Source organism: Deltaproteobacteria bacterium (assembly GCA_016178705.1).
Taxonomy (GTDB): Bacteria; Desulfobacterota; Binatia; order HRBIN30; family JACQVA1; genus JACOST01.
The window spans coordinates 288357-345004 of record JACOST010000031.1 but is presented as its reverse complement, the minus strand read 5'-3'; the positions used below and the strand labels follow the sequence as shown (position 1 = coordinate 345004).

Here is a 56648-nt window from a genome sequence, read left to right as displayed (position 1 = left end):
GGGCTGGTAGCGCGCGCTGCCAGCCCGGTTCGTGTTTTAGGGGATCGCACTCTTTCCGCCGAACCCGCGTTCGACTACACTGCGACGCTATGAACTGGCGACAGCGAAATCGGCCGGCGCGGCCGGAAGCCAGACGCGAGGTGGTCAACACCGGCCTCGCGCAACGCAACGGCATCGACGCATTCGAGTTGTTCTGCGCCTACCATCTCGGCATCACTGCCGAAAACGGCTATGCGTTTCAAAACATCCATCAGGTCGCCAAGCGCTTCAAGACCAACGCCGCTGTGATCCGTCAGATTCTGAGCGAACTCGGTATGGATCCCGACGCGATCGTCCACAGCTCGTTCGACCTCGCCAGCGCCCAGGTCGACATCATGCTCGCACCCGAAGGCGTCAGTCGCGTCGAGTTGGCGCGCGAACTCTACCAAGAGTTTCGCCAGGCCCCTCGGCGTGATCGCAATTGGGCGAAGGAACTCGCCGAGGACGCGCGCGAGAACGAGCGCATCTTCGGCGGCGAGCCGAGTCCCAAGCGCAACCGCTGAAGAGCCTGCAGCGCCGTGGGTCCGGTCGTACGCGCGTGTCTGCGCCTCGGCATTGCGGCCACGGCGTCGTTGCTATTGGCGCTGCTGGTGCTGATGTTCCTTTTCGATACGCCTGCGGTCGGGCGGTGGTTTCTCGCGTCGGCAGCGCTGGCGGGACTGAGCTTCGCCGCCGCGCTGATCGCCTGGCGGTTGGACGCCCGAGCGCCGTCGGCTGGTGAGTAGCGATGCTGCTTCTCCAGCGCCTTGGCTGGGCCGTCGTCATTCTCTTCGGCGTCAGTGCGCTCACCTTCGCGCTTTCGTTCCTGGTGCCGAGCGACCCCGCGCGCACCGTAGCCGGACCGAAGGCCGACCGCGAGACGCTGGAGTTGATTCGGCACGAAATGGGGTTGGACGCGCCCGTGCCCGTGCAATTCGGGCGCTACCTTGCGCGACTAGTCCGCGGCGACCTGGGTCGCTCCTACGTCACGCGTGAGAACGTGCGCGATGCGATCATCGAGCGGCTGCCGGCGACGCTCTTTCTCGCCCTCAGCAGCCTCGCCCTCGCCATAGTCGTTGGGATCGCCAGCGGAACCCTCACGTCACTGCGCGTTGGCAGCGGCGTGGATATCGGCGTGTTGGTGCTCTCGCTTGTTATTCTCTCAGTCCCGGTTTTCTGGCTCGGTATTCTGCTGCTTGATGTCATCGGCTATCGCCTCCGCTGGTTGCCACTGGGTGGATTCGGCGGTTTGCGCTTTGTCCTGCTGCCCGCGAGTGCCCTCGCATTGCGGTATGCGGCGTACTACGGGCGAATCGTTCACACCAACATGCGGCAAGTAGTGAACGAAGACTACGTGCGCAGCGCGCGGGCGAAAGGACTCGGACCGGTGGCGGTGTATGGTCGACACGCGTTGCGCAACGCGCTCATTCCGGTCACGACCCTGGTCGGTTTGGATTTCGCCGGCCTGATGGGTGGCGTCGTGCTGACAGAAACCGTCTTCAACTGGCCGGGGCTCGGGCGTTTGGCCGTCGACGCCGTCTTCAATCTCGACATCCCAATGATCATGGGCACGGTTCAGTTCAGCGCGTTGCTGGTAGTGGTCGCCAACATGCTGATCGATCTTCTCTACTTGGTGATCGACCCACGCATACGGTTGTCCTCATGAGCGAGCCCCAGAGCGAGGCGCAACAACGGCTGGCGTGGATCGGCGGCGCGATGGTGCTGCTCATCGCGCTGGTCGCGCTCGGTGCTCCGTGGCTCTCGCCGTACGATCCCGTGCGGGCGGTGGCGGACAGCTTCGGCGAGCCGTTCGCGCCCCAGCCCGGCCATTGGCTCGGCACCGATGAGTTGGGTCGTGACGTGCTGAGTCGATTGATCTACGGCGCGCGCGTTTCCCTGATCATTGCCGGTTCGGCCACCCTCATTGCGATGAGCGTGGGCACGGCGGTTGGCTTGCTCGCCGGCTACTTCGGCCGACATGTCGATACGGTGCTGATGCGGTTGACCGACGTGGTCCTCGCGTTGCCGGATCTGCTGCTCGCGTTGGCTCTGGTGGCTATCATCGGGCCGGGCCTGATCTCGATCCTGATCGTCATCGGTTTGGTGAGTTGGTCCGGTATCGCACGGACGGTGCGTGCGGAGGTGCTCACGCTGCGCGAGCGCGACTTCATGCTGGCCGCCAGTGCGCTCGGCGCGCATCCAACTCGCATCATTGTGCGGCACCTGTTGCCCAATGCGCTCCCGACGATCATCGTCATGGCGGCGCTGGCCACCTCGGGGGCGATCGTGCTCGATGCGGGACTGAGCTATCTCGGACTCGGCGTGCCGGTGCCAACACCGAGCTGGGGTCGCATGCTGAGCGACAGTCAGATCTTCTACCGCACGGCCCCCTGGCTCATGCTCTTTCCCGGTCTCGCGATCGTGTTTGCGGTGGTCGGGTTCAACTTTCTCGGCTACGGCCTACTCGCACGCTTCGAGCGGAGGAGCGCGTGAGCGTGCGCGCGCTGCTCTGCCTGTTGACTCTGCTGCTCGGCTGCAGTCGGGGCGCGTCCACCGAAGTGCCTGCGAGCTTTCTGCGACTCGCCGGCGTGGATGAGGTTCCGACTCTGGACCCGGCGCTGGGCTACGACACGACGTCGTGGTTCTTCGAACAAATGCTGTTCAACACACTGCTGGACTACGACGACCACGGCGCGCTGATCCCGGAGTTGGCGCGTTCGTGGGTCCGCAGCTCCGATGGCCTCGTCTACACTTTCGATCTGCGTGACGACGTGCGCTTCAGCAACGGCCGCGATTTGCTCGCCGCCGATGTGAAGTTCTCCGTTGAACGCGTGCTGACGCCGGGAACGCGATCCCAAGGCATCGAGTTCTTCACCACGATTGCCGGTGCCGCAGACTTTGTGGCTGGGCGCGCCGGCGAAGTGAAGGGCCTCCGTGTGATCGGCGAACACCAGCTACGGATCGAGCTCGAACGCTTCGATCCGTTGCTCTTGCACAAGCTGGCCCTGCAGTTTGCCGCTGTCGTACCGCATGAGGCGGTGACCAAATGGGGCGAAGACTTCACGCGCCATCCGATCGGCAGCGGGCCGTTCGTCTTGCAACAGTGGTCCACCGGGCAGCGTCTGCTGCTGGCGCGCAACCCGACGTACTTCATGTCGGGATGGCCGCGACTCGAGGGCGTCGCGCGTGCCGTCGGCCTCAACGATCAGCTCGCGTGGTTCAAGTACGAAGCGGGGGAGTTGGATGTCACTTCAATTCCACCGCCGGAGTTCCCGCGCGTCAGCCGCGATCCACGTTACACGCCGTTGTTGCGCAAGGAGACGTCGCTGCGGACGCAATACCTTGGGCTCAACTGTGAGGTCGCGCCGTTCACGGACGTACGCGTGCGCCGCGCGATGAATCACGCGATCAATAAACGCAAGCTGCTCCGCCTTATCAACGATCGCGGCGTCGCGGCGACGCGCATCTTGCCGCCGAACATGCCGGGCTACGATCCCGATGTGCCGGGATATGATTTCGATCCGGTCCGAGCACGCGCGCTGCTCACCGAGGCGGGCTACGCGAGCGGGGTGGAGACGACGCTGTGGGTACGTTCCGACGAAGACAGTCGGCGCCTCGCGCAATCAATCCAACAAGATCTCGCCGATGTCGGGGTTCACGCAGAGATTCAACCCATCGCTTGGGGTCCGTTCCTCCAGGCGGTGAAGACGCCGTCCTTGGTGCCGATGTTTCTCCTCGGCTGGGAGGCGGATTTTCCTGACCCGAGCAATTTTCTCGAAGTGCTGTTCCACTCGAAGAACCGTGGGTCGAACAACGATGCGTTCTTCAGCGACGCCGAGGTCGACGTCTTGCTCGATCGCGCGGCGCTTACCGTGGAACCGGCGGAACGGCTGGAGCTGCTGCAGCGGGCGGAGCGGCTGATCCTGGCGCAGGCGCCATGGGTGCCGTTGTATCACCCAGTGGCATATCAAGTGGTGCTGCCGCGGGTGGAAAACTTTCGATTGAACCCGCTGCGGCCGGCGCGACTCGACGATGTTTGGGTTTCGGACGGCCCTTCCGAGGTGTCGGCACCGCCTCAACTTGGCCGGCCCGCATCTTGAAAATCAGGTCAGCGACCCGTTGCGCAGTTTTGAGCTTGGCACCAAGCTCTTCGTTCCGTCGCTGGACTTCAGTCACCTGCGCGCGCAGCGCCTGGTTCTCCGCTTGCGACTCCTGCAGCGAGGCGACCGGAACTGCGACCTGACTCGCACGCGTCTTCGCCAGGGTTAGCTCTTCTTGCGCGCCTTTGAGTTCCGTCTGCAACGCCGCTTCGCGTTCGCGGCTGGCGGCGAGGTCACGGTTGGCGCTGGCGATGATCTCGTCCTGATGCGCCTGCAGCTCCACGAGTCGCTTTTGCATCTCCGCATCGAGCGCGGGAGCATCGGCGGCAGGGGCGGGGACGGGGACGGGTTGCTGCTGCAGCGTTGCGAGTTGCGAAGCGAGTCGCTCCCGTTCGGCACGCTCGTCAGCCAGGCGAGCGCGAAGCTGATCGATCTCGTTGTGCGCTTGCTGCAACCCCGCGTTGTCGGCGGGTGGAGCAGCCGCGGCCGGCGCAACGGCGAGGGGTGCGTTCGAGGTCTCCGCTTTGAGCTTCGTCAGCTCCTCCTCGACGCTCTCTCGCCGCCGACGCTCACTCGCAAGATTCTCCTCGACGGCTGCCAACTGTTCGCGGGCAACCTTGGCGTCGGCTTCGACTTTGGCGAGCATCGCGCGGGTCTCTGTGGTGTCCGCCGCGGCCGGAGCTGGGGCAGGGGCGCCACCGCTGGCTACGCTGAGACGTGAGATGGTGCTTTCCATCTCTCCCGTGCGGGTTTGCAAACGGCCGACCTCGCGCTGCAGCACATCGACCTGCTCGTCGCGTTCGGCCAAGCGCTCCCGCAGCAGCGCGCTCTCTTCTTCTTGGCGTCGCGCGACCGCAGTGAGATCTTCGGCGCCAGCAGCCGCCGCCACCGGTGGTGCGGGTACCGAGACCGCGCCGGTGGGGCTCGGCGGCTGCGTGATCGCGCTGGTGGTACAACCGCTCGCGCTCGCCAGCGTGGCCACTAGCAGCACGCGGATTGGACGGCTCATAGGTCGTTCGCGCATTGCGCGCAGACTATAAACAACGGGGCGGGGTTGTCTAGCTCAATTTGGTAACGCGACTTCAGCGAACGCGGTGGAGCAGGGCGCCCCAGCCGCGTGCCAGTAGCGATAGCACGCTCTCGATCGGTCGAAGACGAGCACGCTGGAAGAACAGGTTCCAAAGCGCGGCGTGTGCACGCACAGGTTGTTGGGTAGGCCGTCGCCGCGTGGGTCGAGCGGCGTCGAATGGTCGGCCAAGATCGGCTGTAGTGCAGCTCGCAGGTGCTCCGCAGTTTGATCGACCGACACGGCCTCGAAGAGACGCGCCGACTTGGCGATGCGAGGGCAGGTGGGATCGTTCAATTCGAGGTTGGTGAGCAGATGTACGCCGGCGGCCAGTGGCGTGATGGTGATGCCCTCGTGACCGTTGTGCGCGACGTACGCTTCGCGCGGCGTTGCCAGCAGCAAGTTGAAACCGTTGTAGCGCTCCGCCGGTTCGGTGCGAAGCCGTGCGAGTGCGCTCTGTGGCGAGCGACACTGCAGCACCTCCAGGGCGAGCAATCCACGCGACCGCTTGGACGGATCGACTCCAGCCGCACCGGCCGGAGTGCGGCGATTGAGTAGTCCGACCACCATCCCGGCCTGGTTGAGACCGAGCCACGTACCGCCGGCAACCAGGTCCTGGCCGGCAACGACCCACGGGTTATGCGCAATGACCTGCGGCGCCGTCGCGGGGCGCTCATAGAGTTCGTCCCGATTGGCGGCCACCACGAGTGGGTAATTGTCGAACCGCTGCTGATACAACGCGAGTGTGCACACGCGTCGGATTATATGGGCCGCGTCGTCCGGAGACCAGCGGCGACGCCGGTTGCACCGCGGCGTTCGTGTGTGTTAGCGCGGTCCACTCTCACCTGCTGATCATGCTGGTCATTGCGGCTTCGCTCCTGCTTTTCGCGCTGTTCGTGTCGCCCGGGGTGTGCGCCGTTGGCTTCAGGTCGATCGGGCGATCTCGCATGGAAGTACTAGCGGTCGCCTTTGCTACGTGGTGCCCCCTCGTCTTTGCCGATGCGTGGCACGTAGATTGGCGATTGGCCGCGGTCCTCCTCCTAGCGTGCGGCAGTTGGGCTGGGCGCCGTTGGTTGCCGGAGAACACGGCACCACGACCCACCGTTGAGTTATTGGTAGCGATCCTCAGTGTCACCCTCATCACCTTTGCGGCGCAAGTGGCGCTGACGTACCCAGACTTCATTCCGCGCCAGCCCACCCCGTGGTACTACGGCGGCCTAGCCGAGCAAACCGCAACGGCCGGTGGGTATCCCGCGCGTTCGCCCGAGTGGGGAACTGACGTTCGCTTCCTGCTCGACTATCCCTACTTCACCTCTCTGGGCGCGGCGGCGACGCGTCTGCTTCGTGTCTCGCTGCCGTTGCCCCAGCGGATGGAAGCGTTTCGGCTTTTTGCCGTCTTGCTCGTCGCGTGGTCTGCGGCTGAAGCGACCTATGCGCTGACGCGCAGGATCGCATGTGTATTCGGCGCGGGCGCGTTGCTGTTCTCGGTGCACATCGCCGGCAAGCTTGCGGGGTACCGTCCGGAAGCCTTCGCCTATGCGCCGCTGTTTGCGTTGTTGTGGGTGTGCTGCGAGCGGCTGCTTCCGCTCCGGTCGGATGCGGGAGACCGTAAGGGTAGGGAAATCGCCGCGAGCGGCATGGCCATCATCTTTCTGCTGATCTGTCTCCTAAGCCACGGAATCGTGGCCGCGGCCGCGGTCGCGGCGCTCGCGCCGCTCGCGCTCGTATCCGGTGTCGTGACCGGGCATCTTCGCTCAACGGTGCTCCGTGCGGGGACGATCATGGTCACGAGTCTCTCACTGTATGCGGCGGTCGATCTCGCAATCAATCGGGAGCTGACCCAAATGGGGAATGCCAGTGCACCGCTGAGCGTTAACCTGCCCTCGGGCGATCTCACCTTCGAGTTCTACCGGCTCTGCGACGACTCTGGGGAGACAACCGCAGCATCGGCGCTGCGACGGTTGACGACCAAGGTTTTGCCTACGCGGTTTGCTATCAACGACCGCGTCAAACCCGCCTGGGTGCTGATCGCGAGCGTTGCCTCGCTCGCGGCTGGCCTCCTTAGGTCGCGGTCGCGTGGGCCGAGTCTGTGGCTCGTGCTCTGGGCTGTCGCGCTCGGGTGCGGCGGTGCCGCGTTCCTGGCATTCTGGGATACCTACGTCCCGCAGCGAATCGCCTCGGGGCGGCTCTGGCCGCTTCTCGCGATGCCGGTGTTCTTGGTCATAGCGATCGCTCTTGGCGAATCATGCGATCTGATGGCCCGCCTGTGGCCGCGACTACGTGCATCGCCGCGCGGCGTCGCCCTAGGTGGCGGACTGCTTCTGATGGGGTCGCTTGCGAGTGGTGTTCTCATCCCGTCGGCGCGTTTCGGTCTGCGTCCGGAAGACTACGCGCTTCTCAGCCGCGCACGTTTCACCGCGTCAGACGTCGTGCTGACAAACGCATTCGCCGAAGGCAGCGTCCCCACGATTACGGGAGGCAATCCCTTCGCCGGCGGGGTCGCAGCGTACAATAAGGCTGCGGCACTGCTCCAGCACGCGGTCGATCACTTGAGGGAGGCCCGTAAGTTTTTGCTCCAACCGAGTCGAGATCAAGCGTGCGCGCTGGGGTTCGATTATATTCTGATCGCGCGAAAACCGGAGGATCTCGCAGCAGCTGCCGTCTTCCCAACCGATACCGATGCGTTACAGCGTGCGTTCACTCGCATCGATCAGACCCCAGACGGAGCGCTGCAACTCTATGCGACGGATTGCCACAGTGGCCGACCCGAGGCGGAGAGCGACTCGCTCGCTGCGCATGGGCGCGCACGACTGTAGGAACAGGAAGGCGTGTCCACTCGCGCCCAATTCGTTGTGTTGAGGAAGACCGTATGTTACCGTCCGCCTCCGATTGTTCAACAGACGGGAGACGGCATGTTCGCCAGCATTGAGGATGTCATCGAGCGCTTCGGGCAGCAGAAGTACATTTGCAGTCGGCGCATCGCAACCGTCGTGTACCTGGCGAGTCGTCTCGGCAAACCGATCTTGGTGGAAGGTCCCGCCGGCGTGGGAAAGACCGAACTGGCGAAGGTGATCTCGGCTGCGCTGGATCACGAACTGATCCGATTGCAGTGTTACGAAGGACTGGACGAGGCGAAGGCGCTGTACGAGTGGGAGTATGCCAAGCAGCTACTGTACACCCAGATACTGAAGGACAAGATCAGTGAGGTGGTCGGCGCCGCCAAATCGCTCAAGGACGCCGTCGATAACATCGCCAAGGAAGACGACGTATTTTTCTCCGATCGCTTCATCCTGCCGCGCCCACTGCTCAAGGCGATCTCCGCGCCGCATCCGACGGTGTTGTTGATCGACGAGATCGACAAGGCCGACACCGAGTTCGAAGCGTTTCTGCTCGAGATACTGAGCGACTTCCAGGTCAGCGTTCCGGAGCTGGGTACGCTGCGCGCCAAGCACATCCCGTTCGTGATCCTGACCAGCAACAACGCGCGCGAGATGTCCGACGCACTCAAGCGGCGCTGCCTGCATCTGTACATCGACTTCCCGCCGATCGAGCAAGAACTCGAAATCGTGCGTCTGAAGGTCCCCGGCATTAGCGAGTCTCTCGCGCAACAGGTGGTCGGTGCGGTCCAGCGCATCCGCCAAATCGATCTGAAGAAGATCCCGAGCATCAGTGAGACCCTCGACTGGGCGAAGGCGCTGACGCTGCTCAACGTCACGCATCTCGACGCCGCCCTGGTCGATGATACGTTGAGCGCGATTCTCAAATACGAAGGTGATATTCGCAAGGCGCAGGACGAACTGAAGGAATATCTGCAACGCCAGAAAGCGAAGACGCCGGCGGCTGAGCCGGCTGGTACCGCCAAAGACTTCTTACACTGAGTTCGGCGCGGCCTGAGCGCGCCCACGCCATGGACGACAAGATCCTCGAGTTCACCGCGCTGCTCCGTCAAAACGGATTGCGGGTGTCGATGGCCGAGCACATGGATACCTTCCACGCGCTCCAGCTCATTGGCATCGAGAATCGCGTCCTATTCAAGGATGCGCTGCGCGCGACCATGATCAAGCGCAACGTCGACATCGCCCCGTACGACGAGCTGTTCGATCTCTACTTCACCGGACTCGGCGAGATTATCAAGGCCAGTACCGAGGCGACGCAAGGGGCGATGAGCCTGAGCGACGCGCAGTTGCAGGCGTTAATGGATCAGCTCTCGCAACTGCTGCAGGATATGGGCGTCGAGCTGTCGGAACTGGCGCAAGCGCTGCTCTCGAACAACACCGGCCAGTTGGAGAAGATGCTGCGCGAGGCGTCGGACCAGGCGCGCATCGGCCAGATCGAGCGATCGTTTCAAGAAGGGCGCTACGCCCACAGTTTGGCCCAGCAGCTAGGTCTCGGCGATCTCACGCAAGAGCTCGAAGCCTTGCGCCAGCGCTTGGCACAAGCCGGACTCGACCCTGACCTCGCCGAGCAGTTGCAACGCTTCCTCGAGCGCCGGCAGCAAGATCTCGGCGACATCATCAAGCGCACCGTGCGCGCCGAGCTGGCGAAGCGAGACCAGTCGCTGCGCGAAAACGAGCGCATGCGCAGTCTCGCGGAGAAGAGTTTCTATTATCTTTCCGAAGACGAGATCCGGCGCATGAAGGAAGCCGTTGCCAAGCTTGCTCAGCGGCTCAAGAACGTCGTTGCGATCCGCCGCCGGCGCGCCAAGCGCGGCAAGTTCGACGTCAAGGACACCCTGCGCAAGAATCTCCAGTACGGTGGCGTGCCCTTCAAAATTCAACTCGACCGCAAAGTCCGCGACAAGCCGCAGGTCATCGTCTTGTGCGACGTGTCGGACTCCGTGCGCAATGTGTCCCGCTTCATGCTCCAATTCGTGTACTCGTTGCAGGACCTGTACTCACGGGTACGCAGCTTCATCTTCGTCAGCGAGATCGGTGAGATCACCCACCTATTCGAGGAGCAGGAGATTAGCGAGGCCATCGATCAGGCGCTCACCGGCAACATCATCAATGTCTTCGCGCATTCGGACTTCGGTCGCGCCTTCCGGAGTTTTCATCGCGATCATCTCGCCGTGGTCAACAACAAGACCACCGTTCTGATCCTCGGCGACGCGCGCAACAACTACAACCTCCCGCACGAGTGGGTGCTGAAGGAAATGCAGGCGCGCGCCAAACAAGTCATCTGGCTCAATCCGGAGAACAAGATGACGTGGGGATTCGGCGACAGCGAGATGGATCGCTACCTGCCGTTCTGCGATTTGGTCGAAGAGTGCCGCAACCTCAATCAACTCTACAAAGTCATCGATCATCTGGTCACGTAGTCGCGGAAAAAGGGATTGACCTCACCGAATCTTTCTGGGCAGAATGCCCACATCGGTGAGGGCAGGTGCATGGCGCGCGACGAAGCAGTGCTGATGAGTGTCGGCGGACTGACCCTCGACCCGGTTACGAAAACACCGATCGTCATCCTCAAGGACCCCGACAACAAATTGAATCTTCCAATCTGGATCGGCCTGCTCGAAGCCACGGCCATGGCCACTGAGCTGGAAGGGATCAAGATGGCGCGGCCGATGACGCACGATCTGCTGCGCACGGTCATCGGCGAGTTGGGCGGCAGCGTCGAACGAGTCGAAATCACTGATCTCAAGGACAACACCTACTTCGCGGTGATTCATCTGTTGGTCGATGGTGGCAGCCGCCAAATCGACTCGCGTCCGAGCGATGCGATTTCGCTCGCGCTGCGCACCAAAAGTCCGATCTACGTCGCCAAGCACGTGCTCGAAACCTCAAGCGTGGTGCAGCAGATGGACGAATCCGCCGACACCAATCTGTCCAACGTCGCGCGTGACAAGTGGGGCGAGATTCTCGAAAAGATGACGCCCGACGACTTCAAGTACAAGATGTAACGCGCCGGGCGCCCGCCGGCCTCGACTCGTCCCTCCGCTTCCGGTATTCCCCTCGACACCATGGCACACACGGCTCGTCTTCGACGCAAGGACCTCAAGCGTCCCGATGAATTTCTCACTCTGACCGGGTACGCCCTCACCTGGGCGCGCGCCAACCAACGCACCGTCATCATCATAGGCGGTGCGGCGCTGGTGCTGCTCATCGGCATTTCGGCTGCGATCAGTCAGCACCGGACCACAAACCGCGAAGCCAACGCCGACCTGGGGCGGGCGATGATCGCATACCGTGACGCCAAAGGGGCAGGGGGCGCCAATCAATTGAGCGACGTAGCGCGACGGTGGAGTTCTGCGCCGGCCGGCGCTTTCGCCAAGTTGCTCGCGGCCAGTGTAGAGTTGCGGCGTGACAATGCCGATAGCGCACTCACTAGCCTCCACGAACTCGGCGACGACCGTAGCTTGCCGCCGTATTTGGTCCAGCAAGCCGTGCTCGGCGACGGCTATGCGCTGGAGGAAAAGAACCAGTGCGACCAAGCGATCGCGAAGTATGCCGCTGCGGCTGCGATCGACGGCCCTTACGCAGCGCAGGCGCTGCTGAGTCAAGCACGCTGTCTACAAACGACGGGACAGGGCGACAAGGCGCACGAGCTGTACGAGCGCATTCGCAAGGACTTCCCGGAGGTGGCGAGCCGCGAGCTGATCGAGGGCAAGCTGCCCGCCAATCCGTAAGGGGACACACTAAAGTTCCACGATGCCGAGAACCAGATAGCAGCCAAAGCCGATCACCCTAAGGCAGCCCCCGGCGACGACGCGCTACGCGAAGGTTTTTGCAAGGTCGACCAAAAGACGTTCGATAGGACGTTGCGAGAGGCATCAAGGCACCGGTAACTCGCAGTGATTCGACTTCATGGTCGATGCACTCCGATAGCGAGGACTTGTCCCTGTGCGCGCTTCTTCCATCTTCAAACCCGCGTACTTCAACCTGAGCAGTTCGCGGAGCGTGTGCGCGCGATGGTAGTGAATGTGCACGCGGCTTGTTGAGTAGAGAACTCCAGACAACAGCGAGCGCTCAGCGTATCCACTCCCGCGCTTAAACACCTGTTCCCGAATCGCTCGGTAGCACTCGTACGCGAGAATGTCTGCAGCCTGAGTGGGAACGCATTCATCGTTCGTGTCGAACAAAAGATTTCCAAAGTGGACGCCCCAACTACGAGTGTGGACAAGCCGATCATAGTTACGGATTGCCCGTGCCTGGATTTCCGCGTTGCGATCACAGATGCAAACGATTTTCTCGCCCGGCGCGAGGGTTAGGGTGTTGCGATTGAGGAAAATCGATTCCAAACAGCCCTCCAAACAGAGAACATAGGGCTTCCGAAAGTCCCATTTCGCGGAGCGTCATCAGGGACCATGAGGTTGCAGTAGTCCTCCACGAACACCGACAGGCTGATACCAAGTGCCACCCGGAAATTGATGATCTGCGCCAGCCGCGCGATCAGCCGATCTGCCTTCGTGTCATCCCATCCCGCGAACTGCTTTACGCGGTTTTCAAAATCGGCCATGTGAAACTCGGTGATGCCTTCAGCGCGAAGCGCAGCGTTCCAGTCCGCAGTGAATTTCTCCCAGCGTGCCGCACTCGATACGTAGCACGCGAGCGTGAACACACCTGATTTCGCATCATGCGTCCCACTCTCGTCGAAGTAGGCAACGAACACGGAGTTGCCTCCTTACGTCCGCGCCAGCCATGCAAGCCGCCGGGTATCTCGCCCAGCTCGGTCGCGTTCATCGCGCTCCCTCGGCGGAGAAGGGTACCAATGCTGGTTCGGCGTCAGCTTCAGTCGTGTTCGGAGGGCAATATTCGCGAAGGAAGTCTTCGCTAGAGAAAGGGCCATGCGTTGGAATCATTGGACTGTTCTGGGCTGGTGTCCAGTTGGATATAGGTGCCCACGAGGGGCGATTTTGTTGGTATTGACACCCATGCACCTTTTTGCTAGACTTCAGACATGGAAAAGCTCGATGCGTTCGACAGGCAGTTCCCGACCGACGAAGCGTGTAAGCAATACCTGGCCTTGAAGCGGTGGCCGGACGGCGTGCGCTGCCCGCGCTGCAACGCCAAGGAAAAGGTCTACGCCCTGAAGGCCAGACCGTTCCATTGGGCGTGCAAGAACACCGATTGTGGTGGCCGCAGCGGCTACCGTTTCTCGGTCATCACCCGCACCATCTTTCAGGACACCAAGGTGCCGCTCAATCTGTGGTTCAAGGTCGGCTACCTGATGTTGACCGCCAAGAAGGGTCTGAGTTCGTTGCAGGTCCGCCGCGTGATCTTTGGTGAAGATTCCGGCACCGACTGGCGGACCTGCTGGTACATGTGCCACCGCTGGCGTGCGGCCATGCAGGGCGACGTGTTCCGGCTCAACGGCGTGGTCGAAGTCGACGAGACCTACATCGGTGGCAAGGACCGGAACCGCCACAAGAACAAGAAGAGCGGCGCGGTTCGGCAAGCGGCCGGACCACGGCCATACGGCAGAGCGATTGGCTACAAGAAGGTCGGCGTGATCGGGGCGATTGCCCGCAAGGGAAACGTAGTCTGCCGAGTCATTGGCGACACCGACGCGCCTACTCTCGCCAGCTTCGTTGACGACGTGGTGAGCGAGAAGGTGGAGTTGGTCGTCACCGACGAAAACCACGCTTACAACTACGTGCGCCAAGACATGCCGCACCAGACCGTGAACCACGGCCAGCAAGAATACGTGCGCGGCATCGTCCACACCAACAACATCGAATCGTTCTGGTCCTTGCTCAAGCGCGGCATCATGGGGAGCTTCCACCACGTCAGCAAGGACTACCTGCCGTTGTACCTCAACGAGTTCTCCTATCGCTTCAACAACCGAAACAACCCGGACGTGTTCGCCGACCTGATTGCGACGTGCAGCCAATAGCCCGAAGTCGGTGGACATGCTAAAGTTCCACCATGCCGAGAATCCGAAAGCGCCCAGACGCAAAGCCGATCACGGCAAAGCAGCGCGCCAGCGACGACGCGCTGCGCGAGTCGCTTCGAAACGCGGACCTAAAGAAGTTTGATAAGGCGCTGGCAAAGGCCATTCGACCATCCTAGCCGTTGTCTGGCTTGGTCTGTGTTTCTTTGAGGCGCGCCCGCTTCTCGAATTCCAATCGAGTAATATCGGCTGCGATACGGTCCGCGAGTTGTTCGGCCAGACCCATGAGATTCTCTGCCTCCGGTTGGCTCAATACCTTCTCCGGGTGCATCAGTCTGTTTCGATGTCCGTCTTTCGCTGTCCGAAGATCCGCAACGAGGTCCTTATCCGCGCCATGCTCAGATATAATGTTGAGATAGTTTCCGAGACTGCGCTTCTTTTCTTCGGGAATCGACACATCAATGACGGGAAAATACTCCAGAACGAAGGTCTCCAACATTCTGAAAATGTGAAACCCCGCTGCCGTCGGCAATCCAAATAGAAGGCAACGACCCGCTTCTCGAACGTCACGAAGTGACGTAGCGGTCAGCGTCGCGCGCGCCCTGTCCGAGAGGATATTCTCGGCTTCATCCAGGAAAATATCTGTATCCCAAGCACGACGGCTGGATACGAAAAACACGTTCAGTCGAGGGAACTCCACGGAAAGCACAGACCGGAAATTGTTCACTGCCACACCGAAGCTCATGACATGGGCTTCCGAAAAAAGCAGGTCCGGTTCCTTGGCCTGTTCCAAGATGACATTGACCGCAGCGAGCAGTTCGCGGCCAGAATCCTTGCTGAGCTTCATCCTCACGAACTGTTCGCTTAGGAAGAACTCCAGTGCATACTTTGCCGCATTCGCAGCCGCCACCACCTCAGAGATTTTCCGGTCCGGCCAGAGCTGCAAAAAAAGTCCCGCAATACTTTCGCCGAGGTAAAAGACCGGGAATCCGTCAACTCGCTCCATCAGACCCCCCAAACGTGGCAAGCCACGCATGGAACCGAACGGCAGCCGCCCGCGAATCATCGCGCACCCGCCATGAAGGGGCAGAAATCCAAATCGTCAGCATTTATGGAGGGTACACCGACCGGGTGTCGATTGCAACAAAATCGCCCCACGAGGTTCCATAACGTACCTTATCGGACATTCGAGATCTGGCCCGACTACACGCGCTCCTGCGGATCGAACAGCTTGCGGTGCTCGTCGAGGGCGAAGCGATCTGTCATCCCGGCTATGTAGTCCGCGACCACCCGTGCGATCGCTTCGCCCTGCGTGCTGCGACGCAGGATGTGCGGCGGCAGTTGCTCGGGTGCCTTCATGTAGGCGTTGAAGAGATCGGCAAGGACGCGCTGCACTTTGATCATCATCCGCACCACGCGATGGTGACGATACAGCTTCTGCATGAGGAACGCCTTCAGCTCCAGCCGGCGCGCTTCCATCGCCTCCGACAACCCGACCAGCGGCCGGCCATGCTGGCGCACGTGCTCGACACTGTTAATGCCATGCACATCAATGCGCTGCCGCGACGCCTCAATGAGGTCAGTTACGCAGCGATCAATCATCCGGCGGATCGCTTGGTAGCGCACCACATGCTCATCGGCCTGCGGGTAACGCGCGCGCACTTCGCTGATGGCTTCGCGCCACAGCGCCACCGCTTCTATCTCTTCGGAATCGAGCAGCCCCGACTGCAATCCATCGTCGATGTCGTGGCTGTTGTAGGCGATCTCATCGGCGTAGTCGACGATCTGGATCTCCAAACATGGCGCGGTGCCCAGAGTGAAGTCGCGCGCCAGCGGCCGATCGTATGGAGGCGAGTGCTTCACGATGCCTTCGCGCAACTCCCACGAGAGATTCAGTCCGCGGAACGTCGGATAGCGCTCCTCGAGCCAGTCGACGATGCGCAGGCTTTGTGCGTTGTGCTCGAAGCCGCCGTACGGTTGCATCAGTTCATCGAGCACTCGCTCGCCGGCGTGCCCAAAGGGCGTGTGACCGAGATCGTGCGCCAGCGCGGCGGCCTCAGCCAGTTCCTCATTCAGACTCAGCACGCGCGCGATGGTGCGCGCGATCTGCGCCGTCTCCATCGTGTGCGTCAGACGTGTGCGATAGTAGTCACCCTCGTGGTTGACGAACACTTGGGTCTTGTACTCGAGGCGCCGGAACGCGACGGAATGAATGATGCGATCGCGGTCGCGCTGAAAGACCTGCCGAAACGGATGCTCAGGTTCGGGATATTGGCGGCCGCGGCTATCGCGGCTGCGCATCGCGTACGGGGCGAGGTGCGCCTCGGGGTCGGCTACAACGTCCGATGCCGTCATGGTCGCCGGCTTATACACCCCATGCCCGCACACGCCAACGCGCGCTTGCGTCCGGCAATCGGCGATGTCAAAGAAGGTCCATGCTCGCCGCACCCGTCTACGGCCTGTGCGACAGCGACAGCGTTGCCGAGACGCTGGCGGTTTTGCTCGAACGCGATTGCGACTATCGGCGCATCGCGCACGCAACCCTGGCGGATGAGCGAGCCGCCCTGCCCCGTCCGGCTCTCCTCGTTGACGCGCGCGGGCGCCGCAGCGGCCGCACGCACGCCTTGCCGCAACGCTGGCCCGGGCTGCGCGTGCTCCGGCTCGATCTGCTCGCCCACTTCGACCCGGTCGCGGCGCGGCGCAGCATCGTGCGCGCTCTGCGGGAGACGACCGATGCGGAACGGCTTCGGGAAGCCATCGGCAGCGTCGCCGGCCCGTTGAGCGCCGCGGTCAAGGCGCGTCTGGTCGCAACGCGCTGCTTACTCGCGATCGGAAGAGATTCCAGCCAGACGGCGGTGCCGTGGCTACCGCTGGTGCGCGAACAGTGCCTTGCCATCAGCGACACCGTTGCTGAGTCCGTGTTGGCGCGCCGACTATGACAACGTGGGCCCTGGTGATCCTCTCGCTGCTGGCGGGTGCAGCGGCCGCGCTCGCCGTACGCGAGCGGGTACGCCTCTACCGCGCCGCACACATCAGCGCCAACTTGCGCGCGGCCGCCTCGAGTCTGCTCCCGCTTGCCGGCGGACCGGTGCTGCGCGCCTTGTTGGATCGCCCCGACTATGCCGCCGGCTGGATCGTGACCGCCGCCAACGGGCAGTGCGCTGCAATGAGCGATGGGGCACGCAGCGTGCTCGGAATCCACCCCGACCGGCAGTCGCAGATGTTGCACGCGCTGTTCGACAATGGAGAAGCGGAGGCCGCCGCGCTCTTGCAAGATCTCGCGGCCAACTCGCTAGTCGCCAGCCGCCGCGTCCACGCCGCCGCGCGGCCGACCCCCGTGCTCGAGTTGGCCGGCGTCGGCTTGCGCGACCAGGGCGGCGCATTGTGGGGTGCGGCGCTGTTTATTCGAGCGGTCGAGCTGGCGGATCTCGCCGACTAGAGTCTCCCGCTGCTGCTTCCCACGTTCCGTCCACCTGGCGTCGCCACACTAAGTGCGTTCGTTTGCGTGGTCCGACGGGTTCGCTCGCCCACTCGAACTCCGTCGCTGCGACATCGCCAACCGCCGTTACCACAATCTGCGCCCGGCCGCCGGCCGCAGTCTTCGGACGTTGACGATCGATCCAGCTCTCGACTTGTTCGCGCAGAGTCGTCCCCATCGCCACGTTGAGTGACGGGATCGCATTGTCGAGCAGGACGAGCACGACGTCGCGGCCCGGTACCAAGCCGCCGGTGGCGGCGTGGAAGTCGGTGGTTGCGAGATGCACCGCATCGGAATCCTTGGTTGCCTTGCTGGCGGATTCAATCGTCCACTCCGTGCTGCGCTGCGTTTGCATGTCCGCAAGTCGGACGCTCCATTCGCTGCGACGGGTGATCGCAAGCATTGGAGCCACGCCGACTCGCCCCCGCACCGTGATTGGCCAGCTGCCGACCAGGACGAGGCTGTTGGTATCGCGCCGATACAATGTGGCGAGACGCATGGTGGGGTCGACCACCAGTGCGTACGCGCCGATGGGTTCGATCACTATCGGTACGGAGATGCCCACTACCGGCGTCGCCGTTGTGGGGTTCAGCGGCGCGTGAGTCACCGTAGCCGGTGAGGTTGGTGTCTCCGTCGGCGTCGTGGTCGCGCTCGGTCGGATCGTCGTCGGTGAGATCATCGGTGTGAGCGTGGGCACTGCCGTCGGGTCCGCGGGAGTCGCCGTGGCAGTGGGCACGAATGCAGCCAGCCCGTCAGCGCGTGCAACCAGATCGCTGGCGCCAGCGATCGCGCCTGCCGCCAACAGATCCCGCGCGTTGGCGGCGAGGGCTTGCCGCCGAGTTCCCTCGGTGTGTTCCGCCGCGGCCAGCAACTGCTTCGCCGCCAGTCGCACATATACCGCCGCCAAGTTGCGGCGCGCGCGCTCGTAGTCGGGACGCAATCGCACTGCCGCCTGGAGTTCCTCAGCCGCCTCGTCGTCGCGCCCGAGTCCGGCGCAGGCGACGGCGAGGTTGTTGTGCGCTTCGTGGGCACTGGGATCGGTCGTGACCACAGCGCGAAAGTATTGCTCAGCGGCTCCGAAGTCACGCTGCGACAGAGCCGCCAGGCCGGCCGCAAAGTCGGTGCGCGGTTCCGCGCCCGCCACCACCGCACAAATCAGGAACAGCGACACCGCAGCCGTGCTGACTCTCATGTCACCGGCGCCGTTACCGGGCGATGCAACATGGTTAGCGCGCCCGCCATTTCCTCGAGCCAGCCAAAGTCCGCTGCAGGTCCCGCGCTCAGCGCGAAGAGCACACCACGCTCCACACCCGCTCCAAAGGGAATGACCCATCCGCCGCCGCGCGCGGCCGCCTCACCCTTGAGTTGCGATCGATCGATGTCGCGCCATATGCCGTGAAGCAGATCGACCCACGAGGCAATTGCTATTGGCTGCGCTTGCCGCGCGGCTTGCACCAGCGGATTGCCGACATCAGTGAGCGAAGCGGTCGCATCGCGCAACGACTGCGCGATGCCGCGCCACTGTGGCGCATCGCTCGGTGCGCGCACGGTAGTGATGCGAATGGTCCCCCACTCCACCGTCCCCATACCGAACAGCGCCCAGCGCGGATCAGCAAGCGTCGCCACCACGGTATCGCGTTGATCCACACCCAGGCCACCCTGACCGCGAACGATCCGATCAAGCGCACTTTCGCGTTGCATCAACTCGCGCAGTCGACGCTGGCGCTCAGCCAGCGCCACCGGTACCGCCGCAATCAAGATTGTCAGCGACGTGACCGCGAGGGCCGCGTTGAACGAGAGCCAGCTCGGTTCGACGCCAACCCCGCGGTAGCTGTCTTCGATGCTGAGCATGAAGGTCGTGCTGTCGAGGACCGGAGCCATCCACATGAGGCCGATCGCGGTGCCGATTGCGCTGCCGCAGACCGCCGTGATCCCGACCGCCGGCCCGACGAGCGCCGACACCGCAAACAGCCCGGTCAGCAGCAGGAGCACGCCGCTCGGTTCCAGTCGCGACACCGGTGCCAGGGCGGCGCTCAACGCCGTCGTCGAAATCAACGCGAGGGTTACGATCGCATTCGCGCCGCCGCGCTCCGCTTGCACCGCGGCCGCGGTCAGAAGCTGCAGTACCGCCAGGCCGCCAATCGCAAGGCGTTCGCCATGCGAGAGCGCAACGCAGTTCAACACGATCGGGCTGAGCGCAACCGCTCCGCTGAGCGCTGCCAGCGCTAGACAGTACGCGGGGGCGATGACCCGAATCCAGTGTCTGCTCCAATCGTTATCCACAACCACAGCCTCTTTGGCCTCGACCTCTTCGGCCCCAAGCCGGCCGATGGGCGGTCTTACACCGCCCGGGGCGTGAAGGCCAAGCCCAGGCGCGGCACTCCGGCGGCATCTTCGTAACGATCGCCAAAGCCATGGCGCCGATCTCGTTGATTGATGCGAGGCCGACCTCGCCATCGAGCCGCAGAGATTGCGTGTACGCTGAGGGCACAGAGGTTGCGTCGTTTGCCGCGCAAGAGGTGGCCGAAAGTGCACGCGCGCAACCAGAGACAGCGATTTTGGACAGCCAACGCGCGCGGCTACTCGCTGATCGAGTTGATGACTGCCCTTACGATCCTCGCCATAGTCGCGAAGATCGCCATGCCGCACTTCGATGCCCGCCGGGTCGATGTCGTCACCGCACAGCGCATCGCAATCGCTAATCTGCGGATCGCTCGCTCGAACGCCATTACCAAGAGCATTCACTATCAAATCAGCATACCGACGACGACGACCATCAAGATGACGCGCATGCTCGAAAGCCCGGCAGGATCTGGGACGTGGATCGCCGATAGCGCCTTTGTAGCGCAGACCATCACGGTCCCGGTCGGGACGCAGTTCAAATCCACGTCGGTCAGCACCACCATCGAGTTCAACTCGCGCGGCCTGGCGACGGGCTTGAGCGCGGTGAAACAACTCGACGTGCAGGACAGCTTCAGCGTCACCAAGTCGCTGCAAGTGTGGCCATCAGGGCAAGTCAATGAACTTTAGCCTGAGAACCAACCACCGCGGATCGACGCTCATCGAATCGCTGGTCGCGCTGGCGCTGTTCGGCCTCACCGCGAGTGCGGTTGGCGACATGCTGATGCGGCAGATCCGGATGCAGGGCACCAACATGACGAGGACCACCGCGATCGCCCTCGCCGAGCGCGAACTCGAAGATCTGCGTGGTCTGGATTACAGCAAGATCGACGATCGCACTTCCAGCCAAACTGTTGCCGCCATGACCTACACGATCGCCACTACGGTCACCGACGACTCTCCCGCCGACGGCATGAAGGCCATCGCCACCAAGGTTAGTTGGACGGAGCCGGCCGGGGCCCAAACCTATACGATCAATGCAATCTATACAGCCATCAAACGGTAGCCGCGGCTTCTCGCTGGTAGAGTTGCTCGTCGCCACCGTCATCATCTCGATGGCCATGGCAGTGGCCGGCGCGTTCTTCGTCGCAGCGCGCACCACGATTACTGATCAGATCGTTCGTACTGAGACGCTGCAAGGCTTGCGCGCCTCGATGGACGAGATGGTCCGCGATCTCCGCTTGGGTGGGGCTTGCTTACCCGTCACCGGCGACTTCGTCACCTTGGATAGCGTCAATTCGGGTACGGATCAGATCGTCACTCGCACTGGGTTGGTCCGTCCCAACGAAACCTGCGTGCGGACCGTGACGATAGCCGACATCGCGACCTCGACCGCGACAATCCCGGTGCAGGTCGCGAGCGGCTTCACCAGCACCATGCGCGTCTACATCTGCAACAACAATTGCCTCTCTGGGGAACTCTTCAACCTCACCGGCGTCGACACAGCGGGCAATACCCTGACAAAGGGCACCACGCTTTCGTCGGCCTACCCGGCTGGCGCTGGTGTCTATGCTGTTGATGAGCGGCAGTACAAGGTTGACAACAGCAATCCCTCGTTGCCGGTGCTAGCGCTCGGGGTCAATGGTGCCACCGCCACACCATTTGCCATCGGCATCGAGAATCTTCAGCTCCAGTACCAGTTGGCGCGCAATTGCTCCTCGGCCGCCGGTTGCGACGTAGTCGACGTGCCGGCCAACAACACGGAGTTCGCTCTGGTCAACCAGATCTTTATCACCCTCACGGCCCGTTCACGCGGCACGCTAAGCACCGGCCAATACTATCGGGTAGCGCGCACGGTTTCCGCGAAACCGCGCAACTTGCTACCCGGCTGAGGAGCTACAGATGTCTTCGCTCCATCGTCGAAGCGAATCCGGCGTCGCCCTGGTCGCCGTCATGATGATCTTGGCCATGCTGATGGGCTTGGCCGTGGCGCTCAACACCTCGACCAACATGGATACGGCTTTGCGCGGGGCGTACCAACGCACTACTACCGGCTTCTACGCGGCCGAGTCCGGCCTCAATCGCGGCATGGGCGACTATCGCAACATCTTCCTCAATTTCAATGTGCCGACCGGGTCTGACTTCGCCGCGCACTCGATTTCTATCGGCTCGCGCAACGTGAACTATCAGATCAGCGACGTAACAGCGTACGTAAGCGGCGCCGCGCCCGTGATCATCATTCCGCCGGGGCAACTGTTCGGCGGCCTCAACTCGCAGGAGTACGACTATATCGCGAACTCTACGGCGTCATCGAGTAGCGACGTCGAAGCGCGCGTCAACGCTGAGTTCAAAGTCGGGTACATTCCCATCTTCCAGTTCGTCGCGTTCTACAAGAAGGACCTGGAAATCGCCCCTGGCCGCGACATGAACTTGCACGGTCGTGTCCATACCAACGGCGATCTCTATCTCAGCGCCGACAACGCGAGCCTCACCATCTCCGACACCGCAACCAATCCGAACGTGCAAGTCAGCGCCAAGGGCGACATGTACCGCGGCCGCAAACGCGCCAACTCGTGCGACAACCCTGGCACCGTAACGGTCGATAAACTCGAAGACTTAGCCTCCCCGTTCCAGCCGACGGCGGGCTATCTCGACCCACTCGGCCTGAACTGCACCGGCGCGCCGTCAACGCCCGCTGGCGTGAGCAGCGCCGGCGGTACCCGCAAGGTTCCCACCGCCGAAGTCGCTCAATGGAAGGGAAGCATGGCCAGTCAGCTGGAGAGCATCTCGGTTCCCGATCCCGATATCGCGGCGCGCGGCAGCGGCGTGTACTGGACAAAGGCTGATCTTCGGATAGTCCTCAATTTGGACAACACACTAGTTGGAAGCGTTCCCCCAAATCAGTTCACCATCGAGGTGCAGAACGCCGCAGGTACACAGGATGTTGCGAAGACGGCTCTCCTGACAGCATTCATGGCCACGAACAGCTCGTTTGGACCGGCGAACAGCACGCGCCCGCTGTTTTACACCGACCGCCCGATCCTCGGTGGCGCTGCCGGATGCAATTGTGACGACGGTCACGTGGCAGCTTTCGGGTGTTTCAATGCGACCGCGGTCTGCTACAGTCCCGCGTTCGCCAGCGACAATCGAGTCTACGGTACCGGCACCACAATGGTCGCCACCGGCGCCACCGACTACCGTCGCGGGGGCTTCTACAACTTCCGCGAGCGTAAGTGGATGTACCTCCTCAATCTCGACGTACGGGATCTACTCGCCTACAACCAGACGTTACCCTCGAACGGCCGCTTCTTCGACCCCGCCGATCGCACTGACGGCGGAATCGTGTTGTTTCTTTCGGTGCAGGGCCCCGAGTCCGGTCTCGCCTCAAATCGCTATGGGGTGCGCATCTTCGGCTCGAACACCCTCCCCTTTCCAGCGATGGGTTCGGATCCGACCGGGATTACGGTCGTGAGCGATCAAGCGGTCTACGTCCAAGGCGATTACAATAGTTTTGCCACCATCGCCGCCGGCAAGCAGCCGGCCGCGATTTTGGGTGATTCGATTAACGTGCTCTCAAACAACTGGTGGGCAGCGGCGGCCAATCCGGGAGCCGGCGTGCACACCAACGACCGGCAATCTATCGATGACAATGGTAGCGGTAACCGCAACGCGACCGCTACAACGATCAATACCGCCTTCCTGGGTGGTGTTGATGAGACCACGCCAAATGGCGGCACGGCAACGTACAACGGCGGCCTGGAGAACTATCCCCGCTTCAACGAAAATTGGGGCAACATCAACTTCAACTACCTTGGCTCGTTCGTTAGCCTGGGCAATCCACAGCACGTGACCGGCTTGTGGAACAATCAAATGTACTCACCGCCGCTGCGCAACTGGGACTACGACGCAGAATTCAACAATGCGGCGAACCTGCCCCCGCTCTCACCGCGCTTCGTGTACGTGCAGCAGGTGCTCTTCACCGAAGAATTCAAGTAGTCGGGCACGCCCAGCAATCGCGCGGCGCGTTGTCGCGCAAAAATTACCACGTTGTTCGCGATCGAATTCATTGCTACATGTGAGTGCGGCCCACATGAGCACAGGATCCATTCTCGTCGTCGACGATAACCTCGACAACCGCCGCCTGCTCCGCCTCTCCCTCGGCAAGGTCGGCTACACCGTCCACGTGGCCGAGTCGGGCGCCGAAGCGCTTGACCTCTTCCGCAAGACCCCCATCGACCTCTCCGTCATCGATCTGCAGATGCCGGGCATGGACGGCATCACGCTTCTCAAAGAGCTGCGCCGGCTCGAACCCAACGCCCAGGTCATCGTGATGACGGCATACGGTTCGGTCGAGCGCGCGGTGGAAGCGATGAAAGCCGGCGCGATGGATTTCCTCACCCGTCCGGTTCGACGCGAAGTGCTGCTCGCGCTGGTTGAAAAGGGCATCGACGTTGGTCACATGGTCGCCGAGAATCGCCGCCTACGCAGCGAGGTGGTGGAGAAATACGACTTCTCCCAGCTTGTCGGCCGCTCGCCGCAAATGCAGCAGGTGCTGGCTCTCGCGGCCGAGGCGGCGCAGCGCGACGTCATCGTTCTCATCAGCGGCGAGAGCGGCGTCGGCAAAGAAGTGTTGGCGCGCGCGATTCACTACAACAGCACACGCCGCTCCGGCCCATTTTTCGCGCTCAACTGCGCGGCGATCACCGAAACCCTGATGGAGAGCGAGCTGTTCGGCCACGAGCGCGGCTCGTTCACCGGCGCCGAGCGCCGGAAATCCGGCCTCCTTGAGCAAGCAGCACACGGTACCCTCCTGCTCGATGAGATCGGCGACATGCCGATCACCGCGCAAGCCAAGTTGCTGCGCGTGATCGAGACGCGCGAGATGCTGCCGGTGGGCGGCACGCGCCCCGTCCGCGTCAACGCTCGCCTCATCGCAGCGACCAACGCCGAATTGCGCCAGCGCGCGCAAGCCAAGCAGTTCCGCGAGGACCTCTTCTTTCGCCTCAACGTCTTTGCCATTCACATCCCGCCGCTGCGCGAACGGCGCGACGACATTCTTCCGCTCGGCATGCACATCCTCGGCCGCCTGGCGCGCGAAACCGGCAAGGACCTCCCCGGCTTCTCGCAGGATGCCGTCGACTATCTGATGCAGGCACCGTGGGACGGGAACGTGCGCGAGCTCGCCAACGCGATCGAGCGCGCGGTCATCGTCAGCCGCGGCAACCTGATCACGCAGGCCGATTTTCCGCAGGACCAATTGCAGCGTCCGCACCCGCCGCAATCCGAGGGCATCTCGATTCCGTCCGACGGCCTCAAGATGGACGACGTGGAACGCAGCCTGTTGCTGCAAGCGCTCGAACGCACCGGGCGCAACCTCAGCCGCGCCGCGCGCCTGCTTGGCATGGGCCGCGGCGCGCTGCGCTACCGTCTCGACAAGTACGGCATCACCGTTCGCGATACATCAGAATGAACGGTGCCCGAGCGTTGTCCATTGCAGACGCCATGTTGATATCCGCGCTACGTTCTGTGCCGCAACGTAGATCAAACATCTACACGCGATAAAAATTTCACGCTAAGTTGTGAAGTCGACGCGCCACATGCCGCGCGATGGCTGCGCGCCCGCGCCCAAACCAATCGAGCGACTGGCATGTGCCTTGCCCTCTGTGCAGCGAGATGGCACGGGGGCACAATCATTCATTGCGCGTGTTGGTGGGTGGGGCGCTGCTGCTCGCAGCGACTAGTGCCACGGCAACGGCCACTGACTCGACACGCGTGCTGCTGCGCTCGCGCGCGGGTTTGTCTTCGAGCCGTCGCGCGCGGCTGCTGGCGCACTACGGCGCCCGCATACGCGGCCATATCGTCGGACTCGATACCAGCGTCGTCGACATCCCACAGCCTGCGCTGCGGAGCGCGTTGGCTGCGCTCCGCCGCTCCGGCGCCTTCATCAGCGTCGAGGAAGACCACGTCGCGCATGCGACCGCACTGCCCACTGATCCGCTGGCGTATGCGCAATGGGGTGCGATCCAGATCAACACCTTCGAATCGTGGACGCTCACGCGGGGTTCTATCGCGTCGGTCGTGGCCGTCCTGGATACCGGTGTCGATGCCGCGCATCCGGATCTCCTCGGCCACGTGCTCAATGGCTACGATCTCGTCAACGACGATACCGATGCCAGCGACGACAACGGACACGGCACTGCGATGGCGGGGATCATCGCGGCGCAACCGGACAACGGCATCGGCGTGACCGGCATCGCGCCCGACAGTCCGGTGCTGCCGGTCAAGGTGCTTGGCGCGGACGGGTCGGGGTCATACAGCGCAATCACCCAAGGCATCGCCTACGCAGTTGATCACGGTGCGCGGGTCATCAACATGAGCCTCGGCGGATCCGACGCATCGCCGGCGTTGCAGAGCGCCGTCGACTACGCGCGGGCGCACGACGTTGTCGTTGTCGCCGCCGCCGGCAACTACGGTACTGCCGATCCGCTCTACCCCGCCGCCTGCGATGGCGTCGTCGCGGTTTCCGCCTCTGACGCGCGCGATCGGCGCGCGGTCTTCTCGAACTATGGAGCTGATGTCTCGCTCGCCGCACCCGGTGTCGGCATTCTCACCACCGTGCCCGGTGGCGGCTACGCCGGCGTCACCGGCACCTCGCCCGCTGCGGCAGTCGCTTCCGGCGCCTTCGCGCTCTTGCTCGGCGCGAACCCCAGCATGCCGGCTACCGCTGCAGTGGCCCGCATGACAGCCAACGCGGTGGACATCGCCACGGCAGGTTGGGATCCTTACGCCGGCTTCGGCCGCGTCGATGCCTATGCCGCACTGGTGCCCGGTACCGTGATCCGCCACGCACCAGATCTCACGCCGCCGACCGCAGACATTCTCAACCCGGCGAAGGACAGCTTGGTCTCCGGCCTGGTTCCAGTCGATGTGAGCGCCAGTGACAACGCCAGCGTGGTTCGCGTCGATCTGGAAGTCGATCGCCATTTCTACGCGAGCGCCACCGTAGCGCCGTTTGGTTTTGCGTGGGACACGGCGGGATTCACCGCCGGCTCACACCGATTGCGCGCGACCGCGTACGATGCGGCGGGGAATCACACCACCAGCACCGAGATCCGCGTCGATGTGACCCCGGGTATCGGACTCCTGGTCAAGCGCGGTATGGTTCGCTTCGGGCGCACCGTGGGTTCCGACTATCTCTCTGTCAGCGGTATCTTCCAGTTGCCCGCCGGACTCGATCTCGACCCTGCCAACGACGCCGTCACCATTGACGTGAGCGGACCCCAAGGGATGGTCTTCTCGATGCCGGTGGCCGCTGCTACCCTCGCGCCCGATCGCAGCGGCGCCATGAGAGTGACCGGCCTCGCCGCCATCCCGACCAACGGCGGCGTCAGCGTGCGCATCGCCAAAGCTCGCAGTGGCAGCGGCTACACCTTCACAGTATCCGGACGCGGCCTCAACCTGACGAACGTCGCAGCGACGATGAACCTGCAAATCGCCATCGGCTCGAACTTGCTGTCACAAGCCGTGCTCTTCCGCGACGTGCACGGTCGGTTGATGCTGCCGTAGTAGGAAACGGTCGACAGCTCCGTCGACCCCGTGATATCCGCAAACAGCAAAGGAGATGGGCGATGAAGCCAGCGATCCTCGTCGTGATGATCTTCGCGGCCGTGATGTACCAGCGCGCAGCCGTGGCCTCGCTGCTGCCCGCTAGAGACGGCGCGCGGCTATTTTCCACTCCCCACGATAGTCGCAGCATTGCCGTCGCGATTGAAGGGCGGCCATTGGGCGGACGGCTGGGTGATCGCCGCCTGAACGATGGCAACGACAACAACGACGGCGGCGGTAACAGCACGAGCACGTCATGCAATTGTTCGCCGGTGAATTGCCGCGATAGCGGTTACAGCAGCGCCGGATGTCAGATCACTTGTCAGACCCCGCAAAAGGCTAACTGCTCATGCGGCGGCTGTGGCGGAACGAGCGGGTCAGACAACGGCAACAACTGCTCTTGCCAGTAGCGCGCGCGTTCGAGATCGTTTCGAAGAGAAAACTGCCCCCGGTGCGATTCGAACGCGCGAGCCCCGGCGACGCGTGAGGATTTGTCCCGAATCGAGTGGCGATCAACTGCGTCGATTCGCTCCGGCGTTTGCGGCGGCGGATTGACCGCGCCGACGGGTGTCAATTCAATCCATTTCTGCCGGACACCCCATGGCTTTCTTTCGCAACAACGCCGTCAACCTTTTCAATTTCCATTACGCCATTCACTCCATCGCGCTTTCGGGCGGCGCGGCATTCTTCGCCGTCTATCTGGTGAAGGCGGGCATGTCCGTACCGGCGGCGCTGGTTGCCATCGGCCTCATTCAGGCGACTCGTTTCTGCATCCGTCCCGTGGTCATCGGGTTCGCGGCCCGCTGGGGACTCAGGCAGACGCTCGTCACCGGCACGCTGCTCAGCGCGCTCCAGTATCCGCTGCTCGCCGAGGTGACCGGCATCGGGGCCGTGCTGTACGCGCTCGTCGTCACCAGCGCCATTGGCGACACCTTCTATTGGTCGAGTCATCACGCCTATTTCGCTACGCTCGGCGATGACCAGCATCGCGGCTCGCAGGTCGGCGTGCGAATGGCGGCCGGGACCATCGTCGGCATCTTCAGCCCGTTTGTGACCGGCTGGCTTTTGGTGACGTTCGGGCCGCGTGCGGCGTTCGACGCGAGTGCCGTCATCGTCATGATCGGCGCGCTGCCGCTGCTCTGGACGCCCAATGTCAGTGTCGAGCGGCACGTGGCGGGCGGCTTCCGCGCCGCGCCGCAGGGTACGGCACTGTTCGTCGCCGACGGATGGGTGGCGGCCGGAGTCGAGTTCGTTTGGCAGATCGCGCTGTTCGAATCGCTCGGTGAGAACCTGCTCAACTATGGCGGCGCGTTGGCCATTGCCGCGATCGTGGGCTCGATCAGCGGCATGATCCTGGGGCGATACATCGATGCGGGCCACGGCGTGCGGATGGTGTGGATCGCGGTGGGCATCTTCTCGGCGATGATCGTGCTCAGAGCTATTGCCGCCGGCAGTCCCGCGCTGGCGGTTGCGGCCAACGCGTTGAGCCCTCTGGGCGCATGCCTCTACGTTCCTGTGCTGATGACATCCGTCTACACACAGGCCAAGCGTTCGCCCTGCGTGTTGCGGTTTCACGTCGCCACTGAGGGCGGCTGGGACATCGGCAACGTGGCCGGGTGCTTCACGTCGGCGGGATTGATCGCGTCCGGCCTGCCGCTGCAGACCGCCATTCTGCTCTCGCTCATCGGAACGGCGGTGATGTTCGTGATGCTGCACCGCTACTACACGAACAATCCAGGCGTGCCGATCGAAGCGATGGATGACTTGGTGGCGCATCCCTGATCGCCATGCAACGCGAAAGGTGTTTCTGCTGCCCCTTCCCTGCTCATCCGCTTCAGTGCGTCGTCCAGATCACGCCCCATGTAGTCGGGGACTGCGGCTCCTGATTGCGGCACAGTCCGCGGCACTCGGCAGCGAACTTCGCGCAACGGTCTCATCCTTCGTACCAGCAAGACACGTAAAGCGTTCGGACTCGCAATCATGCCGGCAGCGTTGCTCCCGATCCGAGGCGTCGGTCGCGGCGACCGTTCGCATGTCCACTCTATCCGGCAACGTTGCGCTTGTGCGAAACAGTCGTAGTATTCCGAGCGTGAACACCATCCCAGCAACTCGGCCCCTCGAGTGCTGAGCAAATGCGGCCTCGTACTGCGTTGTCCCGTCAGGGGACTTTGCCTCGAATCCGACGCTCTTCGGCACGTTGAGGGAAGGCACTCTGTAGATCGTTTCCGTGGCACCGATCTCAGCTCCGTTCGCGTAGATGATCGCGCCTGGATTGGCGCGCACGCGCACGCTCTCCGTGCAGCCGGCCAGGATTAGCCCACCGAGCAGAACGATAGGCGCGAGTTGCTGTGATCGCTTCGCCATTCGGTCATCACCCTCGGACGCGTTTGTAGGCTAGGGCGTCCGGTCTACGCAAACGGTCGATACCGGCCGATTTGGGTGGCGGATTCCTGAATCGCGCGGGCCGAGATGCGCCCGGGGTGTCGCTTGCAGAGAAGAGTGCCCCCGGCGCGATTCGAACGCACGACCCCAGGATTAGGAATCCTGTGCTCTATCCACCTGAGCTACGGGGGCGAAAAGCGCACATCGAGTAACCGATCACCGCCGACGCGTCAAATCCTCGCGGTTGCTCCGGTTGAGGTCGGCTTCCACCGTGCTATGGGTACACGAATCGCAGTGCGACTACGCCAAAGGAGCTACCGATGTCTTCCTCCCACGAATCCGATCTTCCCAACGTCGGCGAGATTCTCGGCCGCGTGCTGCAGCACGTTCCGGTGGCGCAGCAACCGCTGCTGATCGCCGCCGCCGAGCGCTTGGCTGCCACGCGCTATCGAGGCTGGGCGGGCGCTCTATCCGATCCCACGCAGCGGTCGCAGCTCATGGCCTGCGCTGATCGCGAAGAGGAGATCGCGCGCCGTATTGAGGCGCTGTTCCCGAACGCCGCCGCCACGCAAGGTGAGATCCTTGCCAACAATCCTGGCGTGGAAGATATCAACCGGTCGCTCTTTGCGGACCGGCCGCTGCATCAACAATTCAAGATTCAAGCGCAGGGCGAGCGCCTCGGTGCCGCCACCTGGCGAGCCTTCGCGCAGCACGCGCAGAGCCCGCTCGCGGCGCAGACGTTCCGCGCCTGCGCGGAACTCGAAGAGGCAAGTGCGCTCGTGCTTGAATCGATCCTTGGCGAATCGGTCCGTCCGCTCTGAGCGTAGGGGCGATGCATGCATCGCCCTCCGCCTTCTGCGCAGTGGAGCAATCGGAGGGCGACGCATGCGTCGCCCCTACAGGGGACCGGACATCTGTTTGTGAGAAACGATACTAGGGAGGTTCGGAACAATGCGCGCAATGATCGTGAACGACTGGTGCGAACCGCGAGACATGCAGTTGGTCGAATTGCCGGATCCCGAGCCCGGGCCCGGCCAGGTTTGCATCGACGTGCGCGCGAGCGCCTGTAACTTCTTCGACATCCTGATGGCGCAAGGGAAGTATCAGGTGCGCCCGCCCCTGCCCTTCTCGCCCGGCGGTGAAGTCGCCGGCGTCGTGCGCGCCGTCGGTGCGGGTGTCGACAACGTGAAGCCCGGTGATCGCGTCTTCGCGATGCTCGGCTGGGGTGGATACGCGAGCGTCGCGCTGGCACCAGCGGTCGCAGTTGTCCGCATGCCCGACGCGATGACGTTCGAACACGGCGCCGCTTTCGGCGTCGTGTATCAGACCTCGTACTTCGGCTTGGTGTACCGCGCCAACCTACAACCGGGCGAGACCTTGCTGGTGCACGCCGGTGCTGGCGGCGTTGGACTCGCCGCCGTGCAGATTGGCCGTGCGCTCGGCGCGCGCGTCCTCGCCACCGCCAGTTCGCCTGCAAAGCTCGCGGTGGCCAAGGCCCACGGCGCCGAAGAGGCGTACGACTACAGCACGCCAGAGTGGGTGGAACGCGTGAAGGCGGCGACCGGTAGCCGCGGCGCAGATGTCATCTACGATCCGGTCGGTGGTGATGTCTTCGATCTGTCGACTAAGTGCATCGCCTTCGGCGGCCGCCTGTTGGTGATTGGTTTCGCTTCCGGTCGCATCCCGTCAATCCAGGCGAATCGAATTTTGCTGAAGAACATCTCGATCGTCGGCTTGCACTGGGGTGCGTACCGTCAGCACGATCCGGCGCGGATTCCGCAAGCGATGGATGCGCTGTTTGAACTCTACGCGCGCGGCGCCGTCACGCCGGTCATCTCCTCGAGTCGGCCACTCGCCGAAGCGGCGGCAGCCTTGGACGAGATCGCGTCGCGTCGCAGTACTGGGAAGGTGTTGCTCATTCCGTAGCGGGTATCTGGGCTGCGTGTCTTCGTCGCGAGGAGTTCCCCGCGTTGGACTCCGGAGACATCGCGTAGGGTGGGCATTGCCCACCGCCCCGTCCGATTCGGGTGGCTGGCTGCATGCCTGCGACGAATGGTGGGCAATGCCCACCCTACGGGACTATCTCGGTGCGCAACCTGGTGCTGAAATAATGCGAGCGGACGACCGTTTCCCCGAGTAACCGCGCCGAGTAGAAGTCGAAGACTTCGTATCGAGGCGCGGTGTATCGAGGGGCATCTCGCCAAAGCCGGATCGAACGTTCACCGGATCGCGATATTCTCGGCCATCAACGCCAGCATCGTGCCGTCGGGAAAATCGAGCGGGGCCAGCACCGCCGGCGCGCGCTGCCATGACTCCGGTAGTGCGATGGTGCTCCGCGTTTCGACGTAGTTCGCCAGTCGTTCGAGCACGTTCTTGCGGTGCGGGTAGAATACCAACCGCACTTCTTGATCGATCGGCAAGCCAGCCGCCTGTTTCGCCAGCTCGATCGCTCGCGTGAAGCCGCCGAGCTCGTCGACCAGGCCGCGCTCCTTCGCCTGCGCGCCGGTCCACACGCGGCCGCGGCCGATCTCGTTGACGCGCTCGCGGCTCAAGTTCCGCCCGGCGGCGACGCGATCGACAAACACATCGTAGATGTGTTGCATCGCGCCGATCATCTTCGCACGCTCGTCGGGCGTCACACCGCTAGCGATGTCTTCGAGACGCGCGTACTTCCCGCGCGTGATCGTTTCCGTTGTCACGCCCAGCTTGGCGAGCAATCCGCGGATGTCAGGCCGTGCCATCACCACGCCAATCGAGCCGGTCAGCGTCGCCGGTTGGGCGACGATCTGCGTCGCGCCCGCCGCGATGTAGTAGCCGCCCGAACCGGCGACGTCCGACATCGACACGATCACCGGCTTCTTGGCCCGCGCCATCTGCGTGGCGCGCCAGATGAGATCGGAGGCGAGCGCGGACCCGCCCGGACTATCGATGCGAAACACGATCGCGCGCGCAGCGTCATCGGCCGCCGCATTTTCGAAGGCCTCGACCAGATTGTCGGAGCCCACCCCATCGCCGGACAGCCCGCGGCCGGCATCGCCGCTCTGGATCGCGCCGCTGGCGTAGATCACCGCCAGCGTCGGGCGCCCACCGAACCCCATGAAACCACTTTCACGCGGCTCGTAGTCGGCGGCGTCGAGGAATTTTCCGTGTGGGCCGACCAGGTCCTCGCGAATCTCATCGAGAAATCTGGTCCCATCGCTGAGGTGTGCTTTCGCAAACGCATCCGGAGTAATCGGGCAGTCGTTGATCGCCGCTTGCACCGCGCTGTCGTCGAGACCGCGGGCGGAGGCGATGCCGCCGACGAATTGCTGATTGACGCTGTCGAGCAGCGAGTTCGCCATCTCGCGATGCGCGGCGGTCATCGACTTGTTCGCAAGCATGTCACCAAAGGTCTTGTACTCGCGGATTTTCTCGACGTGCATTTCGATGTCGAGCTTCTCCCACACGCCACCGAGGAAGAAGAACTGCGAGGACAACCCCGTCAGGGGCGCGCTGCCGTCGGGCGGCAGATAGACTTCGCTGGCCACGCTCGCCAGGTAATATTCGAGATTGCCCTGGCTGACCTCCTGTTCGAGGTAGGCCACCAATCGCTTGCCGCTGGCCTTGAAGTTCACCAGCGCTTCACGGAGATCTTGCGCCTTCGCCCAGCCGATTTGGAGCTTGCCGACGCGCAGTACCACGCCTTTGATTCGATCGTCCTTGGTGGCGCGGCGCAGCAAGCTGACGAGGTCGAGCAGCGTCTGCTCGTGTCGACGAAAGATCCGTGCGAGCGCGTCGGGTGGCGGAGCTTCGGCGTAGGCACCCGCCAATTCGAGGAGCAACACGCTTTGCGGCGGGACGCGTGCGGGCAGCAGGTAGCTACGGGCCAGCAGCGTGCCCACTAGCACGACCAGCAGAAGGAGCAGGAGAATCCGGATGCGGCGACCGCTCATACGATACCTCAGGGCGTGTTCGGTTCGCGTGCGTGATTGGCGCGCGTGTCATAAGCGTGTGAGTGATACGCGTGAATGACGGGCAGATTGACAGCACCCCACAAGCCGGTGAAGCGGCGGTCGATGTCGCGCATGATCGCCATCGCCATCTCATAGTCCGCGGCGGCCGGTAGGTTGTCGAGCTGATGCAGGACGCCGAGTAAGACCCCGTTGGTGTACCGCAGCAGACCATGTTGTGCGGCGATCGCGGGATTGTCACCGGCTGACTTCAAGCGATCGGCGAGCGCCGCGAGGTGCGTTGTGGCCGTCTCGACGCGTGGCCGCAATCGTTGCACCGCATCCGCCTTGGTCGGCGGTCGGCGGATGTCGCCGAACGTGACGACGTTGCGCATGATCGCTTCCAGTTCAGCCAGCGTGGCGGCCATCAGCGCAGCGTGGGTTCCGAATCGCTGCGCGTAACCGGTGCGGAGCTGGGCCACATCGCATCCGCCGGCCTGCGTGGCGGCGGCGTAGGCGAGGAAGTTCGTCGGATACGCCCACAGACTGAAGGCGCCGAACTGGAGATTGGTAATCTCGCGAATGCCGAGGCGATGGAAGTAGTCGAGATCAGCCGCAATGACCTCCGCCAATGGTACGGCGCACCCACAGAACAGTATCGCGTCGGCGTAGTACTCGAAGATGCGCACGCGGCCATCAAACAGCTCGACATAGCGCTCCAGCGATTCGCGGTAGTGCCGATTGGTGCGACACGTCAGATCATCGAGTGCATGTCCGTAGCAGCGCTCGCGCGGCGCATACTCCACCCACACGCCCGGCGCGGGTCGCACGTGCAGGTCGGGATCGATGGTGTCGTGGTACGCGATGTAGCAGACCGGGCGGGTTACACCCTCGGCGGCGAGGGCCCCGGCGACCGCATTGCACAGGCGCAGGCTCTGATCCTGTACCGTCGCGCTGACACACTGCGCGCAGTGGCACCACCCACCGTCCCACAGATCGGCACCCCAGATGTGCAGCACGCTCAACTCGGGATGCTCGCGCACGTAGCGCACCGCATTCGCGCTGGCGAGATGCATCGCTGTGGCGTTCGCCGTACACAAGTTGCCGAACTCCGTACGCTCGCCGCCGGCCCGTTGCGGAAAGAACTCCGGATGGTCCTTGAACAGCTCGCGCGGCAGCAGAAGTGGGATGACGTGGCCGCCATACTCGACCGCGATGCCGCGGCGCGCGAATTCGGGCAACAACTCGGGGATCGTCAGTTGCGAGTCAAACGGATGGCGGATGAACAGATACGCGTTGGCCGCCGACTTGCCCATCCAGTCGACAAACTCGTAGTCCGCGGCCAGGTGCTCGGCGAACTGTGCGGAGTCGCCGTAGTGCCAGGTCATGATATCGGCGCTGTAGCCGCGCACGCTGTAGCGCGGAGCCGAGCGGATCGATTGCACGGCCGGCAGCGTGTCGAAGCGCGGGACTACCTCTTCGTTGCGGCTGTGCAGCGACCAGCGGCAACCGAATTGTTCCAACAGCGCGTAAACACCGTGGAGCACGGCGCGCGGCGATGCTCCCTGAATCACCGCACCATCGGTCGTCGGCTGGACTTCGAAGGCATCGCCCCCGCGCGCTACTGCTATGCCCGTCATCGGCTCTGCGCCGAGGCGCAGCGAGTTGGCCGCCGCCGCCGCCGGGGTGATGGGCGGCGCAACGCCGGTGATTGCCGCGACGTAGCGCCGCAACTCGCCGGCGGCGAAGCGGACTGGTTCGCTCGTATCGAGCGGAAGGCTTATCGACTGTCCTGTCGTCACCGTCGCAGCTTGCGACGTTTCCGGCAGCGACTCAAGCCCGACTCGGCGCTACTGCGCTACGCGGGCACCGCGCTCTCATGCCGTTCCTGCCTACTGATGTCCCGTTCTCTGTAGGGGCGACGCATGCGTCGCCCGCGAACTAACCCTGATGGGACAAACGATCGGTGGGCGCATCCGGGAGGGCGAGCCTTCCGGCGAGCCGCGGCGCGGCGATGGTGCGGCGGCTCGGCGGGAGCCTCGCCCTCCCAAGACGTCATTCGCAATGATGTTAAGAACGGCACCGTGGGACATGCCTGCTCCGCAGGTTGTGCGGGCACGCCGCAACCCCGCCGCTCATGGTATGGCAGATCAAGGTTGGGGTACCTGCCGCGGAGAAGACGGAGGGCGATGCATGCATCGCCCCTACGCCTTCAGAGAAGATCGCATGCTAGTGACGTTTGCGAGCCCCGAAATTTGCGCGGGACGCAGCCGGCACACGCGCGCTATACCGCGTCAAGCACGGCGAAGAAGCGCGCGATATCGTGTTCGTTGTTGTAGAAGTGCGGTGCCAAGCGCACGCCGCCGGCGCGCGACCGACACAGAACGCCCTGGGCATCGAGCCTGTCGACCAGACCCGCCGGATCGCTCCCGAGGCGAAACGTTAGAATCCCCGAGCGCTCGCGCGCACCCCACGGGCTGACGATCTCGGCACCGCGCTGGCGTAGCCCCGCGGCGAGTTGCGCGGTGAGATCGATGACCCGCGCCTCGATCGCTGCCGCGCCAACTTCGTGGAGCAATTCGAGAGAGGGACCGAGCGCGTGGACGCCCAGATGTGGCGGCGACCCGGACTCGAAACGTGTCGCATCCGGCCGCAGATCGAAATGATACGGCAGGTGGTTGTCGGGATCGACGACGCTGTTCCAACCCAGCAGCGACGGTTGCAGCTGCTCGACCACGCGACGCGAGACGAAGAGGAAGCCGCAGCCTTCGGGCGCCAGCAACCACTTGTGACCCCCCACCGCCATGCAATCGATCAGGGCGCGCGCAACGTCGATCTGCAGCGCACCCACGGCTTGAATGCCGTCGACGCAGAACAAGACGCGGCGCTCGCGGCAGAAGCTGCCGATTGATGCAAGATCGCAACGAAATCCCGTCTGCCAATCGACCGCGCTGACGGTAACCACGCGAGTGCGGTCATCGACGAGCGTGCGGATGTCGTCGACCGTGACCCGACCGTTACGCGGTGCAACCATGCGGGTCTCGACCTCGAAGCGACGCAGCCCCCACCAGGGATAGACGTTCGAGGGATAGTCGCCGTCGACCGCGACGACGTTGTCGCCGGCGCGCCAGGTGAGGCCGGAGGCGATCAGCGAGAGTCCAGTCGAGGTATTGGCGATGAAAGCGATCTCCGTGGCTGTCGCTCCAACCAACCGCGCACACAACTCGCGCACCGCCGTTGTACGGGCTTGCCAGCGTTCATAGGTGGCGCTGTCGACGACGGTCGCCTCGGCTATGAAATCGCTTACCGCCCGCGTCGTGCGTAGCGGCACCGGCGCGCGACCCGAGTGGTTGAAGTGGATCAGCCCTTCGCTCGCCGGAAACTCCGCGCGCCATCGTTCGAATTTCATTGCCGACCTCCGCCCGGGTCTTTATAATCCCAATCCATGGAACGGCTGAAGCGATTTTTCGACACCATCGTGCAACGCGCGTTTTGGGAGCTCAAGCTGGCGGAACCACCGGTGGTCGACCACGTCGGCACCGTCCTCGCCGACTTTGCCGACAGCGCGCACTTGCTCCGGCTCACCACGATCGAAGGCGAGCGCTTGGACAAACTGCTCGATACGATGATCGAGTTGCCCGGAGCCAGCGAGCGGACCAAGCTGGAGCGCGAACGTGAGATGCGCCAGTACATCGGCGACTACGCGCTGTTCATGAGCGGGATCTTCCGCAGTCACAGCGAGCGGCGTGGATATCTCAACTACTACATCACCACCGGGCAACGGTCCTACCAGGCGGTGTCTGAACTCGATACCGCACTCTACCGCGCAGGCTTTTTGCTATTTGAGGATCTGTCGCAAAACTTCGAGCGCTACTCAAGCGCGCTCGACTACGTGCGCAAAGCCTACTTCGCCAGCAGCCCGGGCACGCATCCGTTCGCCGAGTTCCTGCGCCAGGTGGACTGCCAACTGCGTCCGGGTCTGTCGAACAACTAATCGGCTCGATTTCGCGCATGCTCGATCTGCTGATGGCCGCCGACAGCGCGGCGCAACGCCTCGATGTGTTTCTCGCGCGGACGCTTCCCGGCGCGTCGCGCCAGCGCGTGCGCGCGCTGATCGCCGGCGGGGGCGTACGCGTAAACGGGCGGCGGGTGCACAAGAGCGCCGCGCTCCAGCCCGGCGACGCCGTTCAGATTGACGACTGGAGCGATCCCGGCGCTGCGACCCTGCTTTCCAATGCGAGTCTGGACGTGCCGATCCTCTATGAAGATACGGAAGTCATCGCGCTCGACAAGCCCGCCGGCCTGCCGTCACACGCGTTGCGGGCCGATGAGACCGCCACGCTTGCCAACTTCCTGGTCGATCGTTTTCCCGAGCTGCGCGCGCTCAGCCGCGCGGTCGGCAAGGACGAGCGTGAGCCGGGGTTGGTGCATCGCCTCGACACCGACACATCCGGCGTGCTGTTAGTTGCGCGCACCGTCGATGCCTACGCGGCGTTGCGGCGGCAATTCCGCGCGCACACGGTCAACAAAGAATATGTCGCGCTGGTCGATGGCGATGTAGCTGCGTCCGGTGAGATCACCGCCCCGATAGCCCATGATGCGCGCAATCGCCGTCGCATGCGCGTGTGCGACAATCCCGATCAAGCTGTGGCGTGGCATGCCCGCCCTGCCCTCACGCGCTACCGGCCGTTGCGGCGGCTCGGTACCCGCACCGTACTCGCGATCGAGATTCCCACCGGGTTGCGCCATCAGATTCGAGCGCATCTCGCCTTCGTCGGCCATCCCATCATTGGCGACGAATTGTACGGTGGGCGCGGCGCGGCGCGACAGATGCTGCACGCCGAGCGCGTCACTTTCACTCATCCCCGCACCCGCGAGCGCGTCACCGTCGAGAGCCCGTTGCCGGCGGATTTGCGCGCGACTCTCGGGCACCGACCCACTTACACCTAAACGTCGAGCAACCGATCGAATCCTTCGATCATCGCGGTGTGCGCGAGCACGCTCCAGCGGAAGGCGCGACGGACGCGGGCTTGTTGCTGGGAGGTCTGCGCAAACCACTCGACCGCCTTCATCGCATTGTCGCCGTGCTCGTCTTCGGCTTCGACGTGGATTTCGTAGAACTCCAACGTGCGCCGATCGAGATCGTAGTAGCTCTTCAGCGCATCGTAGATCACCTGCGCACCGGCGGCGCGACCGGGCACCTGCATTTCGACCGCGAGGCCGAAGGCGCCCAGGCCTTCTTCGAATGACGAGCGGCAGAAGTAGCCCATCGCGGCCGCCGCGCCGAGGGTTGACGCCAACGGGAGGTACGCCTTCACCTCGTCGAGCGGAACGCCCAAACCATCGAGGAACTGCACGTAGAGTTCGAAGTGCTCGGCCTCGCGGATGTAGCCCATCTCGCCCGCGAGGTTGCGACTGAGGGCCTTGTAGATCGAGCGATCGGGAACGATCGGTGCCTGACTCAGCCAGGCCGCGATCGTCGGCACCGCCGGCTCGGTGTAGTAGTACGCATCCTTCGCCCAGCGCTGCAGTTCCGCGCGCGAACACTTCCCGGCCATCAGACGGCGCATGAACGCACTCTGCGGTGCGTGCTCGCGCTTGAAGGTGTAGCACTCGTCGAGGAACTCGCGCGGGCTCATTGCCCGATCGTTCGACGGACCCATATGCCCTCCTTGTGATGCCGCGTCCGGCGCGGTACATAGCGCGCCGGCCGGTTTCCGAGCAATCGCGTAATCTCGGAGGACAACATGCCCGACCCCGTCCAGCATCGGTGGAACCACAACAACTACGCCGTGCCGCCGGCCCGCTTGCCGCTGATCGAAGCCTGCTTCGATGCGCTGTTCCCGTGGGCGAAGATCGTCAGCAAGCCGCATCTGCTCGGCTATCGCCTGGGCGACGATTTGCACGCGGCCGCGCTGTACTTCCGTCCGGTCGCGGCCGCGGCGTCGCTCCATGCGGCGGTGACCCGGTTGCGTGCGCAAGATCCCGAGCTGGATCTTGCGCTGGTCGGCTTGGAGAGCGTCGAGGTCGACTACAACGACCATAGCGGTTTCATGGTGCCGACGGTTGCGGAGTGGGAGGAGCGATTGGCGATAGCCGAGCGCCTGCAGCGCGATCGACCGGAGTTCGAGATTCGCGTCGCCGACGTCTACCGCCCCGGCGACGGCCGCGCACTCACCGACTATCTCTATCAGGCGTTCATTCGCATCGGCCTGTTGGGGCCATATCGCAACACCTTCGAGATGCAGGCTCGGCTGTAGGGGTTGAAGAGTTCGAGAGATCCAGGGCGTGATGGAGTTCGGTGTTCTGCTGCCGCAGTTCGGCGCGTGGGCGCGCGGTCCGGAGGTGCGCGAACGCATCCGGCAGGTTGCGGTCAGTGCGGATCGGCTCGGCTATCACGTGCTGTGGACGGCGGAGCACATCATCTTTCCATCCGAAGTGACCACGCCGTACCCGTATGGCGGGCGCTTCCCCTACCCGGTCACCGATCCGATCCTCGATGTGGTGGCGACACTGTCGTATGTCGCGGCGATCACCTCGCGCATTCGCCTCGGATCCTCGGTGATGGTGTTGCCGTACCGCAACCCGATCGTCTTGGCGAAGGAGTTGGCAACGCTCGATGTGCTGTCCGGCGGACGGCTGCTGCTCGGCGTCGGGGGCGGCTGGTTGCGCGAAGAGTTCGAGTTACTCGGGATAGCGTTCAGCGAACGCGGCGCGTGCATGGACGAGTACCTCACGCTCCTGCGCGCGCTGTGGACCGAGGAACGCGTCAACTTCAGCGGCCGTTGGTTCACGCTGCGCGACGCCGCGTTCTTTCCCAAGCCCATACAACAACCGCCACCGATCTGGATCGGCGGCAGCAGCCCAGCGGCATTGCGACGCGTGGCGCGCTTCGGCGATGGCTGGGTGGCGGTTCCACGTCCGCGCCTGGACGATCTCGCCAACGACATCGCGGAGATTCGCCGCCTCGCCGAGCAGGCCGGCCGCGATAGCGCGACGCTCGGAATCGCATCGGCCGGCGGCGCGACATCGATGGATGACTTGTTCGAACGCCTGCCGCGGATGGCCGCGATTGGCGTGACCATCGCCAACGCGCCGATCCTGTTCTGGGCGCGCAGCTTCGCCCACGCACTCGAGTTGATTGAAGAGTTCGCTGAGCGTGCCGAGCTGCGACGCAGCCATGCCTGAGGCGTGGGGAATTCCGCTTCCGCACTGACGCCGATCTAGACGTAGGGTGCAGCGACGCTATCCGTAGGGTGATCGTGGGATGGTGAGCTTGAGCACACTGGGATACTTGGGACACGGATGCAACCAAGACGCGCACACGCCGAGCGCCACCTGCCGGTGATTCTTGCTGTGAGTTCGATGAGTGGAGCGAACAATTCGCGCGCCGACGCGGAGCGTCGCCTGTTCATGGCTGTGCTCGAAGACGCGATCCGGTTGATTCGCAAGGGACTCGAGGGACCGGCGTACTGCGTCCGCTTTGCACAAGCCGATCTCGATTGGATCTTTAGCGAAGATCGCGACTGGCCCTGCTCGTTCTTGAACGTCTGCGGTTTTCTCGGCATAGACTCCGAGTGGGTGCGTGGCCAAGTTCTCAAGGACATCCGCAACGAGCCGGCAAAACGCTGGTCGGCACTATTGCGCGCGGCGCAGCCTTCAAAACTCCATCTCATGTAAATCGGACGCGAAGCGCACGGGCGCGGCGGTGGCGCGGCGCACGTCGTCCGTCGTAACGCCGGGCGCCAGTTCGCGCACCAGAAATCCATCGGCGTCGATGTCGAGTACGGCAAGATCAGTGACCACAGTCGCCACACAGCCGATGGCGGTCAGCGGGTAGGTGCAGCGCTCGACGAGTTTCGACTCGCCGTCGCGCGTAAGGTGGAACATCAACACGAGAATGCGCGCGCTACCCGCGGCCAGATCCATGGCCCCGCCAATGCCACCCACGCCGGTTGCGGGGACATTCCAATTGGCAAGATCAGCCGAGGCCGATACTTGAAAGCCGCCGAGCACGACCGTCGTGACGCGTCCACTACGCGCCATGGCGAACGCATCGCAGCTGTGAAAGAAACTCGCCCCCGGCAACAGGCTGACGAGCTGGCCACTGGCGTTGTAGAGATCGATGTCCTCGCTGCCGTCGGTCACCAGCGGACCAAACGCCAGCATGCCGTTCTCCGAGTGCAAGATCACGTCATCGGCGGGGCCGATGAAGTTCGAAATCAGTGTCGGCAAACCAAGACCGAGGTTGACGTACTCGCCGCGCCGCAGCAAAAGCGCCGCCTTGCGCGCCATTAGATCGGGCGGAATGCCCTGCGGCCCGACCGTGCGTTGCCGAACCTCAAGATCCCACTGCTTGCCGTAGCGCCGCGACAGCTCGCGAATGGCGCTCACGTTGAGCGGGCGCTCACACTTCACCACGCGATCGACGAACACGCCGGGCGTGACCACGGATTCGGGGTCGATATCGCCAGGCGCGACGATCTCGTCGACTTCGGCGATGGTCGTGCGCGCCGCCGTGGCGAACAGGGGATTGAAGTTGCGGCCGGCGCGTCGATAGACGAGGTTGCCGTGGCGGTCGGCACACGCGGCGCGGATGATCGCGAAGTCCGTGCGCAGCGCGGTTTCGAGCACGTAGCGGCGGCCATCAAAGAGGCGCTCTTCCTTGCCGCGGGCGATTTCGGTGCCGACCGAGGTCGGCGTGTAGAACGCCGCCAGTCCGGCCCCGCCCGCGCGCACGCGCTCGATCAGCGTCCCCTGCGGCACCAGTTCGAGCTCGATCTCGCCCGCTTTGATGGCGGCTTCGACCGGCGTCGGCCGGGTCGGATACGCGGCAAAGCTGGCGATCAGTTTTCGGATCTGGCCGCTCTCGCACAGGATCTGCGGCGAGGTGGGTCCAACTCCCGGCGTATTGCAGATGATCGTCAACGCGCGCGAGCCGCGTTGCTGCAGCGCGGTGATGAGGCTGGACGGCCAGCCTTGGATGACGCCGAACCCGCCGAGCAGAATGCTGGCGCCGTCAGGAATGTCGGCGACCGCTGCGGCCGCGCTGTCAACGACCTTGTCCGTGGCATCCCCTTAGCGCCGGATCAATTCGGGAGCGCGCGACAGATCCTTGGTGATGTTCTTCTGATGAGCTTCGAGCGTGCCGCCGCCTATCTCGAGCAGTTTGGCATCACGCCACAAGCGTTCGACCACGTACTCACCCATGTAGCCGTTGCCGCCGAGCACTTGAATCGCGCGGTCGGCGACGTCCTTGCCGACGCGAGCGGCAAAGAGCTTCACTCCGTCGGCATCGACGCGGTTGCCGTATGAGGTGAGATCGAGGCGGCGGGCGGTTTCGTACACGTAGCAACGCGCGGCCTTGTACTCGGCATACGATTCGGCGATGAGGCGCTGGATCTGGCCGTGCTCGCGAATGAGCACACCGAAGGTCTTGCGCTGGTTCGCGTAGTCGACCATCACTTGTAGGCAGCGTTGCGCGATGCCAAGCGACATGGCCGAGAGCGTGAGGCGCTCCAATTCGAGATTGCGCATCATGTGCCGCGTGCTGTCGCCTTCGGCGCCGATCAGATTGTCGACCGGGACGATGCAGGTGTCGAAAACCAACTCCGCGGTCATCGACGCGCGAACGCCGAGTTTATCCTTCAGCTTCTGCCCGAGGCTGAACCCCGCGAAGCCCTTCTCGACGAGAAACGTGCTCAGCGAGCGTTCGCCGGTCTTAGCGTAAACCAAGAACACATCACCGAGGGTCGTCTCGTCGAGGGCGCCGTTGGTGATGAAGGTCTTGCGGCCGTTGAGGACGTAGTGATCGCCTTCGCGGCGAGCGGTTGATCGCATGCCGAGCACGTCGGTTCCGGCGTCGGGCTCGGTCATGCACATGCCACCGATCCATTGACCAGAGACGGCACGGGGCAACACCCGCTGGCACTGCGCCGCGCTCGCGTTGCGGCTGAAGTTGTTGACGAACAGCACGCTGTGGGCCAGGTAGGCGAGCGCGAAGCCGGGGTCGGCGGTCGATAGCGCTTCGTGGACGATGACGGCAGCGACCGCGTCCATCCCTGCCCCACCGTAGACATCTGGCGCGGTCAGACCAAGCAACCCGAGTTCACCGGCGCGGCGGAACAAGGCGAGGTTGAAGCGTTCCTCGCGATTGAAGGCGTCGGCCTGCGGGGCAACTTCGTTGGTGACGAAATCGGCTAGCGTTTGCGCCAGCAAGCGATGTTCGTCGGTAGGCGCGAACAGATCGAAGGACTGCCAAGATTCGGAAACCGTCATGCCTCGGAAGCCGTCATGGCAGCGGTGCCCGAGAACGTACTCGGTGGCGGGTGTCCGTACGGTTCGTCTCGGGCACCCGCCACCGTGCAATGCTCAGCTGTCCCAACCCCATTTTTTCTTATTGGCCGCGATCTCCTCGGCGCTCGGCCGGGGCGTCTGCTCGTGTTTGCAGACTTCGAAATCGCCGGTGTGCTCCATCATCTTGTAGTTGAGGGGGGTGTCGTCCTTGAAGACCTCGGGCACCCCGGCTTCCTCGAAGATGGCTTGCCACGGGCACTCGGGCTCGCAGGCGCCGCAATCGATGCACTCGTCGGGATGGATATACAGTTGATGCGGAAACGTGGCCGCATCGCTGCCGGTGTACTTGTAGATGCAATCCACCGGGCACACGGCCACGCATGCGGTATCGACGCAATCGCGGCACAGCCGCGTAATGATGTACGCCATTCGGTCGTCCTCCTTCGAACTGCCTGGGGCAGTAGCGGTGCCGGCGTCCCCTAGCCCCGCAACCGGGCCACCAAGCCTGGTTGATCAGCTATATCACTGATCGTAATTCGCGCCAGATAGTCCGCCAACATCTGTTGCGCGCCCGCCCACACATCAATCTGGGTGCAGACTGGAGCGAATTGGCAGAATTCGCCGCGCAACTCAACACAGTCGATCAACGACAGCGGCCGCTCGACGCTCTCATAGACCTCGCGGATCGAAATGCTATCGGGAGCGCGGGTCAGGCGGAAGCCACCGTGGCTGCCCGACACCGAGTCGAGAAATCCGGCGTTGACCAGCGCGCGCAGGATCTTCGATAAGAAATGAGGTGGGATAGCCTGGTGCTGTTGAATCTCAACGCGGGACACGACGCGATCGGAAGGCTGCCCGGCCAGATAGGATAACGCCCGTACCGCGTAGTCGACGCGGCGACCGACGTTCATGATCGAGCTGCGATGCGCACGCGTGCTGCGCAGAGCGCGCTTAGTGGTCATTGGCGGTCTCCACGCACGGTCGTGCTGGTTGCCAGGCGCGCATGGAACAAATCTAGACTCCCTCCAACCTGCAGGTCAATCGCTCGTCACTGTTGCTCATCCGCGAACGCCCCGATGGACGCCGGCGGCGTGCCTGCGATAAGGGTCGAGCCGATGATGCTCCGATGGCGCGCAGGCGTAGTCGCGATCGTGATGATCGCGTTGAGCACGCCGGTGTGTGCCCTCACCGTGCGCGGCGATCGTGAGTGGCGCGGCGTGCCGGACTGTCCCGAAGGGTGGGCCGAGCCCGCCACCGACGACTCTACGTGGCCGCCGGTGCGGTGGCCATGGCTGCTGCTGTGGCCACAGGATTGGACGGCGGTTGACGCGGACGCGCGGCCGTTCTGGGAGGCAACCAGCGCCGATGTCGCCTGCGTCCGTCGCCACTTCGATCTGGCCGCGCCGCCCGCCGCGCGGGCGCTCGCCCACGTGTGGGTCGACGATGCCTACGAGCTGTACGTCAACGGCCGCTTCGTCGGCGCCAGTCCGCACGGAGGGAGTCCGCTCCCGGGCGAGGCCTACGACATCTCGGCGCTGCTGAACGCCGGCCCTAATCTGATCGCGCTCAAGCTGATCAACGAGGGCTACGATCATGGCGCGCTGTTCTCGCTGAGCGTTCCGGGGGTTCCCGCTCCGCCGGTGAGCGGGCGGGCCATCTGGATGGATCGGTGGCAGGCTGCGGAGCCGTGGTTGATCGGACTCGCGGTGCTCCTGAGTGTCGCCGCCGTGCTGATTGCCGGCCCGCTGTTGCGGCGCCGGGTCGTGCCGAACCTCTTGCAGCTGTCGGCAATGGCGCGCGTCGGACTCATCGTAGCCGTCGCGGCCAGCGCCCAGCTGCTTCTGCTCACCACCGATCTGTATACCAGCTTTCAGTACCATGCGTGGGCCGCCTGGAGCTGGCTCCCATTGGTCTCGTTCGGCGTGCTCGTCGCCGCCTTGGGCGTGTGCTCCGCGCGCGAGGACCAATCGCCAGCGGCTCCGGTGCGCTACGAGCGCCTGCTGTTGTTCGCGATCCTACTTCTCGCGGTGGGCCTGCGCGTCTATCGACTCGACAGCATCCCGGTTGGCTTCTATCAAGACGAAGCGATCAACGGCAACGACGCGCTCGAACTCTGGAGTGGCGATGAGCTGCAACTATGGAACGACAGCATCGGCGGTCGCCCCACGCTGTTTCTGTACTTGCTGGGTGCTTGCCTGCGCCTCTTCGGCGTTGGCTACTTGAGTCTGAAAGTCTTGCCGGTCGCCTTCGGCGTCGCCGCGGTGGTCACCATCTACGCCGTTGGGCGAATCGGCTTCGGTGCGCGCGTGGGATTGTGGGCCGCGTTTTTCTTGGCCGTGTCGCGCTGGAACATCCACTACAACCGCATGGCCTGGGAAGTGAACTGCGTGCCATTCCTGTCCGCCAGCGGCTTTGCGCTGTTGCTGTGGGGACTGCGCGGCGGGCGCCGTTCGATGGTGAGCCTGCTGCTCGCCGCCTTGATGTTCACCACCGGCTTGTACACCTACGCGGCGTTTCGTGCCGTGCCGCTGACTGCCTTCGCGTTTCTCGGCATTGAACTGATCAGCCGCGAGCGCGCGGGCATCACGAGACGCTGGCGTGGACTGCTGGCGAGCGGGCTGCTCGGAGTCATTCTCGCCGCCCCATTGCTGCTCTTCGCATGGCAGCAGCCGCAACGCTTCTGGGAGCGCTACAACGAGGTATCGCTCACTCAGTACATGGCGTATTACCGCACGCCGCTGCCGTGGCTGCACCAGATCGGCAAGGGCTTCTTCTCGCTCAACCACCGTGGTGAAGAGCTGATCCGACACAACTTATCTGGAGCGCCGCACCTCGATCCCATCACAGCGACGCTGCTGTTGATCGGTTTCGCGGCACCCGTGGCCCCGGCCAATCGACGCGGGCTTCGGATGTTGTGGAGTTGGTTCCTGACTTTCTTAGTGCTGGCGAGTCTGACCCGCGATGCGCCGCACGCGACGCGCTACCTTGGGCTAGCCCCGCCGGCGATCCTCTTCGCGGCGCGTGGTGCGACCAGCGTGCTTGCGCCGCTGCACGCGTCCGTTCGGCGGACTGTGATCGCTCTGTTGGTGATCGGCGCCACGGTGGTCAACGCGTACCAATACTTCGTGCTTGAGCCTGCCGATCCGACCGCCGACTATGAAATGGACCTCACTGGCCGGACACTGTGCGAATACCTCGGACAACGCCGTGACGTGCACGTCTACTGGACGGCTGATGTCGCCTTCTGGTCTTCCAATCAATGCGCGTTCCTTGCCCGCGGCCAATTCACCGCTCACGAACTGACGAACGAGGAGATCCCGGACTTCGGTCGGCTCGGTCCCGTCAAGCAATCCGACATTGTGGTGATCGGCGACGAGTTCGTAGAACACAATCCATCAGTCATCGGACGGCGAGACGATGGCACACCCCAAGCCGATTTACGTGTCGTACCCCAAGTGCAGCGCGATCATACGGGTCGCCCCGTATACTACCTGTACGAATTCTGAATGTTTGCCTACGAAGAACAGGGCGGCAAGCTCCGATGCGTACGCATCTCACTTACCGCCCAGCTCTCCCGCTACGGCAAAGGGGGTGCCGATCACGGGAGAGAGTGTCGACCGCCACGGGCGACTGGTTGCGGGGGTGCACCGCAATGCAGTCACCTCGTGACGGCCGACATGGGGTCGAATCGCTGCTCAGGCCGGCGCGCGGCGGGCGCGCCAATAGATCAGCACACCCGCTCCGCCAGCTCCCAACACCGCTGGAATCAGCGGGGCGTGCAACAACACCACAGCCGCCAGCAGGGCCATGACGACGCTTCCACCGATCATGAGGATTGAGGATGGCATCTGGACCTCAGATCGCGTGGTCGCCGCGCTCGCCGGTGCGAATGCGGATCACGTCGGCGACCGGAAGGACGAAAATCTTGCCGTCGCCAATGCGGCCCGTGCGCGCCGTGTTGAGGATCACCTCCGTAATGCGAGCGGTGTCCTCTTCACGGACGAGAATTTCGATTTTGATTTTCGGCAGAAAGTCGACGACGTACTCCGCTCCTCGGTAAAGTTCGGTGTGCCCCTTTTGGCGCCCGAACCCTTTCACCTCGGAGACCGTCAGACCCTGCACGCCCTCGCGGGCGAGCGCTTCCTTCACTTCGTCGAGTTTGAACGGCTTGATGATGGCTTCGATCTTATTCATGTCTACCATCCTTTCGCTGCGCCGCCGTCATCCGATCACCTTCTTGGTGCCGCCGTGCACGGCAAAGTCCGGGTAGGCAATCGCGCCCATCTCCGGTCCGTCGAGGCCTTCCATCTCAGTTTCCGCACTGACGCGAATCGGCGTGATGAGATCGCTGATCTTGAACCAGGCGTACGCCATCACGAATCCGAAGACTACGAGCACGACGCAATCAATGAACTGCATCACGAACTGCGAGAAGTCGCCGTACAGCAGGCCGCGAACACCGTCAGCGCCGTATTCCTTTACGAACGCATCACGCACCACACCGTTCCAGCCGGCACCATATTGCCCGGTGGAGAAAATTCCGACCGACAGCACGCCCCAGAGTCCGCCCACGCCGTGTACCGAGATTGCACCGACCACATCGTCGACGCCGCGGGCTTCCCAGAAGAACACGCTCACCACCACCAGCACTCCAGCGATCAGGCCGATGAGTGCGGCGGCCCAAGGATCGACAAATGCGCAGGGCGCAGTGATCGCAACCAGGCCGGCCAACATACCGTTGCACAGCATCGTGGGATCCGGCTTGAGCCCCTTCACCTGCAGCGTCAGCATTGCCCCGATGGCGGCGGTGATGCTCGCCAACATGGTGTTGACGACGATGTAACTGATGCGTAAGTCCGTCCCGGCTAGCGACGAACCGGGATTGAAGCCGAACCAGCCGAACGCCAGGATGAACGTGCCGAGTACGACCATCGGAATGTCGTGCCCCGGCAACGCCTGCGGCTTGCCCTGGGAGTATTTGCCGATGCGCGGGCCGATCACCATCGCCCCCGCAAGCCCAATGATGCCGCCCATTCCATGGACGACACCCGACCCGGCGAAGTCGACGGCGCCGTGTCCCAATCCCCAATTGACCCCACCCTGGGCCAGGAAGCCTCCTCCCCACAGCCAGTTCGCGTAGATGCAGTACGGCAACGCGACCCACAAACCGTAGAGACAAAAGTTCTTCCACGACCAACGTTCCGCCATCGCCCCGGTCGGAATCGTCGCCGTGGTGTCCATAAACACCATCATGAAGAAGAACAGTGCAAGCACCCCAACGTCGCCGACTGAGCTGCTGAGAAAGAATCCCTTGGTACCCATCAATCCGTATGTGTAAGCACCAGTAGCATTGCCGGCGGCATCAACGGCCGCACCGAGCCCGATGCCTCCGTTGAGGACCGCCAGGCCAGGCCCGAGCGAAGCATACCAACCCGGCGGGACCGGGCCGTTGAACCAGTTACCCCATCCGAGGGCAAAGCCGTAGGCCCAGAATCCTAAGCAACCGAGCGGATAGATCATGAAGTTCATCGCCGAGGTATGCGCCGCGTTCTTCGCGCGGCACAACCCAGTCTCGACGTACATGAACCCCGCTTGCATGAACATCACCAGAAATCCGGTGACGAGCGTCCACACGAAGTTGATGGAGAAGAGATTGTGCGCGACCCGATCGTAGACGTCGGGCAACGACAGTGTCGCCGGCGTATCGCCTTTGCTGTCACCGGCGGGCGCCGCCCAGGCTCCGGATGCCGCACCGGTCTGGTCTGGCCACAGTGGCTTGGCGGGATCCGCGTTGGTGCCTGAGAAGTATGCCGGCAGCGGTGGCGCAGCGGCGGGTGCCTCTTCGTCGGCCCGCACATGCGACGGGCTGCTTAGCAGCGCTATAGTGAATACACAGATGGACGCGATGAATAGACGACCGGACCTCATTCTCACTCCTTTCTCCCCAAGTCGGCGATCCCTGTTCGCCGACCTAGACCCTTGCCCTCTCACCATCACACCTACTGGTGACAGTGACAGGGTCCATTGATTCTCGGTGCTGGCAACGCAACCAATGCGCGCCACGGCTCTTCCGAGTCCGCAACACGTTGCAAACTGCAATGCCGATGCCACTGGAAGGCAAGCGCACCGCGTGCGCAGCGACTGCCACGCGATCAGTAGTTGCCTAGAGTCTGGCCAGCGCTGCCCATTGTTAGGGCATTGCATCAAACTCAACTGCGCTGTTGGGGCGAAGGCACAGGCTCGCGAGATCGCCGGAACACGAATCAACCCGGGGCGATCTCCCTCTCGCTCCCGTCGACGCCCGATGCGACGCCTGCTACTGTCGGCGTCGCTTGAATTCGATGAGCTGGTCGCCCTTTCTCCTCGCACTGATGTCAGCGGTGTTGTTCGGCGCCGCGGCGCCCGCGGGCAAGCTGCTACTGCGCGAGCTGCCGCCGCTGCAGACCGCCGCGCTCCTCTACCTGGGGGCTGGCCTGGGCGTGCTACCCGCCATGCTTCGCGGTGCGGCGCCGCGTTTACCCTGGCCATCGGCTCGGCTGCAGCAGATGAGATTGCTAGGCGCGATCTTCTGCGGTGGTGTTGTTGGCCCCGTCCTTCTGCTGCTCGCGCTGCAACGCGCGGCCGCCGGATCGGTGGCGCTCTGGCTCGCGCTCGAATTGGCCGCGACGGCCGTGCTCGGCCGCGTATTCTTCCGAGACTATCTCAGCCGTTCCGGTTGGCTTGGAGTCGCCGGAACGATTGCCGCCAGCGCCTTGCTCTGTCTGGGCCAAGGCCCTGCGGGCGTGGTGGCGGGGGCACTCGCACTGGCCGCCTGTGTGGCCTGGGGCCTCGACAACAACCTCACGGCTCTGGTCTCCGGGCTGCGCCCGACGCAGATCACTTGTTGGAAGGGCGTTGTCGCAGGCGCGGTGAATCTCGTTCTCAGCTTTGCCCTTGAAAGTCCGACCGTCGCCCTTCGACCGGTGCTCGCGGCCCTCGCCGTCGGCGCGCTCGCGTATGGCGCCAGCATCGCGCTTTACATCACTGCGGCGCAGAGTCTCGGCGCGATCCGAGCGCAGGTCCTGTTCGCCAGCGCACCGTTCTTCGGCTTGCTGCTGTCGGCGGTTGCCCTGGGCGAATACATTTCCTTTCTCCAGATCACGGCGGCAGTTGGGCTGATGATCTCGCTGGCCCTCGTCTTCCGCGATCGCCATCTTCATTTGCACTCGCACGAGGCCATCGGTCACATCCACCGTCATCGCCACGACGATCAACACCACGCGCATCCGCACCCCGACGCCGATTCGACGCGCGAACATTCACACTGGCATGAGCACGTGCCCGTCACGCACACACATCCGCACTGGCCGGACTTGCACCACCGGCATACCCACGAGGATTGATTCGTAATCCTCCCCAGCGTGCTGCAAAGACCTGCCGTTCGTTCTTACCGAGAGGCCCCGTTGCAGCCGGTCGAACGAAAATGATACGACCGTATCAGAAGTGATCCAGTTGCTTCTCTCGATATGGCCAAACCAAGCAAGGCGCGCTGGCTTCTGTTGATCCATCAGCTTCCGCCGAAGCCAAACTACCTACGCGTCAAGATCTGGCGACGGCTTCAACGCGTAGGCGCCGTGGCCGTCAAGAATTCCGTCTATGTGTTGCCGTGTAGTGAGCAAGCACGGGAGGACCTCGAATGGACTCTACGCGAGATAGCGGAGCGCGGTGGCGACGCTTCGATCTGCGAGGCCCGATTTGTCGAAGGACTCTCGGATGAGCAGCTCGAAGGACTTTTCCACGCGGCACGCGATGCCGACTACGCACAACTCGCCGAGGACCTTCGCGGTCTGTTCAAAGCGCTGCCGCGCGGGCGGGACATCGGCGACGATCGACGCAGCCAGCTCGAAACCAGCCTGACTCGCGTTGAGCGGCGATTTGCGGAGATTGCGACGATCGACTTCTTTGGTGCCCCCGGTCGCGAGGTGGTGGACGGCCTACTAGCGAGCATCACTCAACGCGCTCAGGCCAAGCCCGACGGATCTGCGGCCAGATCGGCGCCCACGGCACGCTCGGTTCGCGGCGGGACCTGGGTCACGCGCAAGGGGATTCACATCGACCGCATGGCCAGCGCGTGGCTCATTCGACGCTTCATAGATCCAACCGCCACATTCAAGTTCGTCCCAGGCAAGGGCTACGAGCTCGGGGACGGAGAGATACGCTTCGACATGTTTCAAGCCGAGTACACACACGAAGGCGATCACTGTACCTTCGAGGTGTTGGTGAAGCGGTTCCACTTGGAAGAACCGGCGCTGCGGCCGATCGCGGAAATCGTACACGACATCGACCTCAAGGACGCGAAGTTCGACCGACCCGAAGCGGCAGGCATCGACCACTTGGTGGCCGGGATCGCCATGGCGCACAAGGACGATGGCGCACGTCTCGAACGCGGCGCCGCCGTCTTCGATGACCTCTACGAATACTTCAAGAGAAAACCGGGATGAGTGCCCGGTGCCCAACTTGGCCGAATCGGCTGAACGAAAGGAGACGGAAGATGCGCAAGTGGATTTTCATACTCGTGCCGCTGGTAGCGTCGGCTGCAATGGCGCGGACGGCGATCGCCGCGGAGCGTGCGAAGCTCGACACCATAAGGATCGAGCAACTCACCGGCGCCAAGGGAAAGCTCGACGAGAAGGAGGGCGCGTTCAAGGTCTCGATGCCGCGGAACGACCTCTCGGTCACCGCAGCCGGAGTCCGACTCACGCCACCGATGGGGTTGACCTCCTGGGCGGCCTTCAAGCGCACGGGTTCGCACACCATGGTCATGGGGGACACGGTGCTCCTCGAAGATCAGGTAAACGCAGTGATGAGCGTGGCGCTCGACAACGGCCTCGAGGTCACCGCGCTGCACAACCATTTTTTCTGGGACACACCGAGGGTGATGTTCATGCACATCGGCGGCATGGGCGACGAGGCCACGCTCGCCGCCGCGGTCGGGAAGGTCTTCGCGAAGATCAAGGACACGAGCGGTGGGAAGGGCGATGTGCCCACGGCGGACATCGATCCAGGGAAGACCTCGCTCGCGCCGGACAAGATTGAAGCGGTCTTGGGTGCGAAGGGCGATCTAAAGGACGGGGTGTACAAGGTCGTCATCGGCCGCACGTCCAAGATGCACGGCACAGAGATCGGCAACACGATGGGCGTCAACACCTGGGCGGCGTTCGCCGGATCCGACGACAAGGCGGTCGTCGACGGCGACTTCGCCATGCTGGAAACCGAGCTGCAGGGAGTGCTCAAAGCGTTGCGCGGAGCGGGCATCAACATCGTCGCCATCCACCAACACATGACCGGCGAGTTGCCACGAGTCATGTTCCTCCACTACTGGGGCGTTGGCCCAACGCAAGCGCTGGCGAAGGGCTTGAAGGCGGCGCTCGGCACGCAGAAGCACTAGCGCGGGGCTCCATGAAAGCAGCAACGACTCCCGCCGTGGCAGTCGCGACCTCTGAGATGACACCCTGCACGCTGCGCGAGTTTCTTACGTACTTCCTGCGTCTCGGCGCGCTCGGGTTCGGCGGGCCGATCGCTCTCGCCGGCTACATGCAGCGCGACTTGGTCGAGCGGCGCAAGTGGATCTCGCAACAGGACTACGTCGAGGGGCTGGCGCTGGCGCAGCTCGCGCCCGGGCCGCTGGCGGCGCAGCTCGCGATCTACCTCGGCTGGGTGCGCGCCGGGAACCTCGGCGCGACACTGGTGAGCGCGGCGTTCATCCTGCCGTCGTTTCTGATGGTGCTTGGGCTCTCTGCCGTCTACGTGCGCTTTGGCGGCCTCGCGTGGATGCAGGGTCTGTTCTATGGCATCGGTGCCGCCGTCATCGCCATCATCGGACGCAGCGCCTACAAACTTGTGCGGATGACGCTCGGCAAGGACCGGCTCTTGTGGGCGCTCTTCGTCCTGAGCGGCGTGGTGACGGCGTGGACCGAGAGCGAAGTGGTGTGGCTGTTCGTGTTGAGCGGCGTGACGGCGCTCGTCGTCAAGGCGCGGCCGCGCTTCAACAGCCGCGCTGCCGCGTTGGCGATCGCACCGACGTGGCTGGTCGCGGGGCTCGCCGGACCCGCGAGCGTGGGGACGCTGTGGAAAATTGCCCTGTACTTCGCCGAGGCCGGGGCATTCGTGTTCGGCAGTGGACTTGCGATTGTCCCGTTCCTCCACGGTGGTGTGGTCGGGCAGTTCCACTGGCTGAGCGAACGACAGTTCCTCGATGCCGTTGCGGTCGCCATGATCACTCCAGGGCCGGTGGTCATCACCGTGGCCTTCATTGGATACCTGGTGGGTGGTCCGGTCGGCGCAACGTTGGCCGCGATCGGCGTGTTTCTACCCTGCTACCTGTTCGTGATCATTCCCGCGAGGTACTTCCGCCGGGCGGCAAAAGATCCGAGGGTAAAAGCCTTCGTCGACGGCGTAACCGCGGCAGCCACCGGGGCCATCGCTGGCGCGGCCTTCGTCCTCGGCCGGCGCGCTATCGTCGACGTGCCGACGGCTCTCATCGGTGTCGTCACCTTGCTCGCGTTGGTCTACGCGCGACGGGTTCCGGAACCGGTGGTCATTCTAGCCGCTGGGGTCGTGGGTCTTCTCGTCAAAGGATAACGTTCATGAGCCCAGCGCTCTGGCGCGTCACACTCTTCAGCTTTCTTATCATCACTGCGCTGCTCCTGGGTGCGTCGCTGGCGCTCGGGCGCGGCCTGTGGCCACTGCGTACCGCGCTCGTCGGGCTCGTGCCGCTGTGGTGCGTGGCGAACCTTGCCCTGACGTACGGCGTGCACCGCGCAGCGTACCTGATCGAGTCGCACGACGCGTTCTGCGTGTCCTGCCACCTGCACGAAGCCGAGTACGGCCGCTTTCGCGCCGAGCTTCCATCCGCGGTGCCGGATCTCGCGGCGTTTCACCGCCGCCGGGAGAACGACTTCACTTGTATCAGTTGTCACGTCGGTGAGGGGGTGAAAGGCAGAGCTGCGGTCCTGCTCTTCGCTGGCCTCGACGTCGCGCACTACACCACCGGGCAGTACCAGCAAGAGAGGGAAGGCATGCGCCATCCGCTCACCGATCGCAGTTGCACGAAGTGTCACGCGCCCGCGGGTCTCCGCGGCTTTCACCGTGAGAAAGACCACGCCGGCCACCACGCGCAGTGCCTTGTGTGTCACGTGGTGCACGCGCCAACGAGCGAAGCGTTCGGCTTCATCGACTATCACCGTTGGCCGCAAGAGGTGCTTGGACCATGTCAGGGCTGTCACCCCGCGCTCCTGCAATAGCGGAGAGAATGAAGGGTGCTGCGCGGCAGCGTCAGGGCCGCGCTCCGCCGGTCGGAGCGGCTTGCTCGAGGTGAGAGCGCAGGGCGGCAACTTGTCTCAGAAGGAGAATGGCGATGACAAACGTTACTGGGTACGTACTGACGATGACGCTCGCAACTCTGGTCGGGAGTCAGGTCGTGTGGGCCGAGGAGAGCGGGGAGAAAGAACACGCGGAACTCGCGAAAGCTCTGGGCAGTGCGAAGGTGTCCCTCGGGGCTGGACTGACGGCGAGCGCGAGCGAGGGCAAGCCGATTTCAGCGAAGTTCGAAGTGGAAGACGGGAAACTGCAGCTCTCGGTATACGCGGAGAAGGACGGGAAATTCAGCGAGGTCGTCGTCGATCAGCAAAGCGGCAAGGTTGCCAAGAGCGAGGCGATCACTGAGGGTGACGATCTCGCAGCCGCCAAGAGCCAGAGCGCAGCGATGGCGAAAGCGAAAGCGTCGTTGACCGAGGCAGTGGCCAAGGCGGTCGCGGAACACAGCGGCTACCGAGCCGTCAGCGTCGCGCCGTCGCTCAAGAACGGGCACCCGATTGCGGAGGTCGAGCTCGTGAAGGGTAAAGCGTGGAAGACGCTCAGAGAGAGACTCGACTAGACCTGGCTTTACTAACTCCCGGGTCGTTGGGGCGCTCATGCTAGTCGTCGGAGCGCTCCTCGGCGGACAGTTTGTTTCGTCTGCTCCAGCCCTGGTGAGAGCGATCGAAGAGGCTGTGGAATCGGGGCACGTCACCCTAGGGCTGATGGGAATGTTGTATCCGGGCGGTCGTACTGTGGGAACCACCGTGATTGGCGGTGTGGCTGCCGCGCTCCTCACGACGGTGGGCATCGTGCTCCTCCGCGGCCGGCGCGGCCCAAGCCGTCATGCTGACGTCTAGCGTAGCCAGCACCCGGTGTGGTGTTCGACCAGGGGCGCCTTGCGCAGTCGGAGCAGCGGGACGAGGTCCGCCAAAACCAGAGTCCGAGATCCTGCGAGTGTTTTCGAGACCAGATCCCTGCGTCGACAAAGGTGGAGCGGTGACGATCGGATTTCTGAGAGAGTAGATCCCCATCCTTCACCGAATCGAAATGGATTTGCCTCAGGTGGCGCGGCCAGCGAAGTTTTCTTGACGATGGACCATCCAGTAGAGCACCGGCAGAACGATCAGGGTAAGCACCGTGGAACTAGCTACGCCGCCGATGACAACTGTCGCGAGCGGCCGCTGCACCTCCGCGCCCGCGCCGGTGGCGATGGCCATCGGCACGAATCCGAGAGAGGCCACGAGCGCGGTCACGAGCACCGGACG

54 protein-coding genes and 1 tRNA gene (1 of these 55 only partly in view) are annotated in these 56648 nt (G+C 63.5%); 36 read left to right on the top strand and 19 right to left on the bottom strand.

Going from position 1 to position 56648, the window contains the following annotated elements; translation table 11 throughout:
- The first annotated feature begins 89 nt into the window (after nucleotides 1-89).
- The 6 genes from HYR72_24700 to HYR72_24675 all read left to right on the top strand — a co-directional run bounded on the left by HYR72_24700 (nucleotide 90) and on the right by HYR72_24675 (nucleotide 4839).
- The gene (locus HYR72_24700) at nucleotides 90-542 is read left to right on the top strand and encodes a hypothetical protein (protein ID MBI1818193.1); all 453 of its coding nucleotides are present in this window, start codon (nucleotides 90-92) and stop codon (nucleotides 540-542) included.
- Nucleotides 543-557: 15 nt separating this feature from the next.
- The gene (locus HYR72_24695) at nucleotides 558-764 is read left to right on the top strand and encodes a hypothetical protein (protein ID MBI1818192.1); all 207 of its coding nucleotides are present in this window, start codon (nucleotides 558-560) and stop codon (nucleotides 762-764) included.
- Between the two features lie 2 nt (nucleotides 765-766).
- The gene (locus HYR72_24690) at nucleotides 767-1684 is read left to right on the top strand and encodes an ABC transporter permease (protein MBI1818191.1); all 918 of its coding nucleotides are present in this window, start codon (nucleotides 767-769) and stop codon (nucleotides 1682-1684) included.
- Entirely contained in the window at nucleotides 1681-2511 is an 831-nt protein-coding gene (locus tag HYR72_24685) for an ABC transporter permease (GenBank protein ID MBI1818190.1), read from the top strand. Before HYR72_24690 ends, HYR72_24685 begins: the two co-directional genes overlap by 4 nt.
- Complete coding sequence (locus HYR72_24680; protein ID MBI1818189.1) at nucleotides 2508-4118, top strand: ABC transporter substrate-binding protein; 1611 nt, start codon at nucleotides 2508-2510, stop codon at nucleotides 4116-4118. Before HYR72_24685 ends, HYR72_24680 begins: the two co-directional genes overlap by 4 nt.
- 175 nt (nucleotides 4119-4293) lie before the next feature.
- A complete protein-coding gene (locus HYR72_24675) occupies nucleotides 4294-4839 on the top strand; it encodes a hypothetical protein (GenBank protein ID MBI1818188.1) in 546 nt (181 codons plus the stop codon).
- A gap of 342 nt (nucleotides 4840-5181) precedes the next feature.
- Here the strand turns inward: HYR72_24675 and HYR72_24670 are convergent, their stop codons facing one another.
- Entirely contained in the window at nucleotides 5182-5937 is a 756-nt protein-coding gene (locus HYR72_24670) for an NRDE family protein (protein MBI1818187.1), read from the bottom strand.
- Nucleotides 5938-6131: 194 nt separating this feature from the next.
- Here HYR72_24670 and HYR72_24665 point away from each other — a divergent pair, with 194 nt between their 5' ends.
- From HYR72_24665 to HYR72_24645, 5 genes are all read left to right on the top strand, one after another.
- Complete coding sequence (locus tag HYR72_24665; GenBank protein ID MBI1818186.1) at nucleotides 6132-8000, top strand: hypothetical protein; 1869 nt, start codon at nucleotides 6132-6134, stop codon at nucleotides 7998-8000.
- A gap of 96 nt (nucleotides 8001-8096) precedes the next feature.
- Entirely contained in the window at nucleotides 8097-9062 is a 966-nt protein-coding gene (locus HYR72_24660) for a MoxR family ATPase (protein MBI1818185.1), read from the top strand.
- 29 nt (nucleotides 9063-9091) lie between these two features.
- Nucleotides 9092-10501 (top strand): VWA domain-containing protein, encoded by a 1410-nt coding sequence (locus HYR72_24655; protein MBI1818184.1) that lies wholly within the window; start codon nucleotides 9092-9094, stop codon nucleotides 10499-10501.
- A 69-nt stretch (nucleotides 10502-10570) separates the two neighbouring features.
- Nucleotides 10571-11086: a bifunctional nuclease family protein gene (locus HYR72_24650; GenBank protein MBI1818183.1), complete on the top strand. Its 516-nt coding sequence runs from the start codon at nucleotides 10571-10573 to the stop codon at nucleotides 11084-11086.
- Nucleotides 11087-11146: 60 nt separating this feature from the next.
- Entirely contained in the window at nucleotides 11147-11812 is a 666-nt protein-coding gene (locus HYR72_24645) for a hypothetical protein (protein MBI1818182.1), read from the top strand.
- Between the two features lie 578 nt (nucleotides 11813-12390).
- Here HYR72_24645 and HYR72_24640 read toward each other — a convergent pair.
- Nucleotides 12391-12795 (bottom strand): hypothetical protein, encoded by a 405-nt coding sequence (locus HYR72_24640; GenBank protein MBI1818181.1) that lies wholly within the window; start codon nucleotides 12793-12795, stop codon nucleotides 12391-12393.
- A gap of 288 nt (nucleotides 12796-13083) precedes the next feature.
- Here HYR72_24640 and HYR72_24635 point away from each other — a divergent pair, with 288 nt between their 5' ends.
- Nucleotides 13084-14019: an IS1595 family transposase gene (locus HYR72_24635; protein ID MBI1818180.1), complete on the top strand. Its 936-nt coding sequence runs from the start codon at nucleotides 13084-13086 to the stop codon at nucleotides 14017-14019.
- Nucleotides 14020-14191: 172 nt separating this feature from the next.
- Here the strand turns inward: HYR72_24635 and HYR72_24630 are convergent, their stop codons facing one another.
- Both HYR72_24630 and HYR72_24625 read right to left on the bottom strand, forming a co-directional pair.
- On the bottom strand, nucleotides 14192-15082 hold the full coding sequence (locus tag HYR72_24630) for a hypothetical protein (GenBank protein MBI1818179.1): 891 nt from the start codon (nucleotides 15080-15082) through the stop codon (nucleotides 14192-14194).
- A gap of 137 nt (nucleotides 15083-15219) precedes the next feature.
- Nucleotides 15220-16371, bottom strand: coding sequence for a deoxyguanosinetriphosphate triphosphohydrolase (locus HYR72_24625; GenBank protein MBI1818178.1), 1152 nt, complete (start codon nucleotides 16369-16371; stop codon nucleotides 15220-15222).
- Nucleotides 16372-16451: 80 nt separating this feature from the next.
- Between HYR72_24625 and HYR72_24620 the strand changes: the two genes are divergently transcribed.
- On the top strand, nucleotides 16452-16955 hold the full coding sequence (locus HYR72_24620; protein MBI1818177.1) for a hypothetical protein: 504 nt from the start codon (nucleotides 16452-16454) through the stop codon (nucleotides 16953-16955).
- Nucleotides 16952-17455: a hypothetical protein gene (locus HYR72_24615; GenBank protein MBI1818176.1), complete on the top strand. Its 504-nt coding sequence runs from the start codon at nucleotides 16952-16954 to the stop codon at nucleotides 17453-17455. The genes HYR72_24620 and HYR72_24615 overlap by 4 nt, the downstream gene beginning before the upstream one ends.
- Here the strand turns inward: HYR72_24615 and HYR72_24610 are convergent.
- Complete coding sequence (locus HYR72_24610) at nucleotides 17418-18686, bottom strand: tetratricopeptide repeat protein (protein MBI1818175.1); 1269 nt, start codon at nucleotides 18684-18686, stop codon at nucleotides 17418-17420. The two genes, HYR72_24615 and HYR72_24610, sit on opposite strands and share 38 nt — an antisense overlap.
- Nucleotides 18683-19777 (bottom strand): hypothetical protein, encoded by a 1095-nt coding sequence (locus tag HYR72_24605; protein MBI1818174.1) that lies wholly within the window; start codon nucleotides 19775-19777, stop codon nucleotides 18683-18685. Before HYR72_24605 ends, HYR72_24610 begins: the two co-directional genes overlap by 4 nt.
- Nucleotides 19778-20023: 246 nt before the next feature.
- Between HYR72_24605 and HYR72_24600 the strand changes: the two genes are divergently transcribed.
- The 8 genes from HYR72_24600 to HYR72_24565 all read left to right on the top strand — a co-directional run bounded on the left by HYR72_24600 (nucleotide 20024) and on the right by HYR72_24565 (nucleotide 29221).
- Nucleotides 20024-20524, top strand: coding sequence for a prepilin-type N-terminal cleavage/methylation domain-containing protein (locus tag HYR72_24600; protein MBI1818173.1), 501 nt, complete (start codon nucleotides 20024-20026; stop codon nucleotides 20522-20524).
- Nucleotides 20514-20900, top strand: coding sequence for a type II secretion system protein (locus HYR72_24595; protein ID MBI1818172.1), 387 nt, complete (start codon nucleotides 20514-20516; stop codon nucleotides 20898-20900). Before HYR72_24600 ends, HYR72_24595 begins: the two co-directional genes overlap by 11 nt.
- Nucleotides 20872-21726 (top strand): type II secretion system protein, encoded by an 855-nt coding sequence (locus tag HYR72_24590; protein MBI1818171.1) that lies wholly within the window; start codon nucleotides 20872-20874, stop codon nucleotides 21724-21726. The genes HYR72_24595 and HYR72_24590 overlap by 29 nt, the downstream gene beginning before the upstream one ends.
- A gap of 10 nt (nucleotides 21727-21736) precedes the next feature.
- A complete protein-coding gene (locus tag HYR72_24585) occupies nucleotides 21737-23830 on the top strand; it encodes a pilus assembly PilX N-terminal domain-containing protein (protein ID MBI1818170.1) in 2094 nt (697 codons plus the stop codon).
- Between the two features lie 94 nt (nucleotides 23831-23924).
- Nucleotides 23925-25304: a sigma-54-dependent Fis family transcriptional regulator gene (locus HYR72_24580; protein ID MBI1818169.1), complete on the top strand. Its 1380-nt coding sequence runs from the start codon at nucleotides 23925-23927 to the stop codon at nucleotides 25302-25304.
- Nucleotides 25305-25507: 203 nt separating this feature from the next.
- Nucleotides 25508-27400 (top strand): S8 family serine peptidase, encoded by a 1893-nt coding sequence (locus HYR72_24575; protein MBI1818168.1) that lies wholly within the window; start codon nucleotides 25508-25510, stop codon nucleotides 27398-27400.
- Between the two features lie 62 nt (nucleotides 27401-27462).
- The gene (locus HYR72_24570) at nucleotides 27463-27849 is read left to right on the top strand and encodes a hypothetical protein (GenBank protein ID MBI1818167.1); all 387 of its coding nucleotides are present in this window, start codon (nucleotides 27463-27465) and stop codon (nucleotides 27847-27849) included.
- A gap of 190 nt (nucleotides 27850-28039) precedes the next feature.
- Nucleotides 28040-29221 carry a hypothetical protein gene (locus HYR72_24565; protein MBI1818166.1) on the top strand — a complete coding sequence of 394 codons (1182 nt, stop codon included), beginning with the start codon at nucleotides 28040-28042 and terminating at the stop codon, nucleotides 29219-29221.
- Between the two features lie 718 nt (nucleotides 29222-29939).
- Here the strand turns inward: HYR72_24565 and HYR72_24560 are convergent.
- Nucleotides 29940-30013, bottom strand: a tRNA-Arg gene (locus HYR72_24560).
- Between the two features lie 128 nt (nucleotides 30014-30141).
- On the opposite strand from HYR72_24560, the gene HYR72_24555 reads away from it, so the two are divergent.
- Both HYR72_24555 and HYR72_24550 read left to right on the top strand, forming a co-directional pair.
- A complete protein-coding gene (locus HYR72_24555; GenBank protein MBI1818165.1) occupies nucleotides 30142-30642 on the top strand; it encodes a hypothetical protein in 501 nt (166 codons plus the stop codon).
- Nucleotides 30643-30772: 130 nt separating this feature from the next.
- Complete coding sequence (locus HYR72_24550; GenBank protein ID MBI1818164.1) at nucleotides 30773-31747, top strand: NADPH:quinone oxidoreductase family protein; 975 nt, start codon at nucleotides 30773-30775, stop codon at nucleotides 31745-31747.
- Nucleotides 31748-32040: 293 nt separating this feature from the next.
- Here HYR72_24550 and sppA read toward each other — a convergent pair whose 3' ends face one another.
- The 3 genes from sppA to HYR72_24535 all read right to left on the bottom strand — a co-directional run bounded on the left by sppA (nucleotide 32041) and on the right by HYR72_24535 (nucleotide 37159).
- Nucleotides 32041-33753 carry a signal peptide peptidase SppA gene (gene sppA / locus HYR72_24545; GenBank protein MBI1818163.1) on the bottom strand — a complete coding sequence of 571 codons (1713 nt, stop codon included), beginning with the start codon at nucleotides 33751-33753 and terminating at the stop codon, nucleotides 32041-32043.
- An 8-nt stretch (nucleotides 33754-33761) separates the two neighbouring features.
- Complete coding sequence (locus HYR72_24540; GenBank protein ID MBI1818162.1) at nucleotides 33762-35552, bottom strand: DUF4838 domain-containing protein; 1791 nt, start codon at nucleotides 35550-35552, stop codon at nucleotides 33762-33764.
- A 482-nt stretch (nucleotides 35553-36034) separates the two neighbouring features.
- Nucleotides 36035-37159 (bottom strand): aminotransferase class V-fold PLP-dependent enzyme, encoded by a 1125-nt coding sequence (locus HYR72_24535; GenBank protein MBI1818161.1) that lies wholly within the window; start codon nucleotides 37157-37159, stop codon nucleotides 36035-36037.
- 36 nt (nucleotides 37160-37195) lie between these two features.
- Between HYR72_24535 and HYR72_24530 the strand changes: the two genes are divergently transcribed.
- Both HYR72_24530 and HYR72_24525 read left to right on the top strand, forming a co-directional pair.
- Nucleotides 37196-37744 (top strand): hypothetical protein, encoded by a 549-nt coding sequence (locus tag HYR72_24530; protein MBI1818160.1) that lies wholly within the window; start codon nucleotides 37196-37198, stop codon nucleotides 37742-37744.
- Between the two features lie 17 nt (nucleotides 37745-37761).
- Nucleotides 37762-38700, top strand: a complete 939-nt coding sequence (locus HYR72_24525) for an RluA family pseudouridine synthase (protein ID MBI1818159.1) — start codon at nucleotides 37762-37764, stop codon at nucleotides 38698-38700.
- Here the strand turns inward: HYR72_24525 and HYR72_24520 are convergent.
- A complete protein-coding gene (locus HYR72_24520; GenBank protein MBI1818158.1) occupies nucleotides 38697-39389 on the bottom strand; it encodes an iron-containing redox enzyme family protein in 693 nt (230 codons plus the stop codon). The genes HYR72_24525 and HYR72_24520 overlap by 4 nt on opposite strands.
- 108 nt (nucleotides 39390-39497) lie before the next feature.
- Here HYR72_24520 and HYR72_24515 point away from each other — a divergent pair, with 108 nt between their 5' ends.
- The 3 genes from HYR72_24515 to HYR72_24505 all read left to right on the top strand — a co-directional run bounded on the left by HYR72_24515 (nucleotide 39498) and on the right by HYR72_24505 (nucleotide 41430).
- Entirely contained in the window at nucleotides 39498-40010 is a 513-nt protein-coding gene (locus HYR72_24515) for a hypothetical protein (GenBank protein MBI1818157.1), read from the top strand.
- 31 nt (nucleotides 40011-40041) lie between these two features.
- Nucleotides 40042-40938: a TIGR03619 family F420-dependent LLM class oxidoreductase gene (locus tag HYR72_24510; protein MBI1818156.1), complete on the top strand. Its 897-nt coding sequence runs from the start codon at nucleotides 40042-40044 to the stop codon at nucleotides 40936-40938.
- 177 nt (nucleotides 40939-41115) lie between these two features.
- Nucleotides 41116-41430 (top strand): hypothetical protein, encoded by a 315-nt coding sequence (locus HYR72_24505; protein MBI1818155.1) that lies wholly within the window; start codon nucleotides 41116-41118, stop codon nucleotides 41428-41430.
- Here HYR72_24505 and HYR72_24500 read toward each other — a convergent pair.
- From HYR72_24500 to HYR72_24485, 4 genes are all read right to left on the bottom strand, one after another.
- Nucleotides 41410-42777, bottom strand: a complete 1368-nt coding sequence (locus tag HYR72_24500; GenBank protein ID MBI1818154.1) for a 3-oxoacid CoA-transferase subunit B — start codon at nucleotides 42775-42777, stop codon at nucleotides 41410-41412. The genes HYR72_24505 and HYR72_24500 overlap by 21 nt on opposite strands.
- 51 nt (nucleotides 42778-42828) lie before the next feature.
- Nucleotides 42829-44028, bottom strand: coding sequence for an acyl-CoA dehydrogenase family protein (locus HYR72_24495; GenBank protein MBI1818153.1), 1200 nt, complete (start codon nucleotides 44026-44028; stop codon nucleotides 42829-42831).
- 93 nt (nucleotides 44029-44121) lie between these two features.
- On the bottom strand, nucleotides 44122-44475 hold the full coding sequence (locus tag HYR72_24490; protein ID MBI1818152.1) for a 4Fe-4S dicluster domain-containing protein: 354 nt from the start codon (nucleotides 44473-44475) through the stop codon (nucleotides 44122-44124).
- A 50-nt stretch (nucleotides 44476-44525) separates the two neighbouring features.
- The gene (locus HYR72_24485) at nucleotides 44526-45008 is read right to left on the bottom strand and encodes an Rrf2 family transcriptional regulator (protein ID MBI1818151.1); all 483 of its coding nucleotides are present in this window, start codon (nucleotides 45006-45008) and stop codon (nucleotides 44526-44528) included.
- A gap of 153 nt (nucleotides 45009-45161) precedes the next feature.
- On the opposite strand from HYR72_24485, the gene HYR72_24480 reads away from it, so the two are divergent.
- Complete coding sequence (locus HYR72_24480; protein ID MBI1818150.1) at nucleotides 45162-47552, top strand: glycosyltransferase family 39 protein; 2391 nt, start codon at nucleotides 45162-45164, stop codon at nucleotides 47550-47552.
- Between the two features lie 189 nt (nucleotides 47553-47741).
- Here HYR72_24480 and HYR72_24475 read toward each other — a convergent pair whose 3' ends face one another.
- From HYR72_24475 to HYR72_24465, 3 genes are read right to left on the bottom strand one after another with little or no spacing between them, the layout of a single operon-like run.
- Nucleotides 47742-47894, bottom strand: a complete 153-nt coding sequence (locus tag HYR72_24475) for a hypothetical protein (GenBank protein ID MBI1818149.1) — start codon at nucleotides 47892-47894, stop codon at nucleotides 47742-47744.
- 7 nt (nucleotides 47895-47901) lie between these two features.
- Nucleotides 47902-48240 carry a P-II family nitrogen regulator gene (locus HYR72_24470; protein MBI1818148.1) on the bottom strand — a complete coding sequence of 113 codons (339 nt, stop codon included), beginning with the start codon at nucleotides 48238-48240 and terminating at the stop codon, nucleotides 47902-47904.
- A gap of 27 nt (nucleotides 48241-48267) precedes the next feature.
- Nucleotides 48268-49974 (bottom strand): ammonium transporter, encoded by a 1707-nt coding sequence (locus HYR72_24465; protein ID MBI1818147.1) that lies wholly within the window; start codon nucleotides 49972-49974, stop codon nucleotides 48268-48270.
- A gap of 413 nt (nucleotides 49975-50387) precedes the next feature.
- Here HYR72_24465 and HYR72_24460 point away from each other — a divergent pair, with 413 nt between their 5' ends.
- From HYR72_24460 to HYR72_24435, 6 genes are all read left to right on the top strand, one after another.
- Entirely contained in the window at nucleotides 50388-51428 is a 1041-nt protein-coding gene (locus HYR72_24460; GenBank protein MBI1818146.1) for a DMT family transporter, read from the top strand.
- A gap of 123 nt (nucleotides 51429-51551) precedes the next feature.
- Nucleotides 51552-52526: a chromate resistance protein gene (locus tag HYR72_24455; GenBank protein ID MBI1818145.1), complete on the top strand. Its 975-nt coding sequence runs from the start codon at nucleotides 51552-51554 to the stop codon at nucleotides 52524-52526.
- Nucleotides 52527-52576: 50 nt separating this feature from the next.
- Nucleotides 52577-53473, top strand: a complete 897-nt coding sequence (locus HYR72_24450) for a DUF1259 domain-containing protein (protein MBI1818144.1) — start codon at nucleotides 52577-52579, stop codon at nucleotides 53471-53473.
- A 56-nt stretch (nucleotides 53474-53529) separates the two neighbouring features.
- Nucleotides 53530-54666, top strand: a complete 1137-nt coding sequence (locus HYR72_24445) for a chromate transporter (protein MBI1818143.1) — start codon at nucleotides 53530-53532, stop codon at nucleotides 54664-54666.
- A 5-nt stretch (nucleotides 54667-54671) separates the two neighbouring features.
- Nucleotides 54672-55328 (top strand): hypothetical protein, encoded by a 657-nt coding sequence (locus tag HYR72_24440; protein ID MBI1818142.1) that lies wholly within the window; start codon nucleotides 54672-54674, stop codon nucleotides 55326-55328.
- A gap of 113 nt (nucleotides 55329-55441) precedes the next feature.
- Complete coding sequence (locus HYR72_24435; GenBank protein ID MBI1818141.1) at nucleotides 55442-55960, top strand: hypothetical protein; 519 nt, start codon at nucleotides 55442-55444, stop codon at nucleotides 55958-55960.
- Nucleotides 55961-56441: 481 nt separating this feature from the next.
- Here the strand turns inward: HYR72_24435 and HYR72_24430 are convergent, their stop codons facing one another.
- Nucleotides 56442-56648, bottom strand: partial view of a CusA/CzcA family heavy metal efflux RND transporter gene (locus tag HYR72_24430; protein MBI1818140.1) — the 3' end only. The gene runs 2940 nt beyond the window's last position; only the last 207 of its 3147 coding nucleotides appear in the window; its start codon lies off the right edge, out of view — the gene reads right to left on this strand; its stop codon occupies nucleotides 56442-56444.

Bases quoted from the DNA above. Each gene is read 5' to 3' on its own strand.
- HYR72_24700 (MBI1818193.1), top strand. From the start codon at position 90: ATGAACTGGCGACAGCGAAATCGGCCGGCGCGGCCGGAAGCCAGACGC.
- HYR72_24690 (MBI1818191.1), top strand. From the start codon at position 767: ATGCTGCTTCTCCAGCGCCTTGGCTGGGCCGTCGTCATTCTCTTCGGC.
- HYR72_24685 (MBI1818190.1), top strand. From the start codon at position 1,681: ATGAGCGAGCCCCAGAGCGAGGCGCAACAACGGCTGGCGTGGATCGGC.
- HYR72_24665 (MBI1818186.1), top strand. From the start codon at position 6,132: ATGGAAGTACTAGCGGTCGCCTTTGCTACGTGGTGCCCCCTCGTCTTT.
- HYR72_24660 (MBI1818185.1), top strand. From the start codon at position 8,097: ATGTTCGCCAGCATTGAGGATGTCATCGAGCGCTTCGGGCAGCAGAAG.
- HYR72_24655 (MBI1818184.1), top strand. From the start codon at position 9,092: ATGGACGACAAGATCCTCGAGTTCACCGCGCTGCTCCGTCAAAACGGA.
- HYR72_24650 (MBI1818183.1), top strand. From the start codon at position 10,571: ATGGCGCGCGACGAAGCAGTGCTGATGAGTGTCGGCGGACTGACCCTC.
- HYR72_24645 (MBI1818182.1), top strand. From the start codon at position 11,147: ATGGCACACACGGCTCGTCTTCGACGCAAGGACCTCAAGCGTCCCGAT.
- HYR72_24635 (MBI1818180.1), top strand. From the start codon at position 13,084: ATGGAAAAGCTCGATGCGTTCGACAGGCAGTTCCCGACCGACGAAGCG.
- HYR72_24630 (MBI1818179.1), bottom strand. From the start codon at position 15,082: ATGATTCGCGGGCGGCTGCCGTTCGGTTCCATGCGTGGCTTGCCACGT.
- HYR72_24625 (MBI1818178.1), bottom strand. From the start codon at position 16,371: ATGACGGCATCGGACGTTGTAGCCGACCCCGAGGCGCACCTCGCCCCG.
- HYR72_24620 (MBI1818177.1), top strand. From the start codon at position 16,452: ATGCTCGCCGCACCCGTCTACGGCCTGTGCGACAGCGACAGCGTTGCC.
- HYR72_24615 (MBI1818176.1), top strand. From the start codon at position 16,952: ATGACAACGTGGGCCCTGGTGATCCTCTCGCTGCTGGCGGGTGCAGCG.
- HYR72_24610 (MBI1818175.1), bottom strand. From the start codon at position 18,686: ATGAGAGTCAGCACGGCTGCGGTGTCGCTGTTCCTGATTTGTGCGGTG.
- HYR72_24595 (MBI1818172.1), top strand. From the start codon at position 20,514: ATGAACTTTAGCCTGAGAACCAACCACCGCGGATCGACGCTCATCGAA.
- HYR72_24590 (MBI1818171.1), top strand. From the start codon at position 20,872: ATGCAATCTATACAGCCATCAAACGGTAGCCGCGGCTTCTCGCTGGTA.
- HYR72_24585 (MBI1818170.1), top strand. From the start codon at position 21,737: ATGTCTTCGCTCCATCGTCGAAGCGAATCCGGCGTCGCCCTGGTCGCC.
- HYR72_24580 (MBI1818169.1), top strand. From the start codon at position 23,925: ATGAGCACAGGATCCATTCTCGTCGTCGACGATAACCTCGACAACCGC.
- HYR72_24575 (MBI1818168.1), top strand. From the start codon at position 25,508: ATGGCACGGGGGCACAATCATTCATTGCGCGTGTTGGTGGGTGGGGCG.
- HYR72_24570 (MBI1818167.1), top strand. From the start codon at position 27,463: ATGAAGCCAGCGATCCTCGTCGTGATGATCTTCGCGGCCGTGATGTAC.
- HYR72_24565 (MBI1818166.1), top strand. From the start codon at position 28,040: ATGGCTTTCTTTCGCAACAACGCCGTCAACCTTTTCAATTTCCATTAC.
- HYR72_24555 (MBI1818165.1), top strand. From the start codon at position 30,142: ATGTCTTCCTCCCACGAATCCGATCTTCCCAACGTCGGCGAGATTCTC.
- HYR72_24550 (MBI1818164.1), top strand. From the start codon at position 30,773: ATGCGCGCAATGATCGTGAACGACTGGTGCGAACCGCGAGACATGCAG.
- sppA (MBI1818163.1), bottom strand. From the start codon at position 33,753: ATGAGCGGTCGCCGCATCCGGATTCTCCTGCTCCTTCTGCTGGTCGTG.
- HYR72_24535 (MBI1818161.1), bottom strand. From the start codon at position 37,159: ATGAAATTCGAACGATGGCGCGCGGAGTTTCCGGCGAGCGAAGGGCTG.
- HYR72_24530 (MBI1818160.1), top strand. From the start codon at position 37,196: ATGGAACGGCTGAAGCGATTTTTCGACACCATCGTGCAACGCGCGTTT.
- HYR72_24525 (MBI1818159.1), top strand. From the start codon at position 37,762: ATGCTCGATCTGCTGATGGCCGCCGACAGCGCGGCGCAACGCCTCGAT.
- HYR72_24520 (MBI1818158.1), bottom strand. From the start codon at position 39,389: ATGAGCCCGCGCGAGTTCCTCGACGAGTGCTACACCTTCAAGCGCGAG.
- HYR72_24515 (MBI1818157.1), top strand. From the start codon at position 39,498: ATGCCCGACCCCGTCCAGCATCGGTGGAACCACAACAACTACGCCGTG.
- HYR72_24510 (MBI1818156.1), top strand. From the start codon at position 40,042: ATGGAGTTCGGTGTTCTGCTGCCGCAGTTCGGCGCGTGGGCGCGCGGT.
- HYR72_24505 (MBI1818155.1), top strand. From the start codon at position 41,116: ATGAGTGGAGCGAACAATTCGCGCGCCGACGCGGAGCGTCGCCTGTTC.
- HYR72_24495 (MBI1818153.1), bottom strand. From the start codon at position 44,028: ATGACGGTTTCCGAATCTTGGCAGTCCTTCGATCTGTTCGCGCCTACC.
- HYR72_24490 (MBI1818152.1), bottom strand. From the start codon at position 44,475: ATGGCGTACATCATTACGCGGCTGTGCCGCGATTGCGTCGATACCGCA.
- HYR72_24485 (MBI1818151.1), bottom strand. From the start codon at position 45,008: ATGACCACTAAGCGCGCTCTGCGCAGCACGCGTGCGCATCGCAGCTCG.
- HYR72_24480 (MBI1818150.1), top strand. From the start codon at position 45,162: ATGATGCTCCGATGGCGCGCAGGCGTAGTCGCGATCGTGATGATCGCG.
- HYR72_24475 (MBI1818149.1), bottom strand. From the start codon at position 47,894: ATGCCATCCTCAATCCTCATGATCGGTGGAAGCGTCGTCATGGCCCTG.
- HYR72_24470 (MBI1818148.1), bottom strand. From the start codon at position 48,240: ATGAATAAGATCGAAGCCATCATCAAGCCGTTCAAACTCGACGAAGTG.
- HYR72_24465 (MBI1818147.1), bottom strand. From the start codon at position 49,974: ATGAGGTCCGGTCGTCTATTCATCGCGTCCATCTGTGTATTCACTATA.
- HYR72_24460 (MBI1818146.1), top strand. From the start codon at position 50,388: ATGAGCTGGTCGCCCTTTCTCCTCGCACTGATGTCAGCGGTGTTGTTC.
- HYR72_24455 (MBI1818145.1), top strand. From the start codon at position 51,552: ATGGCCAAACCAAGCAAGGCGCGCTGGCTTCTGTTGATCCATCAGCTT.
- HYR72_24450 (MBI1818144.1), top strand. From the start codon at position 52,577: ATGCGCAAGTGGATTTTCATACTCGTGCCGCTGGTAGCGTCGGCTGCA.
- HYR72_24445 (MBI1818143.1), top strand. From the start codon at position 53,530: ATGACACCCTGCACGCTGCGCGAGTTTCTTACGTACTTCCTGCGTCTC.
- HYR72_24440 (MBI1818142.1), top strand. From the start codon at position 54,672: ATGAGCCCAGCGCTCTGGCGCGTCACACTCTTCAGCTTTCTTATCATC.
- HYR72_24435 (MBI1818141.1), top strand. From the start codon at position 55,442: ATGACAAACGTTACTGGGTACGTACTGACGATGACGCTCGCAACTCTG.